Origin of the sequence: Turicibacter sp. HGF1 (assembly GCF_000191865.1) — a bacterium.
Lineage (GTDB): Bacteria > Bacillota_I > Bacilli_A > MOL361 > Turicibacteraceae > Turicibacter > Turicibacter sanguinis.
Genome location: NZ_AEXQ01000002.1, coordinates 1 through 57671 on the forward strand (window position 1 = coordinate 1; position 57671 = coordinate 57671).

The following is a 57671-nucleotide window of genomic DNA, read 5'->3' on the forward strand; positions in this document are numbered from 1 at the left end:
CTCGATTATTCAGGCGTTACACTGAATGACGATACGATTGAAGCCTGTTTCTCAGGGAGCGGAGCAGTTGGACTGCTAGGAGATTTTAGCTCGCCATCTCGATTTACACGTCTAGCCTTCCTCAAAAATTACGCTTGCAAAGGAAAAAATGAAATCGAAGCTGTTACCTATATGTTCCAAACATTTAAAAACGTTCAAATTCCAATGGGGATCGTTGAAGTTGGCGAAGATAAAACCATTACGAAGCATGATAGTGGCGTCGTTTTATTTGATTACACGATTTACACTGCCGTTATGTGCTCTGAATCTCTTCGCTATTACTGGGTAAGCTACCAAAACATGCGTATTCAATGTGTGGATATGAACCCATTAATTGAGAAAAAACAAGCTGTTCAATTCGAATTAAATCCTGTAAATGACATCAAATATCTTAATTAATACAAAAAGAGCCTCTTTAGACAATCCTAAGAGGCTCTTTATTTGTTTAAAAGATTTCAAGACTCTCAAATCTTCATCGATAAATTTTTCTCATGAGACATACCTTATTCAAAATTATTCAATAACGCCACCTTCAACCACAATATTATCAGGCGTTGCCGCATCACCATAAACTGGCGCTAATGTTTCTTCATAATCGGCATGGAAGAAATCCTCTTTTCCAAGCTCTACAATCTCATTATTTAACCAGTCTAATAACTCATCATTGCCTTTTTGGACAGCTGCTGCAATCGTATCAATACTTCCTAATGATTCAACTCCAACACTAAATCCTTGATTTTCAAGTGCCCATGCTAATACTTCTGTATTATCAGTCGAAAGAGCATCTCCACGACCATCGAGTAGCGCATTATAGGCTTCACTATATTGATCAAATTTTAATAAATTTACATTTGGATAATTTTCAGTAAAATAAGTTTCTGCTGTTGTTCCTTTACTAACAATGAGCGTTTTCCCATTTAATTGTTCGACATCTGTAATTAACGCATCATCTGGAGAAACAACTCCTAGTGCCACTTTCATATAAGGTAAAGTAAAATCTACTTTTTCTTTTCTTTCCTCAGTCACTGTAAAGTTTGCCAAGATAATATCCACTTTATTAGACACTAAATATTCAACACGACTTGCCGCTTCAACCGGTACGTACTCAACTTCTACGCCAAGGTCTTGTGCAATTCGATTCCCAAAATAAACATCATAACCTTGATAATCCCCATTCGAATCAACATAACCAAACGGTTTTTTATCACTAAAGACACCAATAATAATTTTTCCACTCTCTTGAATCTCTTCAATACTTCTCGCTTCTGATTGACTAGTATTTGATTCACCGCATGCCCCTAAAATTCCTAACGTTAATAAGAAACTCATGAAACATAAAAAAACTTTTTTCATTCTAAATTCTCCTTTCATTCAAACGTGAACAGATTTAAAAATTGTTTAGCCCGATTCGTTTTAGGATTCGTAAAAAATGTTTCTGGATCACTTTCTTCAATAATCTGTCCTTCATCTAAAAAAATAATTCGATCTGCAATCGCACGAGCAAACTGCATTTCGTGAGTTACAATGACCATCGTACTTCCCTCTTTAGCAAGTGAAAGCATCACATCTAATACTTCTCGTACCATTTCTGGATCAAGCGCAGCCGTCACCTCATCAAATAATAAAATTTCTGGTTTCATACAAAGTGCCCGAACAATGGCAACACGCTGTTTTTGACCACCTGATAGTTGGTGTGGATAAGCATTTTTCTTTTCTAATAACCCCACCCGTTCTAATAATTGCTCTGCTTCTTTCACCACCTCGACCCTATCTCGATTTTGTGCTTTAATAGGACCTAACGTAATATTTTGCAACACATTCAAATGTGGAAATAACTCGTAACTTTGAAAAACCATACCAATTTTTTGTCTAACTAAATGCATCTTTTTATGCTGATTGCTAATCACCTCATCTTCTAATAAAATTTCTCCTGCTTGAATACTCTCTAATCCATTCATACATCGTAGCAATGTACTTTTTCCACAGCCAGAAGGTCCTAAAACGACGACGACCTCCCCTTTTTTTATCTCTAATGACAAATTAGAGAAAATAATCTGATTATCATAACTTTTTGTAATCTGGTCTAGTTTTAATATCGTTGAGCTCATCTCTTCACCTCACTCCTCCCAATGCTTTTCTAGTTTTGTTGCAGCCAATGAAATCGGATAACAGATTAAAAAATAAAGTAGAAAAATAACCCCATATATCCAAAGAGCTGCCGTCGGAACTGTTAGTCGTGAAGCCTCAATAATTTGTTGTCCTACCTTTACGACCTCAACGACTCCAATTAAAACAATTAATGAAGTCGTTTTGATAATACGCGTCACTAAATTAATCGTTTGTGGAAGTAATCGTCTAATCGTTTGTGGAATAATAATATATTGATAAATTTGACGCTGATTCAATCCAATCGCCAACGCTGTCTCATACTGATGTTTTGGGATTGAATCTAAAGCCCCTCGTACTAAATCTCCCATTTCAGCAATTCCCCAAAAAGAAAACACTAAAATAGAGGCCACTTCTCCTGATAAATTAATCCCAAAAGATTTACTCAAACCAAAATAAGCTAAAAACAATAAGACTAACTGTGGAACAATTCGAACCGTATTTAAATAAAGACGACAGATTAGACGAACGACCTTTGTCTTCACTCTCATCAACATCCCCATTACAAGGCCTAAAACAACTGAAATCATCACAGAAATCAAAGAAATTTCTAATGTCACTCCTAGTCCTTGTAACAATCGAATGAAATTTTTTCCTTCAAATAAAACATTAATTCCCCACTCCTCCATAACGCACCTTCTTCTCAATAACACTTAAAATTAATGAAATAGGTAATAACAGTACTAAATACGCAACAACTAACATCAACAAGGACTCGTCAGTTTTATAATAAAGCCCGATTAATCCTTTTGCTACATACATTAAATCTGCTAATGCAACGACACTAAAGACAGATGTTTCCTTGATTAAAAAAATCACATTTGCACTAAAAGCAGGCAGCGAGACTGCTACTGCTTGAGGAAAAATAATATAACATAAGACTTGCCATTTGGTTAAACCAAGGCTCAATCCCGACTCCATTTGAATGTCAGGAATGGACTCGAGTCCACTTCGAAAAGCCTCAGCCATATAACTCCCACCTAAAAAAGTTAATCCAAGTACTCCACATGCATATGAACTTAAAAAGATCCCTAACTTCGGTAATCCAAAATATAGAAAAAATAATTGAATTAATAACGGTGTATTCCTTGAAAGTTCTATATACATCCCAATCACACGTTGTAAAATTGGAATCTTATAATATCGAATTAAACAGCAGATAAATCCAACTAAAGTAGACAATAAGATTCCCAAAAGAGCGATACTCATGGTTAACTTAGCAGCCTCTACATACATCGGTGCATACGTTTTTATAAATTGAAAATCCATTATCTCCCTCCTAACTATAATCCTCTTGATATATAGTATATTAAGCCCAGAAAAATGTTCGTTAAAAATAAGAAAGTATTGAAATTAATCTACAAAAAGCTCTCAAGAACAATCTTGAGAGCTTTTTTCATTTTTTAAAAGTAATCTGAAAAATAAGGTGTCTGTTGCTCAATCGCATCCTCTAACATATCTAATGTCTTTGAACTACAACTCAAACGACCAATCTTATGAAGATAATCAGGACGCTTATATCCAAGTAACATCGTCGTCATGGTTTGGATATCAATGCGATCCCCTGTTTTCACACTGGTACGTTTGATTTTACCGACACCCTCCGTATCAATACTTAGCGTAAAAGAGCCTTGATTCCACGAAAGAAGCGGATCATCCATTGTAAAAGTCCACTCCCTTGCAATCGTATCTGGCTTAAATGGATATTGTTCAATAAATTTTTCTAAGTCAACAATTCGTGCCATAAAATACGGTGAAATGGTCTCTTTAATATCGGCATCCTCAAGTAAAAAAGCTAATGGTTCATCCGTATACGTATTTCCAATTACTTTTTTTATCATTGAAAAATGGGCACTAATAAAATTCCAAAGTCCCGTCCTTGCTTCCTCATTTATAAAAATCATATCTTTAATATTAAAAATTTCGTCCTTAATAAAATAAAGAATATACCCATCGGCAAACCCTGCTTCATTATAATAAATAGCCGCCATTAAATCGTCACTATCCCATAGAAAATATTCATTCCATGCTAAATCATCACGAAGTAAGGCACCATGAGTTTGATAAGCAAAGCGTTCATATGCTTTTTTAATTTCTTCACTTTCAGCATCCACACGTTCAACTTCCCCACTCACGCGTCGATGCTTAGGCAATTGATAATCATTAATTTCATACACAATCTTATCTGATACAATCTCCCATCCTTTGCGTCTGTAATAAGGAATAGAATACGGATAAAGATAAGAAATAGGTTGGTTATGATTTTTCATATGTTTTAACGCTTCTATTAGTAATTTATGCATCAGTCCTTGGTTCGCATACTCAGGATAAGTTCCAACCCCTGTCACGCCCCCCATATCATATGTCTGATTAAAAATACGGACACGCATCGGATAAATCGCAACTTGCGAAATCAATTGGTCCCGATCAAACCAGCCAATCACATCTGCTCGCTCAAGCGTTGGGGATTTAGCTCGAATCATTTCTTTTTCCTGCCATCCAATTTCTTGAAGTTCTTGGTCTGTCACCTGAAATACATATCTCAGTAATTGATTGTACTGCTCTAAATGCTCTAATCCAACTTTACTCATTTTCAACTGTTTTTTTCTACTCATAAATCCGTCTCCCTTTATTTTTTACTATCTAAATAGCTGTTTAGTCATCCTTATAAATCGTTTTAATCTTTTTAAAATAAAACAATACGATAATCATATTTGTTAAAGAAAAAGCTAAGAACATTCCCTGTTCTGCTGAAATATTAAAAATATTAAATCTTGAAAAAAGAACCGAAAAAACAATAACTAAAGGAATGAGTAAAACAATTTGCCTTACCACCTCTAACTGGCTAGCCTTTGCTTCTTCTTTCGATACTTGCATAAACGTAATCAATGTATAAATGATTCCCATAAATGGAAATCCCGCTACCATAATTCTAAGGATCGGAATCGCAGACTGGATTAAACTCTCATCACTCGTAAAAATCATTAATAACGGTCTCGTCCATAAGAGACTGACTATCGTGATTACCAAAGCATAAATTAAACTATAATTCACAATTTTTTGTTTCGCTATTCTCTCAGATTGATGGTTCTGACGCCCATGGAAATACGCAATAACAGATTGACTCCCCTGTGTTAACCCAATTAATGGTAACAAAATCACCGTATTTATATTATTACAGATGGCGAAGGCTCCAATTGACGAAACATATCCAAGTCCAATTAAACGACGATTAATAACAAAGCCACTGACACTATTAAGAGCTTGCATCAAAAACTGCACAAATCCAATTTTAATAATAGAAATCAAAATCTCTTTCGATGGATTAATAGTTAAATGGACCTTCTTCATCCACAGTTTTTTGTGCATTAAAAATAAAACGGCGCAACCAAAGTAGATGACACTACTTGTTAGTGTCGCAAAGGCAATCCCAATAAATCCAAGTCCTAAAATAAACGTAAAGAGCACGTTAAAGAACACATTACTGAGCGTTGAAATAACCCCGATAATAATTTCCATTTTAGGATAACCAAACACCCTAATCATATTAACTAACATATAACCGAGCGAATTAAAAATATTGAAAATTAGTGCCAAATTTAAATACTGTAAAGCATACCGTCTAACCTCACCACTCGCCCCTAAAACAAATAGCAACGGATCTTGTAATAAAAAAATTAATAGTGAAATAGCAATGCTAAACAATCCACAACCATAAAATCCAATCGTAAACGTTTCATTTACCTTTTCTTGATTCTTTTCACCTAATCGTTTCGAAACGACAATACTTGTGGATACCCCAAAAATCAGTTGAGCTGCTAGTAAGATTTGTAAGATAGGCGTTAAAAGCCCCATTGCTGACAAAGCAATACTACTCATACTTCCAAGGTGCCCCGCAAATGCTGTATCAATCATTGAAACGAATGACTCCAAAACTAAAGAAAAAATAGTTGGAAATGAAAATAGAACAATCAAATGTTGAATTGACTTATTTTCAAACAACTTTTCATGACTCATTGTATAACCCCTTTTTTTGCTAGAAAACTAAAATGCTCACTTTCTAATAATATTATATTCACTGTATTTTTTATTACCAGTTTTTTGACATCTATCATAAAAATCCCACTGACATATCTTTTCAGTGGGATTTTTATTTACTTTTCCTCAACTACTTTACGACCAACAAAATCAGCATATTGTGGTGTTCCTAAATGATAACCACCTGATACCTCCATAATATGCCCCGTTACATAAGAAGAATCATCGCTAGCGAAAAATAGAACCGCATTCGCCATGTCTTCAGGTGTTCCCATGCGATTTAAAGGAACATGCGATAAGAAAGACTTAATAAATTGTTCTGTCATATTATCAAGAGCTGCATCGGTTGCTGTTAAACCTGGTAATACTGCATTACATCTTATATTATAGCGCGCATACTGCATAGCGATTTGTTGAGTTATATTGTTAACGCCTGCTTTTGAAACACCATAACCAATACGAGAAATATCTGGGACCGTTCCACCAATCGATGAAATATTAACAATGCTTCCTTTTCCTTGTTTAATCATATGAGGAATCACCAGTTTAGAGATACGATAAACTGATCCGATATTCGCTTCTAAAATATCAAAAAAAGCTTTCTCATCTCCACTAACTAAATCTAAATCTACTTCCGGTCTTCCAGTTCCAAAATTATTAACTAAAATATCAATCTTACCTTGTTCCCTAATCACTTCTTCTACCATCGTTTCATAAGAATCAATGTTGTAGGCATCAAAAAAGACAGGCTTCATTTTCAAACCCTCTTTAGCCACTTCATCACAAATTTCTTGAGTGACCTCTAAACGACGAACTCCCATATAAACAATGGCACCCTCACCCGCTAACTTCTTAGCACACGCTAACCCAATACCTCTTGTTGAAGACGTGACAAGAGCTATTGCATTCTCTAATTTTCGCATAAAAAAACCTCCAATCTAATCATTATAATTGATATTATGGAGGTTTTTTATACTCGATTTTTTATAACGTTACTTATATTGACTATCTCATTTCGCAAAGATACAAACCCAGGAGTGATAATAGCTTACTTCGTAGAGCCAGTCATTTACTGAAGACCACTTCTCGCAGTAGCTCATAACCAATCAAGTTTCGCCTGTAGCTCACTTTATTGGATGAGCCTTGCATGGAGTGCGCTTATTCACACCAAAATTTCTTCTAATATTGGTCTCACGCAAGTGGCTTCATGCCATTTAGATTTCGCTTTTCAGCTCATCTTCATGGTGAAGCTGTTGCATAGAGTAGTGCTAACTGCTTACACGTTTTTACGTGTAAGCAGAGCCACTACTTCTACGTGACTTGTCTGAGGGAACATATCTACAGGTTGTGCGACTTCTAGTTGGTATCCACCGTCTACTAGAATTTTAATGTCGCGAGCTAGTGTTGATGAATCGCATGATACGTAGACGATGCGTTTTGGTGCTGCTTCTAGCATTGTGTCTAGTAATGTTTTGTCGCATCCTTTACGTGGTGGATCGACGACGATGACGTCTGGAACGATTCCTTGTTCGATCCAAGCTGGAATAACTTCTTCTGATTTTCCTACTGCAAATTCTGTATTTTCGAATCCATTTAATTTAGCATTCATGTTTGCATCGGCAATGGCTTCAGGAATGATTTCAACCCCATAAACTTTTTTGGCATGTTGTGCTAAGAATAATGTAATCGTTCCGATTCCACAGTAAGCATCGAATACGATTTCTTCTCCTGTTAGTCCTGCAAATTCAACGGCTTTAGAGTAAAGTGTTTCGGTTTGAACAGGGTTAACTTGATAGAATGAACGTGGTGAAATGGCGAAACCAATTCCGTTCATTTCATCATAAATATATCCTTCACCGTAAATGATGTTTGTTTTCTCACCTAAAATAGCATTTGTTACGTTTGGATTAATATTTTGAGCAATAACTTTAATCTGAGGGAATTTTTCTAATAAGCGTGACACAATACGATCCATATTAATGATTTTCTCTTTACGTGTCACTAAAATAACCATAATCTCATCCGTCTTAAATCCTGTGCGCACGATGACATGGCGTAAAATACCAGTATTCGACTCCTCATTATACGGACTTAGTTTTAAATCACGACAAATTCCACGCATCTCATGAATAATTTCATCTGAAATTTCAGTTTGAATTAAACAATGACGCATATCAATAATCTCATGGCTTCGTTTTTGATAGAACCCAGCCACTACATCACCATTAGCTAAACCAAATGGCACCTGCGTTTTATTACGATAACGCCAAGGTTCCTCCATTCCGATGGTCGGTAAAATATTCGCATCTTCAATATGACCAATGCGTTTGAACTGATTTACAACTGTATCATATTTCATTTGAAGTTGTCCTGGATAATTTAGATGCTGAACTTGACATCCACCACATTGTTTATAAATTTTACATGGCGGCGTCACACGGTCAGGACTCTCGACAAATAAATCAACTGCACGTCCAATGGCATACGTTTTTTTAACTAATGTTACTTTCATATTAACTTCTTCGCCTACTAGTGCATTTGTCACGAAAATAGGGAAACCATCAATTTTAGCAACACCTAAACCGTCATGTGTTAAACTTTCAATTTTTACATCATAATATTCATTTTTTACTACTGGTACACTTTTTTTCGACATTTTTCTATCACCTTTATTCACAAAGAGAGGGAGACTAAAATAAGCCTCCCCTGCCTTTTACTATTTCCAATCATATTTTCCTGTCTCAGGATTTAATGTTCCCCAACTTGGGTACTCTGCAATACTTGAAGGTTTAATTTCTTTATCTACTTCTAGCGTTGGAATTTCACCTAATGCTTCTTCTTGTTCTGCAGTTAACTCTGTTAAAGCATCCACACGTTTTTGAAAAGCGGCTGCTTCTTCAGGATAACTCGTTTGCATATAAGCGATATTTTTGTTAGCACGCTCAATATTAGCTACTGTAGGATATTCTTCAGCATATCCTACAACTTGCTCAACAATTGCAACGTCATGTTGTTTAATATAATCTAATTCTTCTGCACGATTTGTATCAACTAATGTCTTAGGATCTTCATTTGCCACAACTAATTGGAAGTTATAGGCCTGTGAAGAATTTGCATTAGCTTTATCCATTGCATCGATTAAATAATCTGAAATCTTCTCAGTGTTTGCCTGAGCAGTCGTAAGTGCTGTTGTTGAATCAACACGAACATCAATATAAACAATCATTCCTTCAACCGTAATATTAACAGATTGTACACCGGATAGACCACTTCCATAAGACTGTGCATCATTTATAATTGATTGATCAATTGTCACTAAACCATCTAAACGGTCACCATATTGCGGTTTTCCTGCTGCTTTAGTGGGTTCAATATAAAAATAACTGATGACATTGTAAGCAAATAAAACCGTTACAACCGCTAAGACTCCAATAAAACTATATAAGGCAATCTCATTTTTACTACGAGCTTTCTTTCCTTTAGACGTCTGAGTCTTTGGTTTTTCGTTCGTTGTGTTTTTCTTTTTCTCTGTTGCCATACGATCACTCCCTTTTCATGATTTGTTTATAAGTATCATCTTAGGATGTTATGATTTTTTTCATTTACAACTTATTATACCACACGTCGGCTTAGCATTCTGCAAAATGTTTTGCAAGACCACCTTGTGCTGTTTCACGATACTTCGCCATTAAGTCGTGACCTGTCTCTTTCATGGTTTGCATCACTTGATCAAGTGTAATTGTATGATATCCATCTGTTAACATGGCATATTTAGCTGCATCATAGGCACGTTTAGCTGCAACCGCATTACGCTCAATACAAGGAACCTGAACGTAACCAAAGACAGGATCACATGTCATTCCTAAATGATGTTCAAGTCCAATTTCTGCTGCATACTCACAATGTAAGTTTGAAGCCCCTTTTAAATAAGCAACAGCTGCTGCTGCCATTGAACAAGCAGAACCTACCTCACCTTGGCATCCAACCTCTGCCCCTGAAATTGAAGCATTTGTTTTAATTAAGTTTCCAATTAATCCTGCTACTGCTAATGCATCAACTAATTGATCATCACTATATCCTTCAAATTGTTGAAGAGCAAATAAGGTTCCCGGAATGACACCAGATGCTCCACAAGTTGGAGCCGTTACAACAACATCTCCACTCGCATTTTGTTCAGACACGGCTAAAGCATAAGCATAAATTAAAACTGATAAATCTTCTGGCATTGATTTAGCATGCTCATGAAACTGTTTAGCACGACGTGGATAATTTAGTTTTCCAGGTAAATTTCCCTCAGCCTTTAAACCATTCTCTAACGTTTCACGCATCACCGTTAAAATCTCAACTAAATAAGGTTTAATATCCGATTCATGCTCATAGACATAGTCTGCTAATGTCCAATTTTTCTCTTCACACACTTTTAAAATATCAGCCATTGTTGAATCTGGATAAGCCGCTACTACTTCATTGCGCCCTTGTCCTTCCTCAATAATTGATCCTCCTCCAACAGAATAAACAGTCCAATCTCCTAATGCCTCACCTGCCTCGTTATAAGCAATAAATTGCATGGCATTTGGGTGGAATGGACGGAAGTCTTCTGGACGCCATGTAATTTTAACAGGCTTTGGATCCATAGTTTTAATAATGATATAGTCAGTTAGGTGCCCTTCACCTGTTGCCGCTAAACTTCCATATAAAACTGCCTCATAAGATGAAGCCTCTGGATAACGTCCCATAAAAACTTTTGCTGCACGTGCTGGACCCATTGTATGAGAACTCGATGGTCCATTTCCCACTTTATATAATTCACGTAAACTTTCCATATCTTTACCTCTTTCCTTACTAAATGTCCGACAATGTTGTATACCTCAAAGTTTTCTATACCAATAAGACGTTAACAAATTCTTCCTCATCATCTTATTATAAGCCTAATTCAATTTTTAATTCAAGCATTGCATCACGTAACGTTGCAGCTGTTTCAAAATCAAGTGCTTTAGCAGCTTCCTTCATTTCTTTTTCTAATTTAGCCATCAGTTTTTCTTTATCTTTACGCGACATTTTCTTATCATATTTAGCTTCTTTCTCAACAACCTCAGTCGCTCGAATCACATCTCGAACATCTTTACGAATTGTCATTGGAATAATGCCGTGTTCTTCATTGAAATTCTCTTGAATTTCACGACGACGACTGGTTTCTTCAATCGCACGTTGCATTGAACCGGTCATCTTATCTGCATATAAAATAACACGACCATCTGCATTACGCGCAGCACGTCCAATCGTTTGGATTAATGAGCGATCACTACGTAAGAATCCTTCTTTATCTGCATCTAAAATAGCGACTAAGGATACCTCTGGAATATCAAGTCCTTCACGAAGTAAGTTGATTCCGACTAAAACATCATAAGTTCCAACACGTAAATCACGAATAATCTCAATACGCTCAAGCGTCTTAATTTCAGAATGTAAATAAGCGACTTTAATTCCAAGTTCTTTTAAATAATTCGTTAACTCTTCTGACATTTTAATCGTTAATGTTGTCACTAAAACACGCTCATTTTTTTCAATACGTTTATAGATTTCACCCACTAAATGATCAATTTGTCCACGACTTGGATGAAGCTCAATAATTGGATCAAGTAATCCAGTTGGACGAATAATTTGCTCAACCACTTTATCTGTACGGGCTAACTCATAATCACCTGGTGTTGCAGAAACATAAATCGCCTGATGAATTTTTTCTTCAAATTCATTAAATTGTAACGGGCGGTTATCAAGAGCTGAAGGTAATCTAAATCCGTGATTCACAAGCGTCTCTTTACGCGCACGGTCACCATTGTACATTCCTCTGACCTGAGGTAGCGTCACATGTGATTCATCCGCTACTAACAACCAATCATCTGGGAAGAAATCAAGTAAGCAATACGGAGTTGCTCCACGTTCACGAAGTGATAATGGACCAGAATAATTCTCGACTCCAGAGCAGAATCCCATCTCAGCCATCATCTCTAAATCGTAACGCGTACGTTGCTCAATTCGTTGCGCTTCAATTAACTTTTCTTCCGACTTAAAATATTCAATTTGTTGCTCTAATTCTTCTTCAATATTCTTAAGAGCGATTTTCATACGCTCTTCACCTGTTACGAAGTGAGAAGCTGGGAAAATGACAACATGTTTACGTTCACTTAACACTTCACCCGTCAACGTATCAATTTCACGAATACGATCAACTTCTTCTCCAAAGAACTCAATACGAATCGCATTCTTCTCTGTTGCAATCGGTAAAATTTCTACGATATCACCTCGAACTCTAAACGTCCCACGGTGGAAATCAATATCATTACGCTGATACTGAATACGAACAAGCTCTTTTAATAAATCATTACGTTCCATTTCCATTCCGACACGAATCGAAACCATCATACTCTTATATTCTTCAGGATCTCCAATCCCATAAATACACGAAACTGAAGCAACTACAATTACATCATTTCGTTCTAATAAGGCAGCAGTTGCCGAGTGACGTAATTTATCAATTTCATCATTTGTCTTCGCATCTTTTTCAATAAATGTATCTGAAGATGGAACGTAGGCTTCTGGTTGATAGTAATCATAATAACTAACAAAATACTCAACCGCATTATTCGGGAAAAATTCTTTTAATTCACTATACAGCTGACCAGCCAATGTTTTATTATGCGCCAGTACTAAAGTTGGCTTATTAACAGCTTGAACAACATTTGCAATCGTAAATGTCTTACCCGTTCCAGTTGCTCCAAGCAAAACTTGTTCTTTAACTCCATGCTCAATATTCTCAACTAGTTGCTTAATTGCCTTTGGTTGATCACCTGATGGAGAGTATTTCGAAACAATTTCAAACTTATTATTTGGCATTAAACGTCACCTCACATTATCCCCATTATATCATACCTAAAACACACGTACTATCTCTATATACAAGACGATAAACAATTCATAGTATTAAAACGACTTACTACCCTAATCCTTTTAATACTAATTCATCTATACTATGGAATTCATGTTTTTCCGTAACTGATAGGAAATAAGATATTCTATCTTTATACTAAAATTTTTTGACCTAGCAGTTAAAAATTATTTAACAAACAAAATGCTAACGTCCAGTATTCAAACACAATCCCTTTATCTCATTATTAAATCTTTCCACTTTTAACATTACTTTAAACCTTTTTCGTTAACAAAAAAACTCACCACTTTTATGTGGCGAGCGTCCTTGTTATTCTTGTATTAAAACTTCAAGTGCTGTTTGTAATTGAGTATCATATTGTTTATCACGAACTTTATTACGTAAAGCTAATGTTAATTCACTTGCTGTTTTATTATCAATAATTCCTGTGACTAGAATTTCATTATCTGCTTGGAAGTTTTCAACAGCTGATACTGTTGATTTATCATAATATCCATCATGGCGTCCAACTTGATAACCTAAGGCTGTTAAAATATTTTGTGCATTCGCTATAGAACTATCTACCATGTCATACTCTAAAGATTTTCCATCTGTTAAGTAGACTTGATAGTAGTAATAAAATTCTGGCGCTTCAACAACTATAGTAGGTTCTACCCCTACTTCGTTAATCCAATTTCCATCTGGTGTTTTCCAAACTTGTGTTGTTAATTTTAATGAAGAATGATCATCAAGTGGCATTGAAACTTGAACGGTTCCTTTTCCATATGATGTTGTTCCGATAACGGGATATCCGCCTGCCTCTTTCATCGCAGCGGCAAATATTTCGGATGCAGAAGCACTTCCTTCGTTAATTAACGTAACAACTTCATAATCTTTCCCCTCAGAACTTGTCATATATTGAGTTCCTTTACCTTCACGATTTTCAATCGTTGTAACGACTTTGTCTGGCGGTAAAATATAATCAACCATTTCAACAACACTTGTTAAATATCCTCCTGAATTGTTACGTAAATCAACAACTAAGGATTCCATTCCTTGATTTTCAAGTGACTCAATTCCTTCTTTAAACTCATTCGCTGTATTTTCACCAAATGTTGTCACCTGTAAATATCCAATCTTTTTATCTCCAATGGTCATTAATTCAGTTTTAACTGTTTCTTGTTCAATTGCGCGTCGTTGGACTTCAATATAAATTAATTCCGGATTATCGTTACGTTGGATACCTAAAGTGACCGTTGTATCCACAGGGCCTTTAATCTTATTAGTTACTTCTTGTAAGTTTTGTCCTACAACGTTCTCGCCATCAATTTCAACAACTAAATCATTGGCTAAAATCCCAGCTTCATCTGCAGGAGAATCTGGAAATGGTGACACAATCATTGTATAACCATTAATACTTGTTACTTCACAGCCAATACCTGAATAAGTTTCTTCTAGATGCTCAACAAAGTTTTCGTAGTCACTCATCGTAAAATACGTAGAGTGTGGATCATCTAATGAACTAATCATTCCAGAAATAGCCCCATCAATTAAAGCTTGATCATCACCATCATAAAAATAATAATATGTTTTCAATGCGTCATAAACTTGAGTAACTGAAGATGTTTCACCGTAATTAGAAGGTGAGACAATCGTTTGTACTTGCGTAGCAGGTTTAAATACTAACGCTAAAATTAAAGTTACGACTACACCTAGACTAAAGCTTCCAATGATGAGAAACGTTTTATTTCGTTTCATCATATCACTCCTTTTCCATTCAACGGAACGAATATAACCTCTATAGTATTTCCCATCTATTCCAAATAATGTAGACTTTATCGGTTTATCTTTATTTTATCAATTTTTAGTAACATTGTCATGACTATAAAATGGAATAAATTAGATTAAAATGAGGAAAAGACGTATAAAAAGACTAAATCTCCATTTATAAACACATTCTTATTTAATAGTGTAAAAAAAAATGAGCCAATTGGCTCATCTTTTTGTTACCATCTAGATGGGAAATTAATATACTTACGTGGATTAACCGCATAAGGATAATTATAATAACCATCATACATTTCAAAGTGTAAATGGGCCCCAAAGGAGTTACCAGTGTTCCCCATGGTTCCAAGTTGCGTCCCTTGATTTATCTGTTGTCCGACAGATACTAAAGGTTTTGAGTGCATATGTGCATAAACAGTTGTAATTATTTTTCCATCCATATTATGTGAAATCATAACATGCCATCCATAAGCTGCATGCCAGCCTGAACGAATAACTGTTCCAGATGCTGCTGCTAAAACTGGGGTTGATGTATCACCTGAGTTTCCTAAGTCAATTCCAGTATGATTTGAATAACACATAAACTCACAACTTACATATCCTGTTTTTAATGGAATAATAAATCCGCCTGATGTCTGAGAAACTAATAAATTCTTTTGTTCTTCTGCAATTGCAATAATTTCAGCTTGAGATAAACGTTCACTCTCTAATTCTTGAATTTGCTTTGCAATAGCTGCCTTCTGGCTTTGAAGTTTTTCTTCATAAGCCTCTAAATTTGAACGCTCTTGTTCTAAACTTGCTTTGCTTGCAGCTAATTCTTCCTTTTGAACTTTAAGAGAAGATAATAAGTTTTGTTGTTCTGACACTAAAGATTTTAATTGATCCATTGCCTCTGCATCACTTTCAGCAAAGTGTGTCACAACACGTAAGTTTTTAATAAAATCAACGATACTTGTTGATTGAGAAATAACTTCTAAAATCGTATTTGTACGAGATAATCGTTGTGAAACTCGCGCACGCTCACCTACAATTTCTTTCAATTCAGAAATTTGACCCTCTAGTTGCTCAATTTGATTCTCACTAGTCGAAATCTCACTTTCTTTTTGTTTAATTTGTTGCATATAAGAAGAAATCGCATTCTCTGTCATCGAGATTTTATCAAGTATTGCCCCAATATCTTCTTGAACGGCATTCAATTCCTGCTGTGCATCATTTTGTTGATTTTTAATATCTGAAATTTGACTTTGGGCCTGGTTAATTAATGCATCACATTCTTCAGTTGTTGTACATGTTGTTGTTGCCTCGGCAGTTAAATTCTGCTTAGGTGCAAAATGCAATGCCGTTAACACGGTTAAGCTAATTAAAAGTTTTTTAACCACGAAAGTTCCTCCTTCCTCATTTAATCATTAAATTTTTAATGAGTAACGAATTACGGCGAAGAAACTTCCGATTAAACTAATAGCAATTGAAATAATTCCAATTCCAAATGATAAAGTATACACTAACGGAAGTGGTGCAGTTAATTGGAACATTGGAATGACTAAGACTCCACCAAATAATTCATATAAGTATTGATATCCAAAAACTGTAAACAAAATCGGTCCAATAGCTCCAAGCACCCCAATAATTAACCCTTCTACTAAGAATGGTACAGTAACATGAGTAGCAGAAGCCCCGACTAACTTCATAATCTTAAGCTCATTTTTACGAGCATAAATTGTTAATTTGATTGTATTTTGAATTAAAAAGACTGCTAATACTAATAATACTACTACAATCCATGAGAATGATTCACGAATCATTTTTGTAATATTAGCAAAAGCTGCTAATGATGATTCTTCACCATAATCGACATAGCTAATATTAGACATCTCTTTAATTTCTTTAGCAACTTGATCGACATGATTAACAGCGTCGGCTGATACAACTAATGTCCCAACTAATGGATTTTCATCGCTTGTATTTTCAAAGAAAACAGCTAACTCTGGATCATCGTTACCAATACGATCGATAAAATCTTGATAGTTTTGCTCTTTAGTTGTGTACTCAACATCAACTACATAAGAGTTTTGTTCTATCGTGTCAATTGTAGATTGAATTTGTTCTGGTGTTGCCACTTTATCAAATTCAACAAAGATTTTAATTTCATTTTCTAATTGCTCTGTAAATTCATTTGAATTATGAGCAAATAAAACAAATAATGAACATAAACTTAAAGTAATCGTTAACGTAAAGATTGAAGAAATCGACATAAATAAGTTACGCCAAATATTCTTTAATCCATCACGAATATAACGGAAAAGTTGTCTAATTAGCATCATAATATCCCTTCACCTCATCACTAAAAATTGTTCCATGATCAACGGTTAGGACACGACAATCTGATTCAAAAATCAACTCATGATCATGCGTCGCCATAATAATCGTTTTACCTTCGCTATTTAATTTTTTAAGAATAGAAACAATTTGTTCAGAATTTTCAGGATCTAGGTTTCCTGTTGGTTCATCGGCAATAATAATCGCTGGATTATTGGCAATCGCACGAGCAATTGCAATACGTTGTTGCTCTCCACCAGACAACTGATTTGGATAGAAACGCATTTTACTTTTTAATCCAACTAATTCGATTGCTTTAATTGCTTTTTCACGCACCTCATTTGCTGGAAGACCAATGGCTTCTAAAGCAAATGCAACATTTTGATAAACCGTTAGTTTCTGTAATAATTTAAAATCTTGGAATACGACTCCAATTTCACGACGTAATTTTGGTACTTTGAATCGACTTAACTTTGTCACATCATGACCATTTACTATAATTTGTCCACCTGTAGCTTGTTCTTGACGATTAATCATTTTCAAGAATGATGACTTACCAGCACCACTTGGTCCGATTACAAAAACGAACTCGCCACTTTCGATATTTATATTAATATTATGAAGTCCAATAACTCCATTCGCATACTTTTTATTTACATTTATAAATTCAATCATAATCTCCCCACCTATCTCTTGTAGAATCGAATTTATTATAACATACTAATCGACACTTACATTTTTTATACGACAATTGCCAACAAATAACAAATGTTATCCACATCTTTGTAAAAAAATAATAACAATAATAATATTTTAGCATACAAAGAGAGATAATAGTATAATATGTCGACGATTTCCCTTCAACTTTTACACTGTTTACATATTATCTTTATCTGTTTAACCATAAAGAGTTTTTTTTGGGAACAAAAAAGCATCTTTTCCTATTTGAAAAGATGCTTTTTATATTAAGCTGGATAAACTAAGTTCTCTTCTTTAATAACATTTAATGTATTTTCAAGGAATTTTTGGGCCTCATATTTAGCCATTGGCAAATTCATATCTAAATAGTTTCCACAGTCACGAGCACTTGCTCCTGGAACTTCACCTTCATAAGTCGCAACAAATTCAAAGGTTTCCTTAATTAAATCTACAACGTCACCTGATTTTAAATCACCTTTTAAAATTAAATAAAACCCTGTACGGCATCCCATTGGGCCAAAATAAATGGTTTGCTCAGCTGCCGTTGCATGGTTACGTAAAAACGTTGCTGCTAAATGTTCAATTGTATGAATTTCAGCGTTATTCATAACAGGCTCACGGTTTGGTAATTTTGTACGAATATCAAAAGTTGTCACAACTTCTTCTCCAATGACATCTTGACGTGAAACATAAATTCCACGTAATAAATCTTCATGATTTACAGTAAAGCTAGGAATTTTCTTCATTTAAAACACACTCCTTTGACTAACACTATCTCATTGAAAGACTTAACCCCCTCTGAACTTCATTAGTTAAGAAGGGGTTATTCTTATTAAATTATTATGCCTCATCTACTATACTTTCGTCAAATCATGATGAAGTATTAAATTGAATATCGTAAATAAGCATCAATAAATCCATCTAAGTCTCCATCCATGACTGATTGAACGTTCCCTACTTCATATGAAGTACGGTGATCTTTAACTAGTGAATACGGGTGGAAAACATATGAACGGATTTGACTTCCCCATCCAATCTCTTTCACTTCACCACGGATTTTTGCTAACTCTGCTTCTTGTTCTTCAAGCTTACGTTGATATAATTTTGATTTTAACATCTCCATCGCTGCTTCACGGTTTTTAATTTGTGAACGTTGATTTTGACACGTTACAATCGTATTCGTTGGAATATGAGTAATACGAACAGCTGAATCAGTTGTATTAATATGTTGTCCACCAGCTCCACTGGCACGATATGTATCGATTTTTAAATCTTCTGCACGAATTTCGATATCAATATCCCCTGAAAATTCAGGCATCACATCACATGAACAGAATGAAGTATGTCGTCTCCCTCCTGAATCAAATGGTGAAATACGGACTAAACGATGAACACCACGCTCTGCTTTAAAGTATCCAAATGCATTTGTTCCTTTAATTTTAATCGTCACACTCTTAATTCCGGCTTCTTCTCCGACAAGGTAATCAAGAACCTCGATTTTAAATCCTTTACGCTCAGCATATCGAGTATACATACGATATAACATCTCAGCCCAATCTTGAGATTCTGTTCCACCTGCCCCTGGATGTAACTCTAAAATTGCATTATTAGCATCATAAGGTCCACTTAATAAAATTTCTAATTCAAATTTGTTTAAATGTTCCGAAACTTCTTCAATTTGTGATTCTAATTCAGCTTGTAAATCAGCATCCGGTTCTTCTAAAATTAATTCAAATGCCACGGCCAACTCTTCTACTTCGCCTTCTAACGAGTAAAATGTATTAACTTTATCTTTAATTGCATTCGCTGCATTAATAACTTCTTGGGCCTTACGTTGGTCATCCCAAAATCCTGCTACCTGCATTTGATCATCATACTCTTTAATTTCCGCTTCTTTTTGCTCAACGTTCAACGAATCTTTAAATTGATTGATACGCTCAGACATTTTCTTAATCTCTGATCTTATTTCATGAATTTCCATTATCGTCACCACTTCTTCATGTCAACTTTTATTAACTTATGCATCATTTAAGAAAACTTTAATGAGACTATAGTTCTACTTTATATCAAATTATTTGAATAACCAAGACTATTCTTCAATCTCTATCTTATTAATCGTTTGGTAGATAGTAATTCCTTCTTAAACGAAAAACAAGTTCAACTGATATTTAAAACATCAGTTGAACTATGATTTCAATCTATCCAATTAGTGTTCTTGTCCACAACATTGTTTATATTTTTTCCCACTACCACATGGACACCCATCATTGCGTCCCACTTTATCAGCTTGACGTGTTACCGGGCGTTTTTTCTCTTCTTTTCCACTATTTGTAGCTGTTGGTTTCGCTACTTCCTCACGTTGTAAGTTTTGGCGAATCTCAGCACGTAAAATGTAACGAGTGACATCATCTTCAATACGTTCAATTAAACGATTGAACATTTCAAACCCTTCAGATTGATACTCATGAAGTGGATTAATTTGTCCATAAGAACGTAAATGAATTCCTTGGCGAAGAGCATCCATTGCATCAATATGATTCATCCAATGCGTATCAACAACACGTAAAACAATAACTTTTTGGAACTCATGGAAGATTGATGGATCAATTGATTCCTCTTTTTGACGGTAATTATCCTTCACAAGAGTTGCAATATATTCAATCATCTCACTTGTTGATTTTCCTTCAAGCTGAGATTTTTCTACATGATCAACTGGGAATAAGTTTGTATTTAAGTAGTTTAATAACCCTTCATAATTATACTCAGTTGATGATTTAGCATCAGAGGCTTCCGCTGGAGCAAATTGTTCTACTAAACGTGTGATTGAAGAATCAATCATCGCAAAGATTACTGATGTTAAATCTTCAGTTTCTAAAATATCTTGACGTTGCCCATAAATCACTTCACGTTGACGACGGATAACATCATCATACTCTAATAAATTTTTACGCATATCATAGTTATTACCTTCAACACGTTTTTGTGCAGATTCAACGGCTTTTGTTACCATTTTACTTTCAATCGGTTCATTTGGATCCATTCCTAATTTATCAACCATTTCGTGCATGCGATCAGAACCGAAACGACGCATTAATTCATCTTGGAATGATAAATAGAAGCGTGTATATCCAGGATCTCCTTGACGTCCAGAACGTCCACGTAACTGATTATCAATACGACGAGACTCATGACGTTCTGTCCCGATAACAGCTAATCCACCTAAAGCCTTAATTTCATCTGTTAATTTGATGTCAGTCCCACGACCTGCCATGTTTGTTGCAATCGTAACAGCACCTTTTTTACCAGCATCCATAATAATTTCTGCTTCACGCTCATGGTTTTTCGCATTTAAAACGTTATGAGGAACCCCTTTACGTTTTAACAACTGAGAAATATATTCTGATGTTTCAACTGCAACTGTTCCAAGTAATACAGGTTGTCCTGTTTTATGACGATTTACGACTTCCTCTACTACCGCGTTGAACTTTGCATTGACATCTTTATAAACTAAATCTGGTGCATCAATACGCGCGATTGGACGGTTTGTTGGCACTTCAACAACCATCATATTATAAATGTTACGGAATTCTTCCTCTTCTGTTTTAGCAGTCCCTGTCATCCCTGATAACTTATTATATAGACGGAATAAGTTTTGGAATGTAATCGTTGCTAATGTTGAAGTCTCTTGCTTAATTTGAACATTTTCTTTAGCTTGAATCGCTTGATGAAGACCTTCTGAATAAGCACGTCCTTTCATCAAACGTCCTGTAAACTGGTCAACAATTACGATTTCTCCATCTTGAACCACATAATCAACATCACGTGTCATAACAAAGTTTGCTTTTAATGCATTATTAATATGGTGTAATAATACAGCATGTTTAATATCATATAAGTTATCAATGCGGAAAGCACGTTCTGCTTTTTCAATCCCGCCTTCATTTAACTGAATATTTTTCGTTTTAATATCAATATTATAATCTTCTTCATCACGTAATGACTTAACAAAACGGTCAGCTAAAACATAAAGATTGGCTGTACGTTTTTGTCCACCTGAAATGATTAACGGTGTACGAGCCTCATCAATTAAAATTGAATCGACCTCATCGACAATCGCATAATTTAATTTACGTTGACACATTTGTTTTGCATAAAGCACCATATGATCACGTAAATAATCAAATCCTAACTCATTGTTCGTTGAATACATGATATCACATGCATATTGAGCCTTCTTCTCTTCAGAAGACATTCCAACTAAATTTAATCCAACAGTTAAGCCAAGCCAACGGTATAACTCACCCATTTCACGAGCATCACGACTCGCTAAATATTCATTGACAGTAATGATATGAACCCCTTTACCAGATAACGCATTTAAGTAAGCTGGCATCGTAGAAGTTAATGTTTTTCCTTCCCCAGTTCTCATTTCTGCAATATTACCACCATGTAATGCAATTCCCCCAATAATTTGCACTTTAAATGGTGTCATACCAAGCACACGTGTTGAGGCTTCACGTACAACAGCGAAAGCTTCAACTAATAAATCATCTAATGATTCACCTTTTTCAATTCGCTCTTTAAACTCTAATGTTTTATTTTGAAGTTGCTCATCTGTTAATTGTTGCATATGTGGTTCTAATGCAATAACCTCATCTGCTAATTTATCAGCACGCTTTAATACTTTGACACTTGGGTCTAACATTTTTTTAATTGCTGCAATCATCATCATCGCTCCTTGTTTCTATATCGTCACTAAAAAATTAGCTACATACCTTTAAATATAATATTAAATAAGTGTAAAAAATATCATTTGAAAATAATTTATTAATTTGTATATTGTTTACAATTATTTTATTAACATAATGTTACCACTTTTAAGAGAACATGTACATAAAAAATCACCCCCCCATTTGGGTAATTTACGTACAGAAATATGATTATTTCAACTAATAACATACTTTAATTAATGAAATACGTACTAAAATGAGAATAAACACCCTTTTTATCACTAAAATTAACTTAAAAAGCTGCCTCTGGCAGCTTTTTAAGCATCTTTTTAAATCAAATTTTATATGCACATCAAAGAGACTATCTAATCAGATAGCCTCTAAATTATTATCGAAAATTAATTATTTGTTTCAATGACACCGTACTTACCATCTTTACGAAGATAAACCACACATACGGCATCTACTGCCATGTCACGATACACATAGAAATCGTGTCCTAGTAAATCCAATTGCATAATCGCTTCTTCTACATCCATCGGTTTTAAATGAACATTTTTCACTTTATAAGGGACTTCATCCTCCACTTGATGAGTGACTGGTGTATCATCAACCGTTACAAAGTAATCGCTGATTCCTTCACGTTCACGAATTTTTTTATTAGCTTTTGTTTTATTACGGCGAATTTGTCTTTCTAATTTATCTACAACCAAATCAATTGCTGCATATAAATCATCATTTTCTTCTTCAGCACGTAAAATGAACTGATTTCCTGGAATCGTTACTTCAACTTTTTGGATGACATCATAGATTTTAATGTAAACACGGGCTTCTAAATCTTGATTATTTGGTAAGAAACGTTGTAAGCTACCTACTTTATTCTCAATGTAATTTTTAATAGCCTCTGTTACAACGAAACGATTAGCTCCCCTGATTTGAATTCTCATTAGAATCACTCCTATCTATCTGATGTACCTTTATTATACTACAAACATTTGGAAAAAGAAAGCGTTTTAAAAAACTTGTCTATTTGTGTAACGATTTTTTTATCAGATGTTTGTAGCCCTTGTCGAATCACTCTTATCGAATCATCAAACACTGCTTTAAAACACCATTTGTGTCTAAAAGTGACTTATATAATTGTAAGCATTTATAGGCAAAAATATTCCAAAAACCTCTCACAAAATACTAATAAATCCTTCTTGTTCTATTTTTTCAGGTATCATAGATGTTATTTTTATAGTCTTTCCCCCCTCTCCTTTAAACTGTAATGCTTCTAGTAAGATTTCACTTAACTGATCGTCTACATCATAAGCGATTAACTCTTTAATATCTGATTTAAATTTTAGAAGCCCTTGATGAAGTGTTGGAAGTATGACTTCTAATAACACAAAATCACCAAGATTAAGACGTCTTATTAATTCACGCATAAATTCATTATCTTCATACATTTGAAGGGGAAATGCGATTAATTTATTAGGAATCATCTGCTCATGACATCTTTGACAGAGTTTTGGTTCTACATGGGCAAACACCATCGAAAAACTATTAATGACAATTAAATTTTTACAAATGAGGCACTTCATCTTTTAATAGTCCTCGCTCTCTTGCCTTTTTATTCATCATTTTAATTTGCTCCCGGGCATCATCCATTGCTTGAGTTACGCCATAATGAAAAAAGACGATTTCACCATGAGGAAACTTAGGAGAACGCCCGACCCGACCACTAATTTGAACTAATGCACTTTCTTCAAAAACTTCGTGCTCTGCACCTAAAATGGCAACATCAATATCTGCAATCGTCACTCCACGCTCTAAAATCATCGTCGTAATCAAAAACTGTCCATCCCCTTCTTTAAATCGACGAACTTTATCTAACCGATTAGAATCACCCGAATAAACAAATTCAACCTCAATTTTTAGTTGCTTCTTGAGCGCCCTAGCTAACTGATGTCCCGCTTCAATAGTTGGTACAAATAATAAAGCACGTCGTTTCATCTCTATTTTTTGAAGCATCCACTTTTTAACTGATAAAGGCAGCCTTTGACGTGCAATCTTCTGCTCAAAATGACCACACCATTTAAATTTTGGAATATCTAATGGATACAAATGATACCGTGCTGGAATGAGACAACACTTTAAATCACCCTTTTTAATCCGTCGTTGATCTTGCTTTGAAGGAGTTGCAGATAAATAAATCGTGGCACACCCTGGCACACAAGCTTTCTTGGCAAGCCTTGGTAACATTGCATCAAACGTATAGGGGAAAGCATCCACTTCATCAATAATCAAAAACTCAAACGCCTGATAAAAACGAATCAACTGATGGGTCGTTGTAATCACAATATCTCCATACTTATCTTTTTCATCTGAACGCCCATGCAATCCAACGACCAAAGCATTAGGAAAAGCCTGACGCAAACGTGGTACTAATTCAACAACGACATCCGCCCTTGGTATCGCCCAACAAACTCGCTTTCCCTCTTTCAACGCACAAGAGATTGATTCAAACATCATTTCTGTTTTACCTGCTCCACAAACAGCCCAATTTATACCTATATAACCTTTGTTTAGTATTTCTTGACTAAAATTCGAACCCTCTTGTTGCAAGGTCGATAATTGAAAATCAGCATTCAAAACATGCGCATTATGAGTGATCGTGGCCTTCCTTTTCGAACGATACAACAAACTATGTTGATTAATCTGCTTAAAATCCAAACACTCCCGGCAATACGTCAATCGCTCACCACGATACACATACTGACCAAAGGATTTCTCATTTAAGCACCGTGAACAGAACCAATGTCCGTCACGTTTTTCAAGGCCTTTGATTACCTCAAGTTCTTCTTTATCTAAGCGTCTATCATTCGATATCATCTCATATTCCTGCGCTGTCCACTCACGGCCACACAAATCTTGCATCAACATCACTCCTTACCTTAACATACGTCAACCCTTCTTTAATTCCTTTAAAAAAGTGAGGATAAAAATCCTCACTTAATAGTCTCAACTTCACATCGTGGTAATAACTCTTCATAATCCTTTAAAATAACGTGTGCCGTTTCAAATGTCATCGCATTCGCACTCGATAAAGCAATCGCTTTTTTTAACATCACTGCCGGCTCATCACCTTCATCAAACGAAATACACATAGAAGCAACAACCGTATCACCACAACCTAGCGTACTTTTAACATCAACATCAGGTGCCAATCCTTTCCATACACCCTTTTGTGAAACTAGCATGGCTCCCTCTTTTCCAAGCGAAATCAATACATACTCAATCCCTTCTTGGCAAAGATGTTGTGCAAACTCAATCATTTCTTCTTGCGTTGCTGATTTCACTCCCATTAATTCAAACATCTCATCTTTATTCGGCTTAATAAGTTTAGGCTTTTGCTTAATCGCAACCTTTAATAAAGCTCCTGATGCATCTACAATAACCGTATGACAATTTGCTTTTGCAAGTTGAATCAACTCCGTAAAATAAGCTTCATCAACTCCACGAGGGGCACTACCACAAATCGCCACAACACTACTCACCTTAGCAAGCTCCTCTACTTTATGAATCAATGCCTCTTTTTCAGCAGAACTCACCTCAGGGCCCTTCTCTAAAATTTCCGTTCGTTTCCCTGACTTATCAAAAAGCTGAATATTTGTACGAGTCTGCCCTTCAATCGCAATAAAATGATCATTAATTTTCTCATCTTCAAAACACTGTTTAAAAATAGGGGCTACAATTCCACCTAAAAAGCCTGTTGCATTAACTTCACGTTTAAAATCACGTAAAACTTTCGCCACATCAATTCCTTTTCCTGCAGCTGAACTATTTAAAATATCGGCACGATTTGTTTCTCCAACCTGAAGACTTTCAGATTCCATCAATTTATCTAAAGCTGGATTTAAAGTAATCGTCGTAATCATAGTTATCACACTCCTTCAGGCTTAGTATATTCCAAACAGAGTAAATCATTTACTAAAAAGACTGACTCTTTCGAGTCAGTCTTCAAAAATTATTTTACTTGTTTTTTATCATTCTTATTTCTTTTAATATAAGAAACAAAACCAAGTAATGTTGAAAAAACACCTAACGTCATCCATCCCATTAACGTATAACCTGTTGCAGGTTTATTAGTCGTTGTTGATGATTGAGTGGTTGAATTAGTATTTTCTTCTGGTTTTGGTGTTTCAGGTTTTGAATCATCTGGTTTTGATGTATCCTTTATGAAAGAATTCAAATAACTAATCACATCGCTTTGATTAGTGTCCACAGTTAAAATTAAAGAAATACTTTCATTAGCACTTGTTAATAAAACTGAATATTGAACTTCATTACTTCTAGTTTTCAACATAGATACACTTACTGTAAAATTAGATAATTTCTCAAACATTGATTTAACATCTGATAAACTTGCACCGGTTATATCTAAAATTAACGGTTTATTAACGACTCCTGTTCCTGTTACTGGTTTAATAACCGTTGAATCAATCGCATCTTTAATTGAATCTGGGATGATATAATTTGGTTTTTCAGGTACAACTGGCTCTTCAGGTTTTGGTGTTTCAGTTGAACCATTTGAACTAATCTCGGTTCCAACTGTAATAACAGTTGGCTCTGTTTTATTTGTTGCCATAATCCCTAAAAACTCTTCGCTTTCAAGCAATAAGGTTTCTAAACCATTAAAATCAAATCCACCCTTTTCATTAATCGTTGGATAGTTTTTCATATCCACATTTTCAAACCAACTAGATGGAACAGATTCCCCATTAATATTTTTACCATCAAGATAGTTAGTTTCACTTGCTAAACTTGACTGTCCAGTCAACTTAATATCATCTACTTTACCACCGTTATAAGAAACAAAGTGATCTAACTTATAGTTTGTTTCTTTATAAGATGTATATAATGAAAGGTTTGTTCCACCGTTATTAAATGAGACGGTGTTATACACTTGAACGTCTGGTCCGCTGTTACTTGTAACGCCTTTAGCATAGTTGTTGAATGAAATACTATTTCTTAAAATGTGATTCCCTGGCATACTTTCTCCACCCAGTTTAAATCCATTTCCTTCACCCACCACTGTTTTCTCAGGATCTGTTGTCAAGTATCCATTTTCATACGCAATTGAAGACTCAACAACAACTTGTCCGATGCTTCCTGATGTTGATTTAGCATATAAATCCCAACCATCATCAATATTGTTATGAGAAATACAGTAACGGAAGATATTCCCAATACCTGCCGTGATTTTAGCTGCAAACCCATCTGCATCATTAGCATTAGCATCCATGTTGTCATAAGACTCAACACTTTGTACTAAGTTATAGCTTGGCCACATACTCTTATCTTCAGAAGCCGAGCCACTAATTTGTACTCCTGTCGTTCCATTTTTATAGACTTTCAATTGTTCAACAATATTATGATTCCCTTGAATTAATAATGGTTTTGCATTATCTTGTGAATTACAAATTTCAAATCCAAAGAAGTGCCAGTAGTCAGCATTAATGGTAAATCCACCTTTTGGTGATTGTGATAAATCAATCACCACACGTTTACCAGGTTCGGCCATTAATGTAATCATCTCATCAGCTGTTCCGTCATGTCCACGGTCAATCGTAATAGCTTCCGTCAAATAATATGTTCCTTCAAGTAAGACAATTTCCTGTCCCGGTTGAGCATACGCAACTGCCGTATAAATATCCAGTGGATTTTCTTGACTTCCCTCTCCATTTTTGCTTCCTGTTGTTGAAACATATAATGCATTTTCGCTAGTTCCAAATGAGTTGCAAGAAATGGTTACATTTAAAGTCATTGTGTCATATGAAGATAATTCTTGATATTCGGTTAAAGTCGGTTGATTAATAGATGGCGTAAATTCTACTTTATATTGATTATCTCCAGTTGCTAACGTCAATTTGTTTAAAATACGTTGTCCCGATTCTAACGGTAAATCTTTATATAATGTTTTACCTGAAGCATCTTTAATGCTATACGTCCCAGCTACATTTGATGTCACAGATAATTCATAATTTGTATCCGCTGTCGTTTTTGTTGTATCACTTGAAAACTTAGGCGTAACGTACTCCACTGGTCTTTCCATCGGAGCTTCATCATCTGCTGGTGAAATTAATGTTAACTCGATATCAGAAACAGTAACTGCAACCCCTCGAGATGCCATCATTCCAACATAAATTGATTCTTCATCTTGAACGGTTAATAATTCATTATCATAGTCATAATAAATCACTTGATTAGTTGTCTCATTATTTAAAATCGCATGATACCCTGTATTTGATTTGCGAAGTGTTAACGTATAAACATCTCCTACTTGATAATGAGGTTTTGATGGATCGTTAAAGTTTTCTTTATTAAAATCCCAGTCAAATACAGAGGTATTAATTAATTTACGATCAATCGATGGTGTTGTTGGACCCTCTTCATAACCTGTTACAAAACGACCACCAGGAATTCCATTATACGTCGTCACATCGTGTTTATAACGTGCAAATACAGCTCCGGCAGAGTTAAAGTAACGTGCATTCGTATTATTTAACTCCAGAGCATCAATCGCCATAACTCCAAATCCTGATTGACCATCATACGTTTTCCCACTAACTGTTGTCGCATCCACTTTGAATGTTGCTGTTAACGTAAAGTTTTCGGTAGATGGTAACTCAGTGTAGTAGAATGTCATCCCATCTTCACTATCTGCAATCTTACCGTTTGATGCTGAGATTGTCACAGTTCCATCTTCATTTTCAGTCACAGTTCCCGCTGCATTTGAACCGATTTGTCCAACACTCCAAATTTCAGGAGCATCCTTTAATACTTTCGTAACGGTTGCCTCAACTGTATCTTCTCCACGAATAGCACTGACTTTTACAACGTATTTTGTTCCAACTGTTAAATTTGGAATATTAAGTTGAGTATTAGTTGTTTTCTCAGTGATGATTTGATACGTATCTGTTCCATCTTCTTTGATTGCTACTTGATAGTACTCAGCCTCTTCAACTGACTCCCATTCTACATTTAACGAATGATTTTCACCTGTTAAAACTTTTGTAATCGCGAAGCTCTGTAATGGTTGGATAAAGTTTTTGAACTCAAACGTTGTTGATAACTTGACTTCTTCCTCCCCACTACGAGTTGCTTCTGCTAAGATTTTATAATCGCCACTCGCATTTGGGGTTAACTGTGCAACACCAGATGTTGAGTCTTTTTTAACGACTTTACTATCCACAACTTCATCATTAGCATCTAATAATTTAATTTCTAATTTGTCAGCCCCTGCATCACCAATAACCATTTCCCAAGCGACATCAATTAAAGCTTTATCTTCATCATTAACATTAGCGCTAGAAATAACCGGTGATATAACTGACTCCCAAGCAGGACGTTGTACCTCACCTTTTGTTTGGGTGACATCTAAGTAATAAACATTGACCCCACTTGCTAAAGAAGCAATATAATAATCTCCAGCTTCCGTTAATGTCACGTATTTAGCCTCTAATGGATTTTCATTCGCTACTTTAATTGTTGTTACTAATGTATTTGTATCAGCTTTATAAACACCAAGTTCTCGCTCTGCACTAGATGATGCTGATAAGGCATAAAGCTTCAACTCTGCTTCTTTATCTGTACTAAAGTGAACCGAACGAGAATCTTTGCTTCCTGTTCCATTTAATTTCAAACGTTGTGTAAACTCAATTCCCTCATCACTTGTTTTCTTATGAGCATCAATCGTTGTTCCCGATTTAATTGTAAACTCTTCTAAGTCTAAATCAGACGCAATATCACCAACTGGTAAATCAGATACATTTAAAATACTTTGTACTGTTTCCCCTGCTGTACTGCCTGTCACTTCTTTTCCATCAACCACAAGTTTAATATTACTGAATGTCACATCCGCATTTCTAGCTACAAACATTCCTACATAAACATATTCGGAATCAATGCTTGTTAATGGGAAATCAAAGCCTCCCGTAATCGTTTGTTCATTTCCTAACGTTGCAGCATATCCATCACTATTGCTCTCAAGTTTTAACTCAATTGAATCCCCTGCTTTAATTTCATTAATCATTGTACCACCCTGAGTTAAAACTCCACTTTTACGAGCAAAAGAATTCCATACCTCACCCACAGGTTTGGTTAAATTAAGAGGAGCAGCCGCCACATAATCCCCAATTGGATCTCCAATATTTTTGTCTACATACATATCGTCTCGAGCCATTAATCCAAAAGACACTTGATTATTAGACTTAAAACTATTAACTTTTGCAGTCGCTGTTAACGTAAAGGTACTCCCAACAGGCACTTTATAATAATACATCGCAAGACCATCAACAGCTGAAGCAATTTTACCTTTATCATTTTTTACTGCAATATGCATATTACCATCAGCATCAGTTTCTAAAGTAAAATTATCAGTCGTTGGTTCTCCCCCAACATTCCCAAAAACAGAACCTTTAAAAATTCCATAATCATCCCAAAGAATACTATCCTCCAGGTTATTATCATATGACGGTGCGACATAGTCAGGATTTGACTTTAAATACTCTTCCTTATTTGGAGCACTACTAATAGCTGATTCAAGAACATATTCAGATAAGCCACTAATATTTAATTGCTTAATTGTTTTCGCAATAAAGTATGCATTATAGTGTGCACCCCAAATATTTGTGTGCGTATTATCTACTGATGCCTCTTTATTAGAAGTCCAGGCATGAAGATTTAATGTCTCACTTGGTTTTAACTCGTCGTATAAAGACTTAGTTAAAGAAGTTAAGTCAACAACAGCTACATTCAAATCTTTTCCTAAATCTCGAACTGCTTGTGGATAATCTCCACCTTCAAATTCTCCAGACGTTGCCGTAACATGTAACTCTGACTGTGTCCAATCACCACTTGCACTACGTCTGACAATCGGTGTCATTAAAACAGAAGTAACTCCTTTTTCACTTGCCGGTCTAATATAATTTTCGTACAAAGAGTTTGCAAAACTTCCTGTTACCGTATAATCTCCATTTGGATTCGTATAACGTTCAGCCTCTGTTTTCTCATCGTTATGACCAAATCCGATAAAGAGATAATCACCCTCATTCATTCCGTCTAATAATATTTGATATTCTGGTTCAGTTATAAAACTCTTAGAACTTCTACCTGACAGCGCAATGTTTTTCACTTCAAATCGTTCACTATCAAAATACTTATCAATTTGAGTTCCCCATCCATAACGAGGATAGTAATATTCATCTGTAAAATATGAAACCGTTGAATCACCTACAATCCAAATTGTTTGTTTTGCCTTTACTGTTCTTACCTCCTCAGTTAAAACATCTTGTTTTCCTTCTATCTCAATCATTGATAATTTCTCATCAGATGAATTCAATTCTTCATTACTTGAATCTAGACTTTCTTCTACCTGATCAATCTCTGTCCCAATTGTTATTTCAGTTTTTTCTTCTGAAGGGACTTGTTCAATGACCTCCTCTGTAATTAAAACATTCTCAGAACTTTCTTCCGCCTGTACCCTCGATAGATTAATATTAAAACTCGAACACAACATTGAGACTGCTAACAAAGTTGAAAGTCTCTTTTTTACTTTTTTCAAATTCACGAATAATTCCCCCCGGATTCACTACTTAAGTAGCATCGTTCATTTTACGAATAGTTTTTCATTTCCTTCTTAATTAACCGATTAAATTTCTTTATTCCCTCCATTCTAATTTCACATTAATTCACAAGATAATAATGCCACACTGTAAACGGTTACGTTGTCGAACCATGACAGAAAAGAGGAAAAAAATTCGCTTTAACGTGCGGCATTCGTATTTCCGAATATAGTAGTTTTACCAGTACACTTTAACCATATTTTGAAGACAGAAAAGTCTACTTTCTTTTATCTTGGCGAAAAAAAGACTGACCCTTTGGAGTCAGTCTTTTAAATTATTTTACTTCTTTTTGACGTTTATTATAAATTACGTATGCTACATATCCAGCAACGATAAATGCAATACCACCTAACATCCATCCCATTACTTGATATCCTGTTTCGGGTTTACCTGTTGATGGGTTTGAAGTCGTTGAATGATTTGTTGAGTTGTCGTTTGAATTATTGTTGCTTCCATCTGTGTTTCCACTATGATTTCCACCTGAATTAGAACCGCCACCTGAAGTGTTAATTAATGAATTTAAATAATTTACAACTTCAGTTTGAGATTTTGAAACAGTTAAAATTAATGAAATAGTTTCACCACTTCTTGTATTTGGAATTAATTGAATAGAATACTGGAATTCATTTGATGCTTCCGCTAATAAAGTGACTTTAACCGTATATCCTTGGAATCCATTTATCATTTCTTCAACATCTGTTAAAGTTGCACTTGATGCATTTAACATTAATGGACTTTCCACTGATCCATTTCCTGTCATTGGTTTAATCACAGCTGTATTAATTGCCCCTAAAATTGAATCAGGAATACTATATTCAGGAACCTCTGGATTTGGAATTTCTGGCGTTTCATCATCAATAACCACTAATTCATCAGTATCGCGAACACGAATACGTGATCCTTCTGGGTCCTCTGCTGATAATCCAACAGCATATAACGTATCTCCTACTGAAATACGTGATTTCCATGAATCAATCTCATCTACTTTACTTCCACCAATATATCCATTGATGAAGACACGAGCTTCTCCACTTCCATCATTAACAAAGATATTTCCTTTTTCAGTATCAATTCGAGTTACTGTTCCTTTCACGGCTACTAATAAACCTTCAGTTTCTTCTAACATACTATCTGCAGTTGACATGAATGTTGGTTTCACTAAGTTAATTGACTCATCAAGAATTTCAACATCTAATGCTTCATTCACATTTCCTAATTGAGTATCACCTTCATAAGCTCCAACCACACCTGTAATACGTACTTTTTGTCCAAGTTTTAATTTTAAATTTGAAATTGGGTGAATCGTAATCCCACCGGTTTCATCTTGTACATAAATAACATCAAAGAACGTTGTTTTTGAGTTAGAGTTCCCAGCAGTCACATAACCTTCGATTGTACGAGTTTCACCTGCTAAATCTGGCATATTATCCCCATCTAGATCAGTATGAAGTTCTTTAATAGGGGTGATTTGCGCTTCTTTCGCTGGCGCTAAATCATTGATTAAATTTGTTACAATCGTACGGTTTGAATAATCATTCTTTGGATTCATTTCGAAATCTGAGAAGAACGTTACACCCGACGCTACTACTTTAGATCCATTTGGTAAAGTTTCAACTGCTAACGCAACCATGTCACCTGGATTTAATGGAGTATAATCGCCTTGTTTATCCGCGTCATCATTCGTTGTAGTCTCATGCCCTTTTACCACAACATCAACATTTGTTGCATCTGCCGGAACTAAAACTGAATTTCCACTATAGAAACTAAATTTATAATCCGTATTTTTTGAATTACCTTGCTCTATTTTTCCAAAATCAATTCCTTTTGTATAGGGACTTTCTTCATTATAATCATCGAAGTATAAACGGTATGCTTGCCCACCATTTTCAACTGGATCTACAACCTGATCATCATTGAATCGAATCGTTGCACCGATTGCCTCTAAAACTTTATTTCCTTGAGCTGCGTTTCCAAACTGACCCGTTTGATCTTTATAATCAGCTTTAGATGTGACGATTAAATCCCCACCTGCTTCAACAAAGGCTTTAATTGCTACGACCTCTTCATTACTGTAAACAAAATCATTTTCTGGATCTGTAATAATTAAAACATTGATTCCAGTTAAAATTTCAGATGTAATTGTTTCAGTATTAATCTTAACAACTCCACCTTCTTGGCCTACTAATTCAGTTACATAGTTCATGTTTCCAGCATAGTTTCCGGTTACGTATCCATTCATCTTACTTCCATCAATTAAAACATGGCTTACTTCACTTGAATCAAATGCTGTAATTTCAATACGCTCTGTATATTCACGAACAGCACCATTAATCGTTAATGTGAGCACTGCTTCGATCACATTTTTCCCTTTTTTCGTAATTGGGAATGTTGCTTTTAAAGAACCATTATTTGATGCTTCAATCATAGCTAATGAATCTGTTGCAACAGCTTCTGTTGATCCATTTACATAATATTCTACTTTAGCATTGGTAATAGCTTTACTTTCATTATTAAATACAACTGTTTCAACCGTTACCTCATCTCCTACTAATAATTTAGATGAGCTTGCTTCAACGTTTGAAATACCTACATTTTCTTTTTCCCCAATCCAGACTGGAGCGGTTACCGCGATATCTTTATCTCCTTGAACCACTTTTACATAATAGTAAGTTGATGATGCATCTGGAGTAAATGTTAACTTCCATTCTTTTTCAGTCGCATTTACATTTGTAACCTCATGAGCAACGCGCCCACCATCTGTGATTAATTGAATTTTATCAATCGTATCTCCAGCATCAGGATCTAATACTGTTACCACTACATTAGCTTCTGATTGCTCAGATAAAATAGACCCCATTGTCGCACCATTTAACTCATATGAAATCTCTAAATTCTCATCTTCTGTTGAATAAACACGACGTTCACGAATCGCTTCATATAGGCTTTCACGTGTTAACTCTTCCGCTTCAATTACAGTACGCGCTGTATTTGCATTTCCCCATAACCCTTTATGGTTATCTTGGTTATTTGTTGGAGCAACGTGCCATCCTTTATCTAACGCACGAGTATAATACTCATAAGATGGGAAATGTCCACTTCCACGAATCGGTCCATCACCATTCCCTACTTCAATCAATGTAATTAATTCATCCACTTGTTCATCATAGAATCCAAAGTCTACGAAATCACCAAATGTTGTTCCAGGATGGTTAAATTGTGAAACTGATTGTTCTTGCGTTTTTAAGGCATTATAATACGATTTTAAATCCATTGCTGCATTTGTACGCGTCTCAAACCCTGGTGTATTGAACGTATTCATATGTCCATACTTCCCAGTACCCGCTGACCAAGTCATTTCATAAGCATATAATGCTGTAAACACACCATCTTCATTATACTTATCAGCCGCTGCTAATCCTGTATTCCACTTCGTACTCATTGATCCATCAGCAATACTCGCTTGTGTATCATTATCAAATGAGTTTGAATGATCAGTTACCGCTAAGAAATCAACTTTTGCTTGATTTTTAGCATACGTATAAGCTTCATCGATTGTTCCTTGACCATCTGATAAATTTGTATGAGAGTGTAATTGTCCAAAATATAAATTTCGAGCAACATCAGCAACTTTAAAGCTCCACTCTTTTTCGACGGCATTTCCTACTTTATCTTCTAACTGTAACTTAATCGAATAAGTTCCATTTTCTAATTCTTTTTCAACTTGGTACGTTACCTCAGTTTCAGTAATTGTTGCCTTTTTAGTTACTTCTTCACCATTTAAGAATAACTTCACTGACTCTGTGTTAATTCCTGAACGATCAGAATATTTAGCAGAAATTTTAGGTGTTTTATTTTTACCTAAGTTTGCATTATCTGCTGGAGATAGACTCGTAATAAGAGGCGCAACCTTATCTAAATCAGAAATTTTAACCTGATATGTATCAGTCTGTGCTTTATTTCCTTCAGCATCTACTGCTTCAATATAATATTCCATTCCATCTGTTGATAAATCAGACTTAGAAATCGTGCCTTCATATAAACCGTCCACTAAAGCCATCTCAATTGTTCGGAACTTTTCAGTCCCTGCAACACGATAATTTAATGTTACTTTAGCAAGTTTACGATTATCTGATACATTGGCTTTAACCACTAAATCATAATCAAGATTTCCTTCTGCTAGGGCCGTATGTTCAATAACAGGTAATTCTGTATCAGGTTCTTTATCCTTTAATGAAGTAGCTACTAATTTTAAGTCATCTAATGAAACATTCATTTGACCTTTAGTCGTTACAACAACTTGTAAACGAGTCGCATTAGCTGGTACCTCTAACTCATGCTTCACAGCACTTCCAGTAATTTCACTAATCTCTGCTAACGTATGCCAAGTAGTTCCATAATCAGATTGATATTGAACCGCTAAAACTGTTGTTCCTGAAGCTTGAGAAGAATTTCCCTTCACAGTTAAGTAAAACTTTGCAGTATCACCAAGTCCAAACTCTTGCGTTTGAATAAAATGATCCTTTTGGTTCATCTTCAGTGCAGGTCCACTATAAGTTTCAGTTACATTTGTACTCCAACCATCAGCTAACGTTGGGAAAGAAGAAAATCCTTCATCAAAAACAACGATTTCTTCCACAACTGGCGTATTTTCTACAATGATTAATTTTTCAGCTACTAAACTTGGGTTAGCAGTTGATGTTGCCGTTAACATTGAACGTCCTTCAGCATGAGTTGTTATTTTTCCTTCAGGTGTTACAGTAATAACATTCTCATCAGTTGAAGCATACGTTACTTCTGTTTGTGTTGTATTTTCTGGTTGATACTCAACTTTTAACGTTGATTCAACCCCCACAGCAAGCTTAGAAGCTCCTGTTAGAACTAAACCTTCTAACGGAACAACATCTGGTGTTGGCTCACTTGGTAATTCTGCATCAGTAGAAGTAGATGTTGTTGTGACTTTAACATCATCAATCATCACATTCCCAACCACTTTATTAATCATAAATTGAACTTGTGTCACCGTTTGGGCAAGCTCAAAAGTTAATGTTTGTTTATCTTGAGAAATAACCTCTGATAAAATAGTTTCCCAAATCCCATTATTAAGAACTTTAACAACAAGCTCTGAAGAAAAATCACCATTATTTCCATTACCTTTTGCGACAAAAGATAACGTTCCTACATTATCTAATACAAACATCGGTGTTGTTAGTGTTTGTCCATTACTTCCAAGTTTAACAGATGGCGCAGCTAATCCACTATTTGAGATGTTATTATAGTTTGGACGTTGTCCATACGCATTTTCCTCTAACCACCCACTCGGCATTTCATTTATATAGTTATCAAAACCTTCTGATAAAACTACTTTCTGTACCGCCACTTCTTCCGCATGAACAAAGTATTTCGGTGTAGGGATTACAAATCCCGTTGTTGCGATACTAACAGCTAACACACTGTTTAATACCTTTTTAAAAATTGTTGTCCTCATAATATCCTCCATATTACTTATTTTCTGAAAATAAAAATGGCCTTTAATATTTTCAGATTTATTTCCATTATAACAATTTTTTGGAAAAAAATAATTAATTTATTGTTAAAAATATAAAAATTTCGTCATAATTTAGTAATATTTGTATAAAAAAAGTTGATTATCTCTAATCAACTTTTTTCATTTTACATAAATATGCCGTCACAACCACTGTAATGGGAACCGTTATAACAATTCCAATACTTCCTGATAATCCTTGAATTAATTCTGTGCCTAACACATCTAAGTTAACTAACTGTTTTTCACTAATTGATGCAGTAAAAATCAAAATCATCGTTGTTAATGATCCACCTGCTAAAGCTAAAATTAACGTATTCGTCATTGTACCAATCATATCAGTTCCAACATTCATTCCGCTTCGGACTAATTCTTTAAATGTTAATTGTTCATTTACTGAGATTAATTCAAATAACGATGAAGAAATTGACATCGCAACATCCATGACCGCCCCTAGCGATGCAATTAATATTGCTGCTAACATTAACCCTTTTATTTGAAGTTTACTAGTCTCTGACACATAGAGTAAAGCCTCTGTATCTTGCATCGTTCCACCTGATAAATGCGACCAATTTCCAAACAAATAGGCAATAAGAGTTGCAATTAAGACACCTGATAACGTTCCAATAATAGCAGCCAATGTCTTCTTATTAATTCCTGAAACAAGTCCTAATGTTACAAAGGTACTTAAAAAGACTATAATGGTTGCCGCTAATACTGGGTTCATTCCGTTTAACATTAACGGTAGCATTAAAAAGATAACACAAGTCCCAGTAAATAATAATGAAACAATCGATTTTACACCCTTTAACTTTCCAATCCAAGCAACTAATACAAAGAAAATAATCGCCAATATCACAATGACATGACTACGCTTATACGTATTTGTTGTTAAATCCATAATTTCGCCATCTTCTAGATAAGCTCCAACTATAATATCTGTACCTTTTTTAACCACTGTATTATATAGACGGCTTACATAATTTTTAAAAACATGTTGTTCTCCCGAATATGGCCCTTCGGTAATCTGAACCCGTATATTTTGTAATCCGACTGTGAATTCTCCTGTATAATTATCAGGTCCTAACTCTTCATCTATCACTTCTAAAACCGTTGCTTCATAATACTGAATATCCCGATTTAATCGATTAGGTAGATATCCTCCTTGAAAAATAGAATCCGATACAACGACAATGACAAAGCATGCTAGCAATGTCAAAATAATGGGCATAATCTCTTTCACCAATTTCTTCACAATTAATCCTCCTAGCTATAATCCTCACATACCTCTCCATAAAAAAAGGAATGTTGTTCATAATCATTATACAACATTCCTTTTTTTAACAAAATATTACATTATTATACAATTTTTTTATTCAGCATTTAACCACTTATCATTTTGCATGAAAATTGGTTTACTTCCACCATCGAATACATGATTCCCATAAAGAGCCGTTAAATAGGCTTTGAATTCATCTATATTGCTATATTTTGAAACAATGTAGGGTTCCATTGAGGCCACCTTTTCTAAAAATAAATATCCATCATCTGTTTTAATTAAAACACCCGTATGCCCAATAAATAGTGATTTATCCTCGTTGTAATTTAAGAAAACACTGATAATTGAAATATTATCGTCCGTCTCAAACTTTATCCCACGATTTTTCCATTCCTTTTGAATTTGTTTAACATGAAAACTTTGATCAGTCGTCTCTTTTGTTGAAATCGCCGTATAAAAGTTATGATAGGCACTTGCTTCTTCATCTGTAAACTGAATATTAGGATTTTCTTTAATAATCTCTTCATCAAATATTAAATTATTCATTTCGTCTGAGATAACGTCTTCTGTATCTATTTTAATTAGTTCCTTCATTAAGTTAAAAACTGTTAATCGGCAATTTTGATCTAAATAATCTGTTTGATTATCCCATTGTTCTTGAATATATGCATAATCAATCGATAAGTCAAAAAGATTAATTGTTTCAAATCCTACCTTCGTGTCTAGCGTATCCACAGCTAGTTTATTAAAATGATTGACCGATGTAAAAAATGAATTAATAGCTGACTGAGAAACACCATTTTCTAATAATAAAGCCGAAACTTCATGTTGAATCTCGTCATCATTTAAGAATGAGTATGTAAAGGGAATAGATTGTTGCACTTCCGTACTTTCTTCTGATATTGATTCTAACTCTACTTTTTTAGAACTACATCCTGTAACTAATACAATAGCTGTTCCTACTAGTAAGAAATATTTCTTCATACTAAAATCCTCCACTTATTTAAAGTCTGTTTTATTATTTACCTATTAGACGCAAACATCAAGAAAAAAGTTTTAAAATACTAAAAAAGATTACTGAAATCAGTAATCTTTTTTTAGTATTATTTATGTTTTACCCAACCAACGGCAACTGCTCCTGGTCCCCCATGAACAGCTACTACTAATGAAATTGAATAGATATTAATTTCATGATTTGGATAAATTTCTTGTAATTCAGTTTGAACTGTCTTTGCAGCCTCTTCATTCCCAATATGCATCACAACTAATTGATAATCTTCTGTTAACTGTGCCTCTTTTGAAATTTCAATTAAACGCTTTAATGCCTTTTTAAACGTGCGAATCTTTTCAACAGCTTGGAATGTTCCATCAGGTTGAATTTGGCAAATAGGTTTAATTTGTAGTAAGCTACCTAATGCTGCTTCAACATTTGATAAACGTCCACCTTTGCGTAAATTAGTTAAATCATTAATAGCTGCGTAAAATTGATTATTTTCACGAATCATTTCTAAGTACTCTAAAATTTCTTGAGCTGACGCTCCTTCTTTAGCTTTCATTGCTGCATAAACAGCAAACATACCTTGTGTATAAGTAACAGTACGTGAATCAAATACGTGAATATGCTCAGGGTTAACCATTTCTGCACATGTTAAAGCTGTTTGATGACTACCACTTAATTGACTTGAAATGTTAATATGAATAATATCTTCATACCCTTGTTCAAATAATGATTCATATAAAGCTATCGTTTGTCCTGGAGATGGTTGTGAAGTTGTTGGTAACCCGTTGTAATTGGCACTACGCTCAAGAAACTCCTCAGGAGACATATCAATAAATTCTCGATAAGACTCAGTTCCAAAAACCACCGAAATATAGTTAACATAAATATCTAAAGCTTTTACAGTCTCTGCAGGAATACAACCTGTACTATCAGATACAATCGCGACTTTTGCCATATCATTTTCCTCCCAAATCTAGTTTGCTAATTAAATTTTATATTGATCTGGCATCCAGCAAGCTCCTACGCCTCCGCGACCAAAGTGAATCGCCATAACTGGGCCAATTTCATTTCCTACATGAACTTCTGCTTGATCACCACAAGCTTCTTCCATTAATTTTTTCAACTCTTGTGCTAACTCTAAATCATTAGAATAAGTAAGGCGAACAATCTGCTTACCAGACTTTTCGATTTCCTCTTTTAAATGTTCTACCATCCATTTTAATACACGTTTTTTTGTACGAACTTTATCCAAAACATCAAGCTGGGCATCAACTAACCCGATAATTGGCTTAATATTTAATAAATTACCGATACTTGCTGCTGTTTTAGATAAACGCCCCGTTTTAACTAACGTATTTAAGTCATCAATGACTAAACAAAGTGTTGTATGATTACGATAAAATTCAATCACTTTTAATAATTCATCTAATGATTTTCCTTCATCGATTAATTGACAAACTTTAATAATAATATTTTCTTCCCCAATTGATGCGGTATTTAAATCGATAACCGAAATACGTCCTTCTAATCCATCTACCATTGTACTAGCAATACGTGCCGCATTAACTGTTCCGCTTACTTTTGGTGTACAATGTAAACTTAAAATATAATCATACTCATCTTTGATTTGCTCATAAATCTGAACAAACACATCAGGTGATGGCTGTGATGTTGAGTATGATGCACCACTATCAATTAGATTAAATAACTCTTTATTATTGATTTCTTTATGCTCTACATAAGTTTGATCATTTACAATAACATTTAAATATCCATAATAAACATATGGATAGCGTTCTAAATCAGATGTCGTTAAATGCGTAAGACTATCTGTTACAATTGCAATTTTCATAATCCACCTCATTATCTTAACTATCAATATTATAACATATTTTATAATGACTCAAATATTCGACTTCATCTTAACGAACGAAAAATAGTTTTATTTTCAAAGCTTTCTGTTCTATTTTAACTTAAATCAAAAAAAAGTCAACTTTTTAAATACTAATCCTCTACTATAATATGAACTTTTCCATTATATTCATGCATTATATTAGAAAATACAAATTCCCTAAATAGTTGGTTTTTAATCTAGAATTCGATATAATTAAACCAAAGAACATGAGGTGATTACATGGAACGTTATTTAATGGTCGCACAAGATGGGGAAAATGAAATCATTGTAGATAAATCTCGTTTTATTTGTCACGTGAAACGTGTTTATAATGATCAAGATGCAATGGAATTTATCAAAGAAATCAAAAAAATCCATTGGAATGCCACACATAACTGCTCAGCCTATCAAGTTGGAGACTTCAACGAAATTCAAAAAGCAAATGATGATGGTGAGCCAAGTGGAACAGCTGGCGTTCCAATGCTTGAAGTCCTTCGAAAACAAGGAATCAAAAACTGCGTAGTCGTCGTCACACGTTACTTTGGTGGAATTAAACTTGGAGCTGGCGGCCTAATTCGTACATATGGAAAAGCCGTGTCAGAGGCGATTAAAGAACTCGGAGTCGTTGAGCGTAAAACAATGAAAACCATGTTCATCAATGCCGACTACACCCTACTTGGTACGATTCAAAATCGCTTAGAAGGAACAGACTACATCTTAAGTCAAGTTCATTATACAGATAAAATTTCAGTTGAAGTTTTAATCGATGTAGAAGCAGAAGAAGCATTTAAAAATTGGGTCATCGACATGACAAATGGAAAAGCAGACGTTATAGCTGGTGAAACATCATTCAGAGAAATTCCCTATCAACGAGAAAACTAAAAAAGACATTATCCACAAACTGGATAATGTCTTTTTTACTTCTGTTTTATAAAATTTTGATACCCAACAAATCCCTGTTCAATCTTATTCGCCCCTGCGTGATAATACGTTTTATCTTTTAAGCGATTCGGTAAATACTGTTGTTTCACGTAATGATTAGGATAATTATGAGGGAATTTATATTCTGTTCCAATTCCCAAATCTTTTGCCCCACCATAGTGAGCATCACGTAAATGTTTAGGAATGTCACCTACATTTCCTATTTTTAAATCTGCTAATGCCTCATCAATCGCAGAAATAGCAGAATTCGATTTCGGACTATTGGCAAGTAAAATAACCGCCTGAGCTAATGGAATACGTGCCTCAGGGAACCCTAGCTGCATCGCAGCATCCGTACAACTCTTAACGATCGAAACAGCTTGTGGATAAGCTAACCCAATATCTTCTGCTGCAATCACCAATAATCGTCTACAAATAGAAGTTAAATCACCTGCTTTAATCAAACGGGCTAAATAATGAATAGCAGCATCAGGGTCACTTCCACGAATCGATTTTTGAAAAGCACTTAACGTATCATAATGTTGATCGCCAAATCGATCATAAGAAAAGCCAGCTGTTACAGTACACTCTCTTGCAACTTCTAAATTTAGAACAAATCCTTCTGTCCTACAATTTGGATACAACGCAATCTCTAATGCATTTAAGGCCCGACGTAAGTCACCATTGGCTACATTTGCAATATAATTTAAAGCTTCCTCTTCTACCGTCAGTGGATACAAATAAAACTCTGACTCTACTAATTCAACCGCTCTCTTCAATCCATCTACAATCTCTTCAGGTGTTAAAGACTTAAACTCTAAAATTGTAGAACGACTTAAAATCGCACTAAAAATCGTAAAATAAGGATTCTCTGTTGTACTCGTAATTAATGTAATTTGACCTGTTTCAATATATTTTAGTAACGTTTGTTGTTGCTTCTTATTGAAGTTTTGAATCTCATCTAAATATAAAAAGATTCCATTCATTCCTTCCAGTGTATTCAAACTACTAATAATTTGTTTAATATCTTCAGTCTTTGCATCCGTCGCATTTAACTTATAAATCTTTTTATTCGATAAACTCGCAATAATATTTGCAATCGTCGTTTTCCCTGTACCAGAAGGACCATAAAAGATTAAATTTGGAATATGATTAACCGCTATTAACTTTCGTAAAATCTGCCCTTCTCCAATTAAGTGCTGCTGGCCAACTACCTCATCTAAAGTCCTTGGACGTATTAAATCTGCTAATGGTTTCATCATGAATTCCCCCTTCCTTGTATTATGGTTAAATAAACTACAAATTTTCAAATATATAAATTCAGATTATCTTTTCACTACATCCCTCCCTACTAATAGAGGATAAATCTGTGGAAAAAAATCCAAAAATAAAGAGTACTTCAACAAATATAGATTCACTGATATTTTACTTACAAAACAATCATCAACTGCTAGTCAAAAATAATTTTGTTTCGCTATAGAAAAAAAAGCTTCGGAAACCTCCGAAACTTTTAAATGTTTTAACGACGACGAATCTTATCAATATGATCTAACATAATTCCTGTTCCAACTACTACACAGTGTAATGGATTATCTGCTACAAAGACAGGAACATGTAACTCATCAGCTAATAAGCGGTCAAGGCCATGTAATAAGGCTCCACCACCTGTTAAGACGATACCTTTATTCATGATATCAGCTGATAATTCTGGAGGAGTTTGTTCAAGAACATTTTTCGCTGCATGAACAATAATACGTACTGATTCACGTAAAGCTTCTTCTACTTCAGTTGATGAAATAGTAATTGTACGAGGTAATCCTGATACTAAGTCACGTCCACGAACTTGTAATTCTTCTTCGCGACCTTCTGGATAAACTGTCGCAACACTGATTTTAATTTCTTCAGCTGTACGATCCCCGATTAATAATTTATAATTTGTTTTAATATAATCAACAATGTCTTGATCAAAACGGTTACCTGCAATTTTAATTGAAGCAGATGTTACGATATCCCCAAGCGATAAAACAGCGATATCTGCAGTTCCTCCACCAACGTCGATTACCATGTTACCAGATGGTTTAGAAATATCCATCCCCGCTCCTAAAGCAGCAATTTTTGGTTCTTCTTCAATGAATACTTCACGTGCACCACATTTTTCAGCAGCTTCACGGATAGCATTTTTTTCAACTAAAGTAATGTTAGTTGGGCAACAGATCATAATACGAGGTTGTGAAAGCATTCCTTTAATGTTTAACGAATTGATAAAATGTTTTAACATCATTTCAGTTGCCTCAATGTCAGCAATAACTCCATCTTTCATTGGACGAACAACTTCAATTTTACCTGGTGTACGACCAAGCATTTGACGGGCTTCTTCTCCCGCTGCAATCATACGACCTGATTGAGCATCAATTGAAACTACAGATGGTTCTTCAAGAACGATTCCTTTACCTTTTTCATATATTAAGACGTTAGCAGTACCTAAGTCGATTCCTATATCTTTAGAAAATAGCATACTTTCCTTCCTCCAAACTAATTTTTCAGTATTAGTATGTCTAAATAATTCATCACTATTTTATATTTTAACACAAATATATTGAACCGACTACAACTTTTCCTTCTCCTCTTTAGTTTTTTCAACAAAAAAAGCACTAATGCTCATTAGTGCTTTTTTCGCTTTTATAAATCACTTAATTTTTTATTAATAGCAGATTGTGGGTCAATTTTAACTTCATCTTTCATAATTTCAAAGTGCACCACATTTCCTGCGTCTGGTTCAAGTTGTGAAAGTCCAGTTGTTCCTAATACATCTCCTTGAGAGACTGAATCTCCAACGCTTACCTTAACATCATAAACACCATTGTAAATCGTTTTCACTCCGTTAGCATGTTCAATTGTCACAATCGTACCTTTTAAGATTTCATCTTTTACCGATGTAACAGTTCCTGTAAGAGATGCTACAACATTAGCAACTTCATCATTTGAACTTTTGAAACTCATACCTTTTGATTCATGGCTATACATTGATTGACCAACAGGATAGTAGAAGAAACTTTGAGTTTGAACATCAGTTTCAACTGTGTCACTATAATAATATTTTGTTACCTCAATGTCTTCACTATCTAATGGAGAACTAATAACTTCACCTAATGCAGCGGCATCTACAGCCTCTGATTGATTATTCATCGTTTGTAATTCTCCATTGTCTGTATAGATTAAATCATTGTTATTCCCATTAGCTGGATTTTGAACTGTTAAGTCTTCCGATGATTGGTTCACATATAATTGAACTCCGGCAAATACAGCAGATGCTCCTAATAAGACTACAAGTGCTAAGCTAATAGGGTCAATACGTTTAAATAATTTTTTGTTTTTTACATTTGTCATTTTTTCTTTTAATTTCATAGTCATCACCTCACCGTTATGATGACCACTTTTTTACTAACTTATTCAATTTTAGGAATTTTTTTCAATAATATTAACATTTTGGTAATAGTATTGAAGTATTTCTTGATAGTTTTTCCCTTGTTTAGCTAGTTGATTAGCCCCATATTGGCTCATTCCGACCCCATGACCGTAGCCATATGTCGTAATAAACACTTTATTGTCTTTAAATTCCAAAGAAAAATCACTTGATCTTAAACCTAGTTTTTCTCGAAATTCACGACCGCTATAGACAGTATCACCTACTGAAATCTCCTCTACATTACCTCCATCTGTATAACTTAAGATTTTAAAATCATTTTTTGTAAGACTTGAATCATTAAACGTATTACGTAATGCTGTTAAACTAAATTCAGTCACTTGCTCGTAAGTGGGGGCTGTTAAATCCCACTGACTACTGACACTTTTTAAGTATGGATATTCAACTGACCAATAATCTTCAGCATTTTCTGTATATCCATTGCTAATAGAAAAATAAAATGGAGTAATCATCTCACCATTGTATTCAATGATCTCTCCTTCCGTTTCAAGTACAGCTTGCTTCACTTTAGAATAGTATTTATCAAACTCATCTCCCCAACGTTCACGCATTTGAGATTCATCAAAATAAACTTGATGTTTAACTGTATCATGCATGTAATCTTCAGATTGTAGTTGATTGAGTGTATAAGTCCTTGCGGCAACTGCTTGAGCCTTTAAAGCTTCTAACTCATAGGCAGCTGGCATTTCACCCGCGACAACACCCACGATATACTCTTCAAGCAACAACTCTTCATAACTATTACTCTCTTCACGAAAAACAGTCACAACATTTTCTTTTGAGGCTTCAGTTTCTTGTGAAGAATCTACATTTTGAGTAGGGAGATGCATAACTTTCTCTACAACAGTTTGAGTTGAACGATAGATAATTTGAGATAACATCGGAATTATAACTAGTAATAAGATAAAAGATAAAATTAGAGCTGGTATTTTTTTCATATTCATCACCTATCTATTATGAATCAGTATTTGGTGTACTATTCAACTCTATGCATAGGCGATAAAGATATGACTAAACCATCAGCTTTTTATTAAAAAATTGATTTAAGTAATGTAAAGATATCAATAAAGTAATCAATAAATAATTTTGAGATACTTACGGTTAATACAATATACAAAATAATCACATCATTACGATGAGTCCCTCTTTTAAATAATTTTTCTAGTTGTAAAGACATTAACATCTTAAACACAATGGGTAAGACTAAGATGTACCATATAATCATAAAATAAGCTTGAACATTCATAAAATCCCTCCGATACTAGTTTACACATGCTCTAGTAGTGATAAAAAATAAAAACTATAAAGAAGCTTATAAAAATCATTTTACATCCTATCTGAGTTTATTTAAATCATTTTAATAAATTTTCCGAGATAAATGTAAAAAAAATCCCACACTTCAAAATTGAAATGTGGGATTTTTTTATTTATTCAGAAATTCTTTTTTCACCAACTCGTATTTGGTTAAGAAGTTTAACGATTTCCATTTCAGATTTAATTAAATCTTCACGTGTTTTAGCATTTTGTTTTTGACGTTCAGTACGTTCAAGATCCATTTTAGCACGTGCAACATCAATGTCTTCAGCCATCATTGCATCATTTGATAAAACATTAACATGGTTATTAGAAACCTCGAAAATACCATTATCAATTGCAATATATGAACTTTCCCCATTCATATCAATACGTAACTCTCCAACACCAAGTGGTGTCATCATTGGAATATGATTGTATAAAACAGCAAAATCACCGTCAATACCACGTGCAAAGATGCGTTCTGCTTCTCCATCGAATACAAGTTTATCTGGTGTTACTACGCGAACCGTCATTACTGACACAGTACCACCTCACACTATTTCATCTTATTAGCTTTTTCGATTGCTTGCTCGATTGTTCCAACTAAACGGAATGCTTCTTCTGGTAAATTATCATGTTTTCCATCTAAGATTTCTTTGAATGCGCGAACTGTTTCAGCAACTGGTACATAAGAACCTTTTAATCCTGTAAACTGTTCTGCTACGTGGAAGCTTTGAGATAAGAATAATTGAACACGACGTGCACGGTGCACAACTTTTTTATCTTCTTCACTTAACTCATCCATACCTAAGATAGCGATGATATCTTGTAACTCACGGTAACGTTGTAACATCATCTGTACACGACGAGCTACATCATAGTGTTCTTGTCCTACGATGTCTGGTGATAAAGCGCGTGAAGTTGAAGCAAGTGGGTCTACCGCTGGATAGATCCCCATTGCAGCAATACGACGCTCTAAGTTTGTTGTCGCATCTAAGTGGGCGAATGTTGTAGCTGGCGCTGGGTCAGTATAGTCATCCGCAGGAACGTATACTGCCTGAATAGAAGTGATTGATCCTTCTTTAGTTGATGTGATACGCTCTTGTAATTGTCCCATCTCAGTTGCAAGTGTTGGTTGGTAACCTACCGCTGAAGGCATACGTCCTAAAAGGGCAGAAACCTCAGAACCTGCTTGCGTGAAACGGAAGATATTATCGATGAATAATAATACGTCTTGTTTTAACTCATCACGGAAATATTCAGCCATTGTTAAACCAGTTAAGGCAACACGTAAACGTGCTCCAGGTGGTTCGTTCATTTGTCCGAATACCATGGCAGTTTTATTGATTACTCCTGATTCAGTCATTTCATGGTATAAGTCGTTCCCTTCACGAGTACGTTCTCCTACACCGGCGAATACTGAAATCCCACCATGCTCTTGAGCGATATTGTTAATTAATTCCTGAATTAATACTGTTTTCCCTACTCCGGCACCACCGAATAAACCGATTTTACCACCTTTGATATAAGGTGCTAATAAGTCTACTACTTTGATTCCTGTTTCAAGGATTTCAACAGTTGTTGATAACTCTTCAAATTTAGGAGCTTCTTTATGAATTCCTTCATGTGGTGTTCCTGCTGGAACCTCACCTTTATTATCTACTGGTTGACCTAATACGTTGAAAATACGTCCTAAAGTTGCTTCTCCTACTGGTACGCTAATTGCATTTCCTGTATCCACAACTTCTAAACCGCGGACTAACCCGTCTGTTGCATCCATTGCGACAGTACGTACAACACCATCACCAAGTTGCACTGCAACTTCAAGTGTTAATGATTTACGTTCCCCACCAACTTCATAATCAACAGTTAAGGCATTGTAAATAGCAGGAAGATGGTCTAAACCAAACTTCACGTCTACTACTGGTCCGATTACGGCTACAATATGACCTGTTGCCATTTGTAATGACCTCCTTTTATTCTAAGGCTGAAGCTCCACCGACAATCTCAGTGATTTCTTGAGTAATTGCTGCTTGCCTTGCTCTATTGTAAACTAACTGTAAATTCTTAATGATTTCAACTGCATTATCAGTTGCATTTTGCATCGCATTCATACGAGAGGCATGCTCTGAAAGCTTAGCTGTAATCGCAACACCATAAATAGTTCCCTCTAAATATTTCGGTAAAATGGCATTGATTACATCTTCTTCTTTAGGTTCAAATGAATATTGAGCTTTTGATTTCTCTGCTTTCTTTGACTCTAAAGGTAAAATTTGTTTTGTCATAGGTTCTTGAGCGATTTTTGAAACGTAATGGTTATAAACCACTACAACCTCACTAATAACTCCAGCCATATAATCTCCGATTACTTTATCCACAACCGGTTTAATGTCTTGATATACAATGTCATCTGGAACGAAAACAAATTCATTCTCAACGACTAAGTTAGAACGTTTTGCATAATCAAATCCTTTGCTACCAATCATATAAAGTTTAGATTGATCGCTTGGTTTTGAATCAATTTGTTGTTGCAAAAGTTTTAAAACATTACTATTATATCCACCTGCAAGACCACGATCTGAAGTAATAACTAAGTATCCAGTACAATTAGCTTCACTTTTTGATTTAAAGAAAGGATGGTGGCTCATGCTAGATGAGCTTGAAATATTTCGCACCATATCCTCTAACGTTTCCATGTAGTGGTGATAGTTTTTAGTTTTAGCTTCTGATTTCGTTAACTTCGCCGCTGAAACCATTTGCATGGCTTTAGTAATCTGACTCGTATTTTGAGTCGAATTGATTTTATCTTTTATATCACGCATTGATTGAGCCATACTAGTTCACCGTCCTTATTTATTAATTGAAAACGGCTTTAAAGCTCTCAATTGCTTCGTTTAATAAATCTGTATCTGGTAAATCTTTTGTATCACGAATATGTGCAAAGATTTGTGGACGTTCATTTTCTAAGAATGTGTATAATTCTTTTTCAAAACGAGCGATATCTGCTAATTCGATGCTATCTAAGAATCCATTAACTAATGCGTAGATGATACATACTTGTTTTTCAACCGCAACTGGTTGATTAACACCTTGTTTTAATACTTCAACTGTGCGTTCCCCGCGAGCAAGTTTAGCACGAGTTGACTCATCTAAGTCAGATCCGAATTGAGCGAAGGCTTCTAATTCACGGTAAGAAGCTAAATCAAGACGTAATGTCCCCGCAACTTTTTTCATTGCTTTGATTTGAGCAGATCCCCCTACACGTGATACTGATAACCCGGCATCAATCGCAGGACGGATACCAGAATGGAAGTAATCTGATTTTAAGAAGATTTGTCCATCTGTAATCGAAATAACGTTTGTTGCAACGTATGCTGATAAGTCACCAGCTTGTGTTTCAATGAATGGTAAAGCAGTAATTGATCCTGCCCCTAACTCATCATTTAACTTCGCTGCACGCTCAAGTAAACGAGAATGTAAGTAGAATACATCCCCTGGATATGCTTCACGACCTGGTGGACGTTTTAATAATAATGATAACTCACGGTAAGCAGCTGCTTGTTTAGATAAATCATCATAAATAATTAATACGTGTTTACCAGCGTACATGAACTCTTCTGCCATCGCAACACCTGAATATGGTGCAACGTATAACATTGGAGATGGTTGAGAAGCTGATGCAGATACAACGATTGTATAGTTCATTGCATCATGTTTCTTTAATGTTTCAACTACTGAGTTTACAGTAGATTCTTTTTGTCCAATAGCAACATAAATACAGATAACATCTTGACCTTTTTGGTTTAAGATTGTATCAACTGCGATTGCTGTTTTACCAGTTTGACGGTCACCGATGATTAACTCACGTTGTCCACGTCCGATTGGAACTAAAGCATCAATCGCTTTGATCCCTGTTTGTAATGGTTCATGAACTGATTTACGAGCCATTACTCCTGTTGCTTTTGCTTCTGTTGGACGATATTTATTCGTATCGATTGGACCTAATCCATCGATTGGATTTCCTAATGCGTCTACAACACGTCCGATTAATGCCTCTCCTACTGGAACAGACATGATACGTCCTGTACGTTTAACTTCGTCACCTTCACTAATTGAACGGTACTCCCCTAAGATGATAACCCCAACGTTATCTTCTTCAAGGTTTTGTGCCATCCCAACAGCACCTGAGGCAAATTCAATAATTTCCCCAGCCATGACATTTTGAAGACCATGAACACGAGCGATTCCGTCCCCAACTGTTAATACCGTACCAGTTTCAGTTACATCTAATACTTGCTCATAGTTTTTAATTTGCTCGCGCAAAATTGCACTAATTTCTTCCGGTTTGATGGCCACCAATGCTCACCTCTATTCTATTTTAACTCAACGTTCATTAGATTTTGTTTTAAGTTTTTTAATTGTAACTTAATTGTGTTGTCATAAACAACATCTCCTAAGTTTACTTTATAACCACCAAGTAATGATGGATCAATAACTACGTTAAGCTTAACTTTTTGGTTTAATTTTTTTGTAAAAACATATGTTAACTGATTTAACTGAGCATCACTCAATGGAACAGCTGAATAAACAGTTCCTTCAACAATGCCGAAATGCTCATTAACCATTTGGTTAAAGGCAACCACAATTTCATTTAATAAATCGATACGGTCTTTATCAATTAATACCATTAAAAAATTAACTGAAATTTGTGGAGTATTTGATGAGAAAATAGATTTAATTAATTGTTTTTTCTCTTCTTTATCTAGTTTTGGAAGTGTTAAAACATTTAAGAATTGTGGTTGTTCTTTGATAGATGAAACAATCACATTAAAATCATTTTTAACTTCTTCTAAAACATTTTCTTCTAAAGCAATATCATATAAAGCTTTAGCATAAGTAGAAGCAATTTTACTCATGGCTTCCACCTACTTTAGATACGAATTGATTAAATAATTCATCGTGTGCTTTTGCATCGATTTCTTTTTCAATCATTTTTTCTGCAGAACTTACTGCTAACTCAACGATATCCTCACGAATACTCGCATAAACAGCCTTACGTTCTTGTTCGATATCGGCTGATGCTTTCGCTAATTTTTGTTGAGCTTCCATGCGAGCACTTGTCACGATTTCATCATGAATATTTTGTGCTTGTTTCTTAGAATTTTCAACGATTTCACGTGCTTCATCGCGTGCAACTTGCACTTGCGCTTCTGCAGATTGTTTTAAAGCAATTGCATCTGCTTTTAACATTTCTGCATGATTAATCTCTTCAGAAACTAACTCTTGACGCTTACGTAAGAATTCTTTCATAGGAGCCCATGCAAAATGCTTAATGACAAAGAATAAGACTAGAGTCGACAAGATTTGTAACGTGAAGTTGATCCAGTCTGGCATGATATAGATTTGCAAGTAGGTTGCCCCCTTTCTTATCAGTCTTAGATATAATTAGTTAGTTTATATGAATTATAATTGACCGATGAATGGGTTGATGAATAATAAGATGATTGCTACTACGAATCCGTAGATTGCTGATGTTTCCGCGATCGCTTGACCTAAGATCATCATTTGCATTACATCACCTTTTGCTTCTGGTTGACGTCCAACAGCTGCAGCAGCTTGACCTGCGGCATTACCTTGCCCGATCCCTGTCCCGATACCTGAACATACTGCGATTCCAGCTCCAACAGCTGACATACCTAATACGAATGCTTCATTTGAAATTGTTGATGCAACAGTTTGTAAAAACATAATTAAATTCCTCCTAATAACTTGTTATTTTAATTTTTTTAATTTTTGGATTACTCCATTGCCCCTTGTGTCCAAATCATTGTTAACATGATAAAGATGAGCGTTTGAATAACTCCCGCAAAGATATCAAAATATCCATGCGCAAATGGAGCGATTAATGGTGAGAACCATCCAAGTGCTTGATATACAAGTGACATAATAATACCACCACTTAAAATATTACCAAACAAACGGAAAGATAACGAGATTGGTTTCGCAAGCTCTCCAGTAATATTTAAAGGTAATAAGAATGGGAAGTCCCCAAGATATGTGTCGTATAAGTAACCACCAATACCTTTAGTTTTGATCCCTGATCCAACCATTAAGACAATAGTCATAACAGCCAAGGCTAATGTGACGTTGTAATCTGATGTTGGTGCTGTTAATCCAATAAGCCCCAATAAATTGGCACAGACTAAATACACAGCTAAAGTTCCAATATATGGGGCAAATTTCATATGCTTAGTCCCCATTGTTTGATCTACTAATCCTTCAATACCTGTAATCAGTATCTCTAAGAATAGGACAACACCCTTCGATGGTTTCGATGGATCTGCCTTTTTAACTTTGCTACCAAACCAGATAAATAGTACACATAACACAACGACCAATAAAACTGAATTGGCAACCGTTGGATTAACTAATGTTTCTCCATTAGAATTTTCAACAACGATTTTCATTAGTAATGGACTCATTCTTAACCTCCTTTCTTAGAGATTCATAGAAAATGAATCAATATTTTACTTTTTAATTCTTACCCCTAAAACACACATAATCTGTTTTAAGTTTTGGCTCTAGTTTGTTAAAAACAATCTATTGAGCTATATATTCAACGATGATTACTTTTTGTTTTTTCCATAGCCAAACGTAAAGAAACCATCAGTTTGAATCGCAAATCGTACCATTGAAATTCCAATAATTGCTGCAATAAATGCATGAGTTCCAAACTGAACTGCTAGAACAAGTGTTGCGGCATAAATGACTAATCGAATAACTAAATTCGACATCATCGATGACCTAGCACCCTTTTCTTGACGATCTAGTGCATTTTTAGCACCAATAACAATTAATCGGAAATTAATAAGGTTAACAATAACTCCTAGCCAGTACCCGATTATCATATTTACCATTGGCCACTTAAATACCATTGCCACAATTGCAATTAAAAAAGTAAAAACCAATGCCAATTGAATAACTCTTTTAGGTACGACTCTAATTGGATCATTCTGTAATTGACTCAAGACTTATCCCTCTTATCTATTTTAATTATTAACAGATAAACACTTTTAATGCCGCTGAAGAACCCGATAAAGATAAATAATAATAAAAATAACGGAGATGTATGCAACCACTGGTCAAGATATTTACCGATAAATAAACCAACCATAATATTAGCTACCATCGTAATTCCAACCTGTGACATAAGCGTCATCCACTTCATGGCTTTTACAACTTTAGGTGATCCACTCATTTATTTCGTTCCGAAAATTCGGTCTCCTGCATCTCCAAGACCAGGTACAATGTAACCTTTTTCGTTCAATTTCTCATCTAAAGATGCTAAGTAAATTGTTACATCTGGGTGAGCTTCATTAACTGCTTTAACTCCTTCAGGTGCACCAACTAAACAAACAAGTTTAATATTTTTAGCTCCGCGTTTTTTAATTGAATTGATTGCTGCAATAGCAGATCCCCCTGTTGCTAACATCGGGTCAACAATGAAAATATCACGTTGATCAAGTCCATCTGGGAACTTTGCGAAATACTCAACTGGTTGTAATGTCTCTTCATCACGGAAAATTCCAATATGTCCAATACGAGCAGATGGAATCATTTGTAAGATACCGTCAACCATTCCAAGACCAGCACGTAAAATTGGTACAACAACCATTTTTTTACCTGCAATAACATTAGCCTTAGTTGTTGCAACTGGTGTTTGAATTTCGATTTGTTCTAATGGTAAATCACGCGTAATTTCATAAACCATTAATCCACCGATTTCATTAATCATTTGGCGAAATTGAGTTGTCGATGTTTCCTTTTGTCGGATTTGTGTTAGCTTATGTTGAATTAACGGATGATCTAAAATATTAACTTTAATCACGTCGGTCACCTCTTTTTTTTCTATAATTTTTCATAATTCATTTAGTAATTCTACAACTTTTTAACTATCATTTCAATCAATAAATAGTATAAATCGTGAATACATTTACATGTTTCTACAAAATTTTTACGTTTATCATTTTTTTCAACAACATTATCTATTGTACACACTCTATCAGTTTGAACGAATCTTACTATTTATATGTTTAACAAAAAAAGAAATCCTATTTCAGGATTTCATAAGCGTTTTCATATTTTGATATTTTCTCAATACGTGCAGTATGGTGTGCACCCATAAATTCCGTTGTTAACCATACAGAAACGATTTCACGAGCAAGACCCGGACCAATGACACGTCCTCCCATTGCTAAAACATTTGAATCGTTATGTTCGCGAGTTGCTTTTGCAGAAAATAAATCATGAACTAATGCACAACGAATTCCCTTAACTTTATTCGCTGCAATACTAATTCCGATTCCAGTACCACAAATTAAGATTCCACGATCAAATTCTTTAGCTGCAACAGCTTCTGATACTTTAAACGCGTAATCTGGATAATCTACCGCACAATCATTATAACTTCCAAAGTCCTCATATTGTACATTCATATCGTTTAATAAAGCTAAAATTTCTTGTTTTAACGCAAATCCACCATGATCACATGCAATAGCTACTTTCATGAATATACACTCCTTCTTACCTGTCAAAATCACATCCATTTTATTATATCATAAAATTTAGGTGATAAATCAAACTATCCTTCAAAATTTTCCCACTTTTATCTTCCATTTTTATCTAATCATTTCCATTTATCTAAAATTTAATACTCATAACACGCATCTGATCATCTTTAAATAAATCTGATTCCCCTAAATTAGTTGGTTTCTTCACCTCAATAAATCCTAGTAATTCAAACAACTGGTAAGCATATGGTTGATTAGCCATTGAAATCAGTTGATTAATTCCCGCTGCCTTAGCACTAGCGTACAATTCAAAAAACATATTAACTAATAAATCGGGATTAATTTGATGATTATAAATGAAATAACGAATAATCCCTAATCCATCAAACTTTTCATAGGATACCATCCCAGTCACCTCTTCGTCATTCTTAATTAAAACAGAATGGGCGATAATTTCTTCATTTACTGTTTCAATCCCTGATGCTCTTTTTACAAATTCACATACTAAATCATAATCTTCACTTGTATAACGTTTCACACTTGCCATAATCTACTCCCCCTCCTATATACATAACGATTCATAACCTGGATAATGAAAGTTGGTCTTAGTTATTCAGATACTTGATAATCAAGTCCAACTATAATCCCGATAAAAGTTTCTTTCTATATATCTACAGAAATGTTTTACACACTTTCGAATTAGACTCGATTGATGATATAAACACTAACTAGACGGGTCGCCTATTATTTTCAAATAAAATGACCTTCTATTAATAGGGCAATCAACTAATGTACAAAACTTAGCAGACTGATATAGAGAAAATTAATCACAGTTATATATCTAAATCTATATTCGCTATCTAGCTAAATTATTAATAAAATACTTAAATAACAAAAAAGAATAACAAAGCAATTGCTGCTTCATTATTCTTAACTAGATAAAAGGAGTTGAATGGGAGTGTTTGTTTTTATAAGCAAAGAATATTTTAATATTCATCCTCATATAAATACCAATTTGCTTTTGCTGATTGATCTACCTTTGCATAAGTATTCTCATTTACTTTAGTGTCACGACCACCAAAAAGAGTTTCAAACACTTCACCAAAATATGATTTAAATTGTTTAGTTTGAAATGCCTCTTGTGTTGTCTCCATTGCTGTATATTGAGCATTCCAATGATCGTCTGATTCCTCAGCTTTAGTTGCACTTGGACCTAAACAAAGATCAGGATTCATAAAACACCACCAATTGTTACCAAGACCATCACCGATTGTAATAACTAAACTTTCATAGTAACCTGCATCATAAGTTGCTCC

At 34.8% G+C, this 57671-nt stretch carries 49 protein-coding genes (1 of these 49 running past the window's edge); 2 read left to right on the forward strand and 47 right to left on the reverse strand.

Features of this window, described 5'->3' with window-relative positions:
* Positions 1-438, forward strand: a 438-nt coding sequence (locus HMPREF9402_RS00065; protein WP_009606113.1) for a linear amide C-N hydrolase, incomplete at its 5' end; no start/stop codon positions are given.
* 114 nt (positions 439-552) lie between these two features.
* Here the strand turns inward: HMPREF9402_RS00065 and HMPREF9402_RS00070 are convergent.
* From HMPREF9402_RS00070 to HMPREF9402_RS00205, 28 genes are all read right to left on the reverse strand, one after another.
* A complete protein-coding gene (locus HMPREF9402_RS00070; protein ID WP_009606129.1) occupies positions 553-1392 on the reverse strand; it encodes a cysteine ABC transporter substrate-binding protein in 840 nt (279 codons plus the stop codon).
* Between the two features lie 14 nt (positions 1393-1406).
* Entirely contained in the window at positions 1407-2147 is a 741-nt protein-coding gene (locus tag HMPREF9402_RS00075; protein WP_009606122.1) for an amino acid ABC transporter ATP-binding protein, read from the reverse strand.
* Positions 2148-2156: 9 nt separating this feature from the next.
* Positions 2157-2834, reverse strand: coding sequence for an amino acid ABC transporter permease (locus HMPREF9402_RS00080; RefSeq protein WP_009606117.1), 678 nt, complete (start codon positions 2832-2834; stop codon positions 2157-2159).
* Positions 2815-3474, reverse strand: coding sequence for an amino acid ABC transporter permease (locus HMPREF9402_RS00085; protein ID WP_009606130.1), 660 nt, complete (start codon positions 3472-3474; stop codon positions 2815-2817). Before HMPREF9402_RS00085 ends, HMPREF9402_RS00080 begins: the two co-directional genes overlap by 20 nt.
* A 134-nt stretch (positions 3475-3608) precedes the next feature.
* The gene (locus tag HMPREF9402_RS00090; protein WP_006784637.1) at positions 3609-4820 is read right to left on the reverse strand and encodes a GNAT family N-acetyltransferase; all 1212 of its coding nucleotides are present in this window, start codon (positions 4818-4820) and stop codon (positions 3609-3611) included.
* A 40-nt stretch (positions 4821-4860) separates the two neighbouring features.
* The gene (locus HMPREF9402_RS00095) at positions 4861-6222 is read right to left on the reverse strand and encodes an MATE family efflux transporter (protein ID WP_009606128.1); all 1362 of its coding nucleotides are present in this window, start codon (positions 6220-6222) and stop codon (positions 4861-4863) included.
* Positions 6223-6359: 137 nt separating this feature from the next.
* Positions 6360-7166 (reverse strand): 7alpha-hydroxysteroid dehydrogenase, encoded by an 807-nt coding sequence (gene hdhA, locus HMPREF9402_RS00100; RefSeq protein ID WP_009606121.1) that lies wholly within the window; start codon positions 7164-7166, stop codon positions 6360-6362.
* Positions 7167-7519: 353 nt separating this feature from the next.
* Positions 7520-8899 carry a 23S rRNA (uracil(1939)-C(5))-methyltransferase RlmD gene (rlmD, locus tag HMPREF9402_RS00105; protein WP_009606125.1) on the reverse strand — a complete coding sequence of 460 codons (1380 nt, stop codon included), beginning with the start codon at positions 8897-8899 and terminating at the stop codon, positions 7520-7522.
* 60 nt (positions 8900-8959) lie between these two features.
* Positions 8960-9781, reverse strand: coding sequence for a hypothetical protein (locus tag HMPREF9402_RS00110; protein WP_006784633.1), 822 nt, complete (start codon positions 9779-9781; stop codon positions 8960-8962).
* Between the two features lie 91 nt (positions 9782-9872).
* Positions 9873-11066, reverse strand: a complete 1194-nt coding sequence (locus HMPREF9402_RS00115; RefSeq protein WP_006784632.1) for an L-serine ammonia-lyase — start codon at positions 11064-11066, stop codon at positions 9873-9875.
* Between the two features lie 97 nt (positions 11067-11163).
* Positions 11164-13137, reverse strand: coding sequence for an excinuclease ABC subunit UvrB (gene uvrB / locus HMPREF9402_RS00120; RefSeq protein ID WP_006784631.1), 1974 nt, complete (start codon positions 13135-13137; stop codon positions 11164-11166).
* Between the two features lie 361 nt (positions 13138-13498).
* Positions 13499-14926 (reverse strand): S41 family peptidase, encoded by a 1428-nt coding sequence (locus tag HMPREF9402_RS00125; protein ID WP_009606124.1) that lies wholly within the window; start codon positions 14924-14926, stop codon positions 13499-13501.
* A gap of 248 nt (positions 14927-15174) precedes the next feature.
* Positions 15175-16332, reverse strand: coding sequence for a murein hydrolase activator EnvC family protein (locus HMPREF9402_RS00130; protein WP_009606126.1), 1158 nt, complete (start codon positions 16330-16332; stop codon positions 15175-15177).
* 27 nt (positions 16333-16359) lie between these two features.
* On the reverse strand, positions 16360-17274 hold the full coding sequence (gene ftsX / locus HMPREF9402_RS00135; RefSeq protein WP_006784628.1) for a permease-like cell division protein FtsX: 915 nt from the start codon (positions 17272-17274) through the stop codon (positions 16360-16362).
* Positions 17261-17944: a cell division ATP-binding protein FtsE gene (ftsE, locus tag HMPREF9402_RS00140; protein ID WP_006784627.1), complete on the reverse strand. Its 684-nt coding sequence runs from the start codon at positions 17942-17944 to the stop codon at positions 17261-17263. The genes ftsX and ftsE overlap by 14 nt, the downstream gene beginning before the upstream one ends.
* Before the next feature lie 290 nt (positions 17945-18234).
* Complete coding sequence (locus tag HMPREF9402_RS00145) at positions 18235-18714, reverse strand: S-ribosylhomocysteine lyase (RefSeq protein WP_006784626.1); 480 nt, start codon at positions 18712-18714, stop codon at positions 18235-18237.
* A gap of 137 nt (positions 18715-18851) precedes the next feature.
* A complete protein-coding gene (gene prfB / locus HMPREF9402_RS00150) occupies positions 18852-19949 on the reverse strand; it encodes a peptide chain release factor 2 (protein ID WP_006784625.1) in 1098 nt (365 codons plus the stop codon).
* A gap of 225 nt (positions 19950-20174) precedes the next feature.
* Complete coding sequence (gene secA / locus HMPREF9402_RS00155; RefSeq protein WP_009606120.1) at positions 20175-22697, reverse strand: preprotein translocase subunit SecA; 2523 nt, start codon at positions 22695-22697, stop codon at positions 20175-20177.
* Between the two features lie 399 nt (positions 22698-23096).
* A complete protein-coding gene (gene hpf, locus HMPREF9402_RS00160; protein ID WP_009606131.1) occupies positions 23097-23645 on the reverse strand; it encodes a ribosome hibernation-promoting factor, HPF/YfiA family in 549 nt (182 codons plus the stop codon).
* A 231-nt stretch (positions 23646-23876) separates the two neighbouring features.
* Positions 23877-24284, reverse strand: coding sequence for a hypothetical protein (locus HMPREF9402_RS00165; RefSeq protein WP_009606116.1), 408 nt, complete (start codon positions 24282-24284; stop codon positions 23877-23879).
* The gene (locus HMPREF9402_RS00170) at positions 24265-25620 is read right to left on the reverse strand and encodes a DEAD/DEAH box helicase (RefSeq protein ID WP_009606138.1); all 1356 of its coding nucleotides are present in this window, start codon (positions 25618-25620) and stop codon (positions 24265-24267) included. Before HMPREF9402_RS00170 ends, HMPREF9402_RS00165 begins: the two co-directional genes overlap by 20 nt.
* 71 nt (positions 25621-25691) lie before the next feature.
* Complete coding sequence (gene pfkB / locus HMPREF9402_RS00175; protein ID WP_009606140.1) at positions 25692-26621, reverse strand: 1-phosphofructokinase; 930 nt, start codon at positions 26619-26621, stop codon at positions 25692-25694.
* An 89-nt stretch (positions 26622-26710) separates the two neighbouring features.
* Positions 26711-32314 (reverse strand): fibronectin type III domain protein, encoded by a 5604-nt coding sequence (locus HMPREF9402_RS14320; protein ID WP_009606111.1) that lies wholly within the window; start codon positions 32312-32314, stop codon positions 26711-26713.
* 329 nt (positions 32315-32643) lie between these two features.
* The gene (locus HMPREF9402_RS00185) at positions 32644-37854 is read right to left on the reverse strand and encodes a CehA/McbA family metallohydrolase (protein ID WP_009606110.1); all 5211 of its coding nucleotides are present in this window, start codon (positions 37852-37854) and stop codon (positions 32644-32646) included.
* Between the two features lie 166 nt (positions 37855-38020).
* Positions 38021-39166 (reverse strand): YibE/F family protein, encoded by a 1146-nt coding sequence (locus HMPREF9402_RS00190; RefSeq protein ID WP_006784618.1) that lies wholly within the window; start codon positions 39164-39166, stop codon positions 38021-38023.
* A 117-nt stretch (positions 39167-39283) separates the two neighbouring features.
* On the reverse strand, positions 39284-40174 hold the full coding sequence (locus HMPREF9402_RS00195; protein ID WP_009606115.1) for a DUF4300 family protein: 891 nt from the start codon (positions 40172-40174) through the stop codon (positions 39284-39286).
* A 119-nt stretch (positions 40175-40293) separates the two neighbouring features.
* Positions 40294-41145, reverse strand: coding sequence for a DegV family protein (locus HMPREF9402_RS00200; protein ID WP_006784616.1), 852 nt, complete (start codon positions 41143-41145; stop codon positions 40294-40296).
* A 30-nt stretch (positions 41146-41175) separates the two neighbouring features.
* On the reverse strand, positions 41176-42042 hold the full coding sequence (locus tag HMPREF9402_RS00205) for a DegV family protein (protein WP_006784615.1): 867 nt from the start codon (positions 42040-42042) through the stop codon (positions 41176-41178).
* Between the two features lie 282 nt (positions 42043-42324).
* On the opposite strand from HMPREF9402_RS00205, the gene HMPREF9402_RS00210 reads away from it, so the two are divergent.
* The gene (locus HMPREF9402_RS00210) at positions 42325-42966 is read left to right on the forward strand and encodes a YigZ family protein (protein ID WP_006784614.1); all 642 of its coding nucleotides are present in this window, start codon (positions 42325-42327) and stop codon (positions 42964-42966) included.
* A gap of 35 nt (positions 42967-43001) precedes the next feature.
* Here HMPREF9402_RS00210 and HMPREF9402_RS00215 read toward each other — a convergent pair whose 3' ends face one another.
* From HMPREF9402_RS00215 to HMPREF9402_RS00305, 19 genes are all read right to left on the reverse strand, one after another.
* A complete protein-coding gene (locus tag HMPREF9402_RS00215; RefSeq protein ID WP_009606109.1) occupies positions 43002-44267 on the reverse strand; it encodes a replication-associated recombination protein A in 1266 nt (421 codons plus the stop codon).
* 257 nt (positions 44268-44524) lie between these two features.
* Positions 44525-45520, reverse strand: a complete 996-nt coding sequence (mreB, locus tag HMPREF9402_RS00220) for a rod shape-determining protein MreB (RefSeq protein WP_006784612.1) — start codon at positions 45518-45520, stop codon at positions 44525-44527.
* Positions 45521-45684: 164 nt separating this feature from the next.
* Positions 45685-46410, reverse strand: a complete 726-nt coding sequence (locus HMPREF9402_RS00225; protein WP_006784611.1) for a M23 family metallopeptidase — start codon at positions 46408-46410, stop codon at positions 45685-45687.
* A 51-nt stretch (positions 46411-46461) separates the two neighbouring features.
* Positions 46462-47427, reverse strand: coding sequence for a stage II sporulation protein D (gene spoIID, locus HMPREF9402_RS00230; RefSeq protein WP_009606118.1), 966 nt, complete (start codon positions 47425-47427; stop codon positions 46462-46464).
* A 92-nt stretch (positions 47428-47519) separates the two neighbouring features.
* Positions 47520-47735 carry a hypothetical protein gene (locus HMPREF9402_RS00235; RefSeq protein WP_006784609.1) on the reverse strand — a complete coding sequence of 72 codons (216 nt, stop codon included), beginning with the start codon at positions 47733-47735 and terminating at the stop codon, positions 47520-47522.
* Between the two features lie 181 nt (positions 47736-47916).
* Positions 47917-48318, reverse strand: coding sequence for an ATP synthase F1 subunit epsilon (gene atpC / locus HMPREF9402_RS00240; RefSeq protein ID WP_155062175.1), 402 nt, complete (start codon positions 48316-48318; stop codon positions 47917-47919).
* Between the two features lie 23 nt (positions 48319-48341).
* On the reverse strand, positions 48342-49745 hold the full coding sequence (atpD, locus tag HMPREF9402_RS00245; RefSeq protein ID WP_006784607.1) for a F0F1 ATP synthase subunit beta: 1404 nt from the start codon (positions 49743-49745) through the stop codon (positions 48342-48344).
* A 16-nt stretch (positions 49746-49761) separates the two neighbouring features.
* Entirely contained in the window at positions 49762-50619 is an 858-nt protein-coding gene (gene atpG, locus HMPREF9402_RS00250; protein WP_006784606.1) for an ATP synthase F1 subunit gamma, read from the reverse strand.
* 22 nt (positions 50620-50641) lie between these two features.
* Positions 50642-52141, reverse strand: a complete 1500-nt coding sequence (gene atpA / locus HMPREF9402_RS00255; protein WP_006784605.1) for a F0F1 ATP synthase subunit alpha — start codon at positions 52139-52141, stop codon at positions 50642-50644.
* Positions 52142-52158: 17 nt separating this feature from the next.
* Positions 52159-52701: a F0F1 ATP synthase subunit delta gene (locus HMPREF9402_RS00260; RefSeq protein WP_009606119.1), complete on the reverse strand. Its 543-nt coding sequence runs from the start codon at positions 52699-52701 to the stop codon at positions 52159-52161.
* The gene (gene atpF, locus HMPREF9402_RS00265; RefSeq protein ID WP_006784603.1) at positions 52694-53194 is read right to left on the reverse strand and encodes a F0F1 ATP synthase subunit B; all 501 of its coding nucleotides are present in this window, start codon (positions 53192-53194) and stop codon (positions 52694-52696) included. Before atpF ends, HMPREF9402_RS00260 begins: the two co-directional genes overlap by 8 nt.
* A gap of 54 nt (positions 53195-53248) precedes the next feature.
* Entirely contained in the window at positions 53249-53533 is a 285-nt protein-coding gene (gene atpE / locus HMPREF9402_RS00270) for an ATP synthase F0 subunit C (RefSeq protein WP_006784602.1), read from the reverse strand.
* A gap of 50 nt (positions 53534-53583) precedes the next feature.
* A complete protein-coding gene (gene atpB / locus HMPREF9402_RS00275) occupies positions 53584-54267 on the reverse strand; it encodes a F0F1 ATP synthase subunit A (protein ID WP_006784601.1) in 684 nt (227 codons plus the stop codon).
* 144 nt (positions 54268-54411) lie between these two features.
* Entirely contained in the window at positions 54412-54813 is a 402-nt protein-coding gene (locus HMPREF9402_RS00280) for an ATP synthase subunit I (RefSeq protein WP_006784600.1), read from the reverse strand.
* Entirely contained in the window at positions 54810-55043 is a 234-nt protein-coding gene (locus tag HMPREF9402_RS00285; protein ID WP_009606112.1) for an AtpZ/AtpI family protein, read from the reverse strand. Before HMPREF9402_RS00285 ends, HMPREF9402_RS00280 begins: the two co-directional genes overlap by 4 nt.
* Complete coding sequence (gene upp, locus HMPREF9402_RS00290; protein ID WP_425598129.1) at positions 55044-55670, reverse strand: uracil phosphoribosyltransferase; 627 nt, start codon at positions 55668-55670, stop codon at positions 55044-55046.
* Positions 55671-55896: 226 nt separating this feature from the next.
* The gene (gene rpiB, locus HMPREF9402_RS00295) at positions 55897-56352 is read right to left on the reverse strand and encodes a ribose 5-phosphate isomerase B (protein ID WP_006784597.1); all 456 of its coding nucleotides are present in this window, start codon (positions 56350-56352) and stop codon (positions 55897-55899) included.
* A 133-nt stretch (positions 56353-56485) separates the two neighbouring features.
* Positions 56486-56902 carry a hypothetical protein gene (locus HMPREF9402_RS00300; protein ID WP_006784596.1) on the reverse strand — a complete coding sequence of 139 codons (417 nt, stop codon included), beginning with the start codon at positions 56900-56902 and terminating at the stop codon, positions 56486-56488.
* 439 nt (positions 56903-57341) lie between these two features.
* A protein-coding gene (locus HMPREF9402_RS00305) for a stage II sporulation protein R (RefSeq protein ID WP_006784595.1) crosses the window boundary here: on the reverse strand, positions 57342-57671 show its 3' end. The gene runs 381 nt beyond the window's last position; the window shows 330 of its 711 coding nt (coding positions 382-711); its start codon lies beyond the right edge, outside the window; the stop codon is at positions 57342-57344.

Excerpts from the sequence above, each read along its gene's own strand:
- HMPREF9402_RS00070 (WP_009606129.1), bottom strand. The coding sequence starts at position 1,392 with ATGAAAAAAGTTTTTTTATGTTTCATGAGTTTCTTATTAACGTTAGGA.
- HMPREF9402_RS00075 (WP_009606122.1), bottom strand. The coding sequence starts at position 2,147 with ATGAGCTCAACGATATTAAAACTAGACCAGATTACAAAAAGTTATGAT.
- HMPREF9402_RS00080 (WP_009606117.1), bottom strand. The coding sequence starts at position 2,834 with ATGGAGGAGTGGGGAATTAATGTTTTATTTGAAGGAAAAAATTTCATT.
- HMPREF9402_RS00085 (WP_009606130.1), bottom strand. The coding sequence starts at position 3,474 with ATGGATTTTCAATTTATAAAAACGTATGCACCGATGTATGTAGAGGCT.
- HMPREF9402_RS00090 (WP_006784637.1), bottom strand. The coding sequence starts at position 4,820 with ATGAGTAGAAAAAAACAGTTGAAAATGAGTAAAGTTGGATTAGAGCAT.
- HMPREF9402_RS00095 (WP_009606128.1), bottom strand. The coding sequence starts at position 6,222 with ATGAGTCATGAAAAGTTGTTTGAAAATAAGTCAATTCAACATTTGATT.
- hdhA (WP_009606121.1), bottom strand. The coding sequence starts at position 7,166 with ATGCGAAAATTAGAGAATGCAATAGCTCTTGTCACGTCTTCAACAAGA.
- rlmD (WP_009606125.1), bottom strand. The coding sequence starts at position 8,899 with ATGTCGAAAAAAAGTGTACCAGTAGTAAAAAATGAATATTATGATGTA.
- HMPREF9402_RS00110 (WP_006784633.1), bottom strand. The coding sequence starts at position 9,781 with ATGGCAACAGAGAAAAAGAAAAACACAACGAACGAAAAACCAAAGACT.
- HMPREF9402_RS00115 (WP_006784632.1), bottom strand. The coding sequence starts at position 11,066 with ATGGAAAGTTTACGTGAATTATATAAAGTGGGAAATGGACCATCGAGT.
- uvrB (WP_006784631.1), bottom strand. The coding sequence starts at position 13,137 with ATGCCAAATAATAAGTTTGAAATTGTTTCGAAATACTCTCCATCAGGT.
- HMPREF9402_RS00125 (WP_009606124.1), bottom strand. The coding sequence starts at position 14,926 with ATGAAACGAAATAAAACGTTTCTCATCATTGGAAGCTTTAGTCTAGGT.
- ftsX (WP_006784628.1), bottom strand. The coding sequence starts at position 17,274 with ATGATGCTAATTAGACAACTTTTCCGTTATATTCGTGATGGATTAAAG.
- ftsE (WP_006784627.1), bottom strand. The coding sequence starts at position 17,944 with ATGATTGAATTTATAAATGTAAATAAAAAGTATGCGAATGGAGTTATT.
- HMPREF9402_RS00145 (WP_006784626.1), bottom strand. The coding sequence starts at position 18,714 with ATGAAGAAAATTCCTAGCTTTACTGTAAATCATGAAGATTTATTACGT.
- prfB (WP_006784625.1), bottom strand. The coding sequence starts at position 19,949 with ATGGAAATTCATGAAATAAGATCAGAGATTAAGAAAATGTCTGAGCGT.
- secA (WP_009606120.1), bottom strand. The coding sequence starts at position 22,697 with ATGATGATTGCAGCAATTAAAAAAATGTTAGACCCAAGTGTCAAAGTA.
- hpf (WP_009606131.1), bottom strand. The coding sequence starts at position 23,645 with ATGAGAATTCAAATCAGGGGAGCTAATCGTTTCGTTGTAACAGAGGCT.
- HMPREF9402_RS00165 (WP_009606116.1), bottom strand. The coding sequence starts at position 24,284 with ATGAAGTGCCTCATTTGTAAAAATTTAATTGTCATTAATAGTTTTTCG.
- HMPREF9402_RS00170 (WP_009606138.1), bottom strand. The coding sequence starts at position 25,620 with ATGCAAGATTTGTGTGGCCGTGAGTGGACAGCGCAGGAATATGAGATG.
- pfkB (WP_009606140.1), bottom strand. The coding sequence starts at position 26,621 with ATGATTACGACGATTACTTTAAATCCAGCTTTAGATAAATTGATGGAA.
- HMPREF9402_RS00185 (WP_009606110.1), bottom strand. The coding sequence starts at position 37,854 with ATGAGGACAACAATTTTTAAAAAGGTATTAAACAGTGTGTTAGCTGTT.
- HMPREF9402_RS00195 (WP_009606115.1), bottom strand. The coding sequence starts at position 40,174 with ATGAAGAAATATTTCTTACTAGTAGGAACAGCTATTGTATTAGTTACA.
- HMPREF9402_RS00200 (WP_006784616.1), bottom strand. The coding sequence starts at position 41,145 with ATGGCAAAAGTCGCGATTGTATCTGATAGTACAGGTTGTATTCCTGCA.
- HMPREF9402_RS00205 (WP_006784615.1), bottom strand. The coding sequence starts at position 42,042 with ATGAAAATTGCAATTGTAACAGATAGTCTTACGCATTTAACGACATCT.
- HMPREF9402_RS00210 (WP_006784614.1), top strand. The coding sequence starts at position 42,325 with ATGGAACGTTATTTAATGGTCGCACAAGATGGGGAAAATGAAATCATT.
- HMPREF9402_RS00215 (WP_009606109.1), bottom strand. The coding sequence starts at position 44,267 with ATGATGAAACCATTAGCAGATTTAATACGTCCAAGGACTTTAGATGAG.
- mreB (WP_006784612.1), bottom strand. The coding sequence starts at position 45,520 with ATGCTATTTTCTAAAGATATAGGAATCGACTTAGGTACTGCTAACGTC.
- HMPREF9402_RS00225 (WP_006784611.1), bottom strand. The coding sequence starts at position 46,410 with ATGAAATTAAAAGAAAAAATGACAAATGTAAAAAACAAAAAATTATTT.
- spoIID (WP_009606118.1), bottom strand. The coding sequence starts at position 47,427 with ATGAAAAAAATACCAGCTCTAATTTTATCTTTTATCTTATTACTAGTT.
- HMPREF9402_RS00235 (WP_006784609.1), bottom strand. The coding sequence starts at position 47,735 with ATGAATGTTCAAGCTTATTTTATGATTATATGGTACATCTTAGTCTTA.
- atpC (WP_155062175.1), bottom strand. The coding sequence starts at position 48,318 with ATGACGGTTCGCGTAGTAACACCAGATAAACTTGTATTCGATGGAGAA.
- atpD (WP_006784607.1), bottom strand. The coding sequence starts at position 49,745 with ATGGCAACAGGTCATATTGTAGCCGTAATCGGACCAGTAGTAGACGTG.
- atpG (WP_006784606.1), bottom strand. The coding sequence starts at position 50,619 with ATGGCTCAATCAATGCGTGATATAAAAGATAAAATCAATTCGACTCAA.
- HMPREF9402_RS00260 (WP_009606119.1), bottom strand. The coding sequence starts at position 52,701 with ATGAGTAAAATTGCTTCTACTTATGCTAAAGCTTTATATGATATTGCT.
- atpE (WP_006784602.1), bottom strand. The coding sequence starts at position 53,533 with ATGTTTTTACAAACTGTTGCATCAACAATTTCAAATGAAGCATTCGTA.
- atpB (WP_006784601.1), bottom strand. The coding sequence starts at position 54,267 with ATGAGTCCATTACTAATGAAAATCGTTGTTGAAAATTCTAATGGAGAA.
- HMPREF9402_RS00285 (WP_009606112.1), bottom strand. The coding sequence starts at position 55,043 with ATGAGTGGATCACCTAAAGTTGTAAAAGCCATGAAGTGGATGACGCTT.
- rpiB (WP_006784597.1), bottom strand. The coding sequence starts at position 56,352 with ATGAAAGTAGCTATTGCATGTGATCATGGTGGATTTGCGTTAAAACAA.
- HMPREF9402_RS00300 (WP_006784596.1), bottom strand. The coding sequence starts at position 56,902 with ATGGCAAGTGTGAAACGTTATACAAGTGAAGATTATGATTTAGTATGT.